Here is a 54,300-nt window from a genome sequence, read left to right as displayed (position 1 = left end):
ATGTGATCTTTGCCGGTGCCGCCACACGGCCCGCCCGCAATTTCGCCGAAGTTGTCTTGACCATGGACAATTCCGAACGTCTGGCGCCTGCGGGGTTCAACGACACCGACCAGCTTGAAATCGTGCGCCGGATCACCCGCGATGTCGGCAGCGCCTACAAGACCAACGGCAAGGATGTGCGCGCGCGCGATGTGCAGATGCTGTTCGCGGATGCCTCGACCGGTGCCCATTCCCCGGCGCTTGTAGGGCAGAACCGCATCGCCGAGCTGATCAGCGCCAAACCCCGCGCCCGCCGCCGCATTCTGGAAGAGGCCGCCGGGATTTCGGGGCTGTACCAACGCCGGCATGAGGCCGAGCTGAAGCTGAAAGCGACCGAGTCCAACCTGACCCGCGTCGATGACGTGCTCGAGCAGTTGGGCGGGCAGCTTGCGCAACTGGCCCGTCAGGCCCGTCAGGCCGCACGCTATCGCGAAATCGGCGAACAGCTGCGTCAGGCCGAGGGGATGCTGCTCTATCGCCGCTGGAAAGAGGCCGACATGGCCCGCCAGCAGGCCGAAGACAAGCTGAGGGACCGGATTTCCGAGGCCTCCCGCGCCGAGGCCGAAGCCCGCGCCGCCGCAGCAAAAAGGGCCGGGATCGAAGAAACCCTGCCCCCCCTGCGCGAGGAAGAGGCCATCGCCGCCGCTGTCCTGCAACGCCAGCAGGTGCAGCGCGATCAACTGACCGATCAGGAAACCCGCGCGCGCCAGACCATTGAGACGCTGACCAGCCGCATCCATCAGCTCGGCAAGGATATCGAACGGGAAACCGGCCTGAACCGCGATGCGGGCCAGATGATCGAACGGCTGGAATGGGAAGCCCGCGAACTGGCCAAGGCTGCAGAAGGGCATGACGCGAAGGTGGCGGAAGCCGCAGAAATTGCCCGCGAAGCGGCTTCGATCCTTCAGGACCGCGAAGACCACCTGTCGCAGCAGACCGAAGATATGGCGCGTCTTGTCGCCCGTCACCAGTCGGCGCAGCGTCTGGTCGAAGACAGCCGCAAGACACTGGCGCGCTCTGAGGGGGAAGAGGAAAAAGCCCGGCTGGCCGTGGATGAGGCCAAAACAGCCCTGACCCGCGCCAGCGAGGCGTTTGAAACCGCGCAGGAGGGTGAGGAAGAAGCCCGCGAAGCCGCCGAGGCCGCCGAAGAGGCGCTGGCCGCCGCAGATGAGCTGCGCAATGAAACGCAGGCCCGCGAAGCCGAGGCACGCGCGCAACGGTCCGAGGCCGAAGGTGAATTGGGTGCAATCCGCGCCGAAACCACCGCGCTTGCCAAGCTGGTGGAACGCGACACGGCCGAAGGCGGGCAGGTGATGGACCTGCTGCGCGTGGAACCGGGTTTTGAGAAGGCTCTGGGTGCTGCGCTTGCCGATGACCTCCGTGCACCGCTGGTCGAAGGTGACGGCCCGTCCGGCTGGGTTCATGTTGCAGGTTATGACAGCGATCAGCCCTTGCCCGATGGGGTCGACCCGCTGGCGCTGCACGTGTCGGGGCCGGACAGGCTCAGCCGTCGCATCGCGCAGATCGGGCTGGTCGATGCGGATCAGGGCGCGCGGCTGCAGGCGTCGTTGAAGCCGGGCCAGCGTCTTGTGTCCCGCTCGGGCGACCTGTGGCGCTGGGACGGGTTCCGCGCCTGGGCCGAGGATGCGCCAAGTGCGGCGGCGCTGCGGCTGGAGCAGCTCAATAAACTTGAGGCGCTGAAACAGGAACTGGCCCGCACCGAGGCGCAGGCCGATGGCGCCCGCGCCGCGCATGAAACCCTGTCGCAGCAACTGGCGGACGTGACCGAGGCCGACCGCCGCGCGCGCGAAGCCCGCCGCGCCGCTGATCAGCGCATGGCCGAAACCGCACGCCAGCTCAGCCGCGCCGAGGCGGATCGCAACCTCGCGCAGGGCAAGCTGGAAACCCTGACCCTTGCCGTGGACCGTCACAAGGAAGACGCCATGTCCGCCCGCGTGCAGCTGCGCGAGGCCGAGGCGGCGCTGAACGATCTGGGTGACCTCGACAGCGCCCGCGCTGAGGTTGAGGACATCAAACAGACAGTCGAGGCGGCGCGGATCACCATGCTGACCCACCGCTCGACCCATGATGAGCTGCGCCGTGAAGGCGACGCCCGCACCCGCCGCACGCAGGAGGTCACCAAGGACCTGAGTGGCTGGCGGCACCGTCTGGAAACGGCCGAGAAACGGATTTCGGAACTGGCCGAGCGCAAGGAAAGCTCGGAAGAGGAACTGACCGAGGCCATGGCCGTCCCCGGCGAAATCGCCGAGGCGCGGGAAGAGTTGAACGAGTTGATCGAAGCCGCCGAAGCCCGTCGGGCCGACGCCGCCGACAAGCTGGCCGAAGCAGAAACACAGTTGCGCGACGTGGTGATGGCCGAGCGTGAGGCGGAACGCCTGGCCTCGGAAGCCCGCGAAAACCGCGCCGCAGCCGAGGCGCGCTGTGACGCGGCAAAGGAAAGCGTGCTTGCGGCAGCAGAACGAATTGCCGAAGACCAGCAACTGACCCCGAACCAGTTGCTGAACCAGCTGGACGTAAACCCCGACCAGATGCCCGCTGCGGATGCGCTAGAGGCCGAAGTGAACCGTCACAAACGCCAGCGTGACGCCATGGGCGCGGTGAACCTGCGGGCCGAGGAAGACAGCAAGGACGTTCAGGAAGAATTCGACACGCTCAGCAGTGAAAAGGCCGATCTGGAAGAAGCGATCAAAGCCTTGCGCAGCGGCATCTCCAGCCTCAACCGCGAAGGGCGCGAGCGTCTGCTGACCGCGTTTGAACAGGTGAATTCAAACTTCGCGATGCTGTTCAAGCACCTCTTTGGCGGGGGTGAGGCCAATCTGGTCATGGTCGAAAGCGATGACCCGCTGGATGCGGGATTGGAAATCATGTGCCAGCCGCCGGGCAAGAAACTGTCGACCCTCAGCCTGCTGTCGGGCGGTGAACAGACGCTGACCGCGACCGCGCTGATCTTTGGCGTTTTCCTGGCCAACCCGGCCCCGATCTGTGTGCTGGACGAGGTTGACGCGCCGCTGGACGATGCAAACGTGACGCGTTTTTGTGACCTGCTGGACGAGATGTGCCGCCAGACCGACACCCGTTTCCTGATCATCACCCACCACGCGGTGACCATGGCGCGCATGGATCGTCTGTTCGGCGTCACCATGCAGGAACAGGGCGTCAGCCAGCTGGTTTCGGTCGACCTGAAGAAGGCCGAGCAGATGGTGGCCTGACCGCTCACTGCAACGTTATGAAGATTGCAGGCATAACGCGCTACCTTGGCCTCATGACGCGTTTCCTGATCCCCGCCCTCATCGCCGCCACTCCGGTTGTCGCCGCCGACTGGCCCGTCAAACCCGGCGATGTCCCGCTGACAGTGGCCGAGCTTGACGCCCTCGCGGGCCAGACGCTGACCTTCTACGATAATGGTCAGGCCAAGTTTTCGGCGGGGGGCGCCTATTCCTATACCTACGCGGGCGGAGATTCTGCATTCGGAACCTACGCCATCGCCGATGACGGTTCCGTCTGCATCGCGTACCGCAACGGGTTCAGCCGCTGCGACCTGTATGTCCACAGTGGCGAGCGGCTGATCCTGATCGATCAGAAAGGGGATCGGTACCCGGTGCGGCCCGAATAAGGGAGTCACAAGTTCAGGCCGGTCCCTTTGGCAATGGACCAACCCGCGCAGCAAACTGAACCTGCGGCAGACATCAAAGGCCATGCCGGGAACACCAGCCCAAATATACGCGCCCGGAGACGGGCCAGAACCAAACTGTGGGCACCCCGACACAACGCACTGGCGCAAAGCAGGGTAAGTCGCGCCAAAACCGCCGCTGCGGTTGACGAGCCACGCACCGCTTCGTTAGTGCAGCAGCGATCCCGTTTCGGCTTTGGGCAAGAGGTGCTGTTTTGGATTTTCAAGTTGCAAGTTTCTGGTTTGGCTCGCCGTTATCTTGCGTTGAAAGAGTATGCATTCAGTCCTTTCTGGATCATGGCTATGTTTTCCACCTGTACGTGCTGGATCTGAACATAGATGTTCCCGAAGGGGTCGTTGTTCATGATGCCCGCGAAATCTATACAGATGAAACCACCGAAAACCTGACCGGTGGCCGGAGACGGATGGCGGTCTATTCAGACATCTTCCGGATCCACATGCTGCAAAAAACCGACTATGTGTGGGTTGATCTGGATATCTACTGCATCCGGCCGCTGGATGTTCCACCGGACTATCTGTTTGGTGTCGTCTGGCGCAATAAGGCGATGAACAATTGCGTATTGCGTCTTCCCAAAAATTCTCTGGCACTGAAGCTGATCCTGAATTTCCTTGAATCAGAAGTCCCGATCCCGTTTTGGTTGGGCAGTGATCACATTGAAAAACTGGTCAAACGCTATGAGGCGGGCGAGACACTCACGCTTTACGACCTTCCGTGGACGACAACCGGCCCAAGCGTGACCCGCTGGGCGCTGGGGGTCACTGGTGAAATCGACCGAGGCCAGCATTGGCATTTATATTGGCCGCGTCGCGGGTTTCTGGACCCGGTCGAGAACATTGAAGACTACGAACCCGATTGGGCCCGGTTTCATCACTTCCAGGGCGAAACCCGCAGTGGTATTCGCAGTAAGTTCGGCGGTATTCCTCCAAAGGGAAGTTACATCGATATTGTCTGTCACAGACATGGAATTGACCCCGAAAAATATCCGGTCACATAATCAGCGGTGACGGCGCTGATATCGTCGAATAATCTTCGGGTTTTGCGTCATACCATAGAAGTGCGGGCCGCTGGATCAGAGTTTTCCCAGCAACTCCATCGTTGGCCATGCGTCCGCAGGCAGGCCCAGACGTTTCTGCTCCGCCTGCGTCGCAGCTCGCGTCCCTGACCCCAGGATCCCGTCGATCTTGCCCACATCATATCCTTTGGCCTGAAGCTTGGTCTGCAACTGTTTCATCTGTGCGCCATTCAGGCCCTGCGCGGGATTGCCCGCGTCATAGATCTGGCCGCCCTCAAGCCGCGTTCCGAAATAAGCGGCGGTCAGAACATAGACAAAGCTCTGGTTCCATTCGAAATAGACATCGAAATTCGGGTAGGCCAGAAAGGCAGGCCCGTTGCGCCCCTGTGGCAGGATCAGCGAGGCGGGCAGGTTGGCCAAGGACCCGCCGCGCGCCTCTACGCCCATCGCCTGCCATTCCGCCACCGAACGCGGTTTGCCGGGGCCGGACAGGGACCAGTCCATCTGCGCGGGCACGGTGACCTCCTGCAACCACGGCTCACCCGCGCGCCATCCCAGATGAGACAGCATTCTGGCCCCCGACATCAGCGCATCAGGGGCCGAGCTTTTCAGGCGGACATGCCCGTCACCGTCACCATCGACGCCGTTTTCCAGTATGTCACGCGGCAGCATCTGCACCATGCCGATCTCTCCGGCCCATGCGCCGGTGGTGCGGGCCGGGTCGAAATCACCGTTCTGATACAGCTCGATGGCGGCGAAGATCTGTGGCCGGAACAGTTCCGGGCGGCGGCAATCATGGGCCAGCGTCACCAAGGCGTTGCGGGTGTTGAAGTCGCCCTGAAACGATCCGTAATCGGTTTCAAATGCCCAGAAGGCCAGCAGCACCCCGCGGGAAATGCCATACTCGCGCTCAATCCGATCAAAGACCGCATCGTACTTACGCGACATCGCTTGCCCGCGCTCGATCCGGTTCTGCGAAATCAGACGACGGGAAAATTCAACAAAGGGCTTCTGAAAAACGCCCTGCGCCCGGTCGGCCTTCAGCACGGCGCTGTCTTGCTGCACCCCGTCAAAAAACCCGTTCACTGCTGATTTGTCCAAACCCTGCTGCACGGCTTCGGCCTTCAGCCCTTTGACAAAGGAATTAAAACCACCGCCACATTGCGCCAGCGCAGGTGAGGTGAACAGGGCAGCGGCGATCAGGCCAGAGAGTATACGCATGAAAAGGTCCGTCAGAATATCAGTTCGGCCCCAACCCACACTGACACGAGCCCAAGCGCAAGCCCCCAAACCCGCCAGAGCATGTCACATGCGCGAAAAACTTCTGATGCGCCGATCTCGCGCGGGGCGTCTCCATTGACCCAGGCCAGGTCGCGCACCTGCCCATCATAGCTGCGCGGCCCCGCCAGCGCGACATTCAGGGCGCGGGCCATGGCGGCCTCGGGCCAGCCGGCGTTGGGCGAGATATGCCGCCGGGCATCCCCCGCAATCTCGCGCCAGCGCAACCATTGGCCGGACAGCGCCACGATCATCACGCAGGTCAGGCGGGCGGGGATCAGGTTCAGCAGGTCGTCGAACCGGGCCGCAGCCCAGCCAAAATCGCGGTACGTTTCGGTGCGATAGCCGATCATGCTGTCGGCGGTGTTCACCGCCTTGTACACCAGCAACCCCGGAAGCCCCGCGACCAGAAACCAGAAGGCAGGGGCAATGACCCCGTCACTCAGGTTCTCTGCCGCGCTTTCGATGGCGGAACGTGCCACCTGTGCCCCGGTCATGTCCTGCGTGTCGCGCGAGACGATCATAGCCACCTGCGCCCGCCCGTCTTCCAGCGAGGTTTGCAGCCCGTCACCAACCGCGCGGACATGGGCAACCAGCGACTTCTGCGCCAGCAGGATCGCACAGCCGAGGATTTCAACCACCGGCCCCAGCTGGGACAGACCCCACCCAAGGCCCCATGCGCCGCAGATCAGAAGGGCAAGCACCGCCACCCCTTTCAGTCGCCGACCGCGCCCGTGGTTCAGGCGTTTGTCCAGCCAGCCGATCAGGTTGCCGATCACCACCGCCGGGTGTTTGACGCGGGACCAGAGCCAGTCGGGCTCTCCCAGTGCCGCGTCCAGACACAGGGCGCAGACCAGCATCAGGGCAGGGCTCACAGTGCGGCCTCCAGCCTGTCCCACCCCTTTTCTGGTGGCAGACCCAGACGCAGAAAACTTTCCGAATAGGGAAAGATCCGGCTCCAGATATTGGCGCGGGCCAGCCGGTCCTGCCACCCCGAGGCGTCATCGACCCGATAAAGACGAAACAGGCTGGTGCCACCGACAATATCCGCGCCCCTGGTCAGCATCAGCGCATCCAGCCGGGCCGCCTCATCCGCCAGTCGCGCGCGCGTGGCATCAGCCCAGTCATCGTCCGACAAGGCCTGTGTCCCAACCCGTAGGGCCGGGCCGGACACCGACCAGGGTCCGGTCAGGTCGTTCAGGCGGTTGATCAGTTCAGGCCGCCCGATGGCAAACCCAAGCCGCATCCCGGCCAGCCCCCAGAACTTGCCAAAGCTCTTCAGCACGATCACGCCGGGACGTTCCGCCAGATGGATCAACGATACCTCTGGCATGACATCGCAAAAGCTCTCGTCGATCACGGTCAGCGGGGCCGAGACGTCGCTTTCCTGCCAGATACGCCCGTCCGGGTTGTTGGGATGCACGATCACGCGGGCGTCAGCCGCGCCCTCAGGCTGAACACGCCACCCCTGCGCCGAAAAGGCGGCGGCGTGTTCGTTATAGGTGGGCGGCGTGACCTGGACACGCCCTGGCGCGGCCAGCGCCGGAATGCGAGAGATGACAGCCGATGCACCGGGTGCCGGCAGGATTGCAGCCCCCTGCGGCACGTTCCAGAACCTGCGGGCTGCATCACTCAGCCGTTCAAAGGCACCGTGATCCGGCAATTCGGCCCAATCCCCGGCGGTCAGGCCCGCAACGGCGTAAGGATGCGGATTGATTCCGGTCGACAGATCGATCCAATCTGCACGCGCTCCGCCATACCTGACAATCGCCCTGTCCAGCCCCCCGCCGTGGTCGCGAACTGCGCGGGGGTCCAAGCCGTGATCAAGTGTACTCATCTGCTCTCTCTGCGGGGATTGACCGGTTTCGGGGTGCTTCAAGCGGATTTTTGCCATTTACACAAGCAAATCCGCCCGAACACGCAAGCGTGCGGCTGCTGTTAACACTTTGTTAAGGAAATAACGAGATCACGGACCACGGGGGTCGGCACCACTCACCATACCAAGTGCCGAGGTTGTTGCAAATGAAAGTTCTGATTGTTGAGAGTAACCCCGACCTTGGTCGGGTCTGGAAAAGACATCTGGAGCGGCAAGACGCCGAAGTCACGCTGGTTGACGCTCAGGAGGCCGCCATTCTGGCGCTCTATGGCACGGATTTTGATATCATCGTGCTGGATCTGGTTCTGGAAACCGGAAGCGCATTGGCTGTGGCCGATTTTGCCAGCTATCGCCGCCCCGAGGCACGGGTGATTTTTGTCACCAACACCACCTTCTTTTCCGACGGGTCGATATTTGCGCACAGTCCCAATGCCTGTGCCTATGTCCAAAGCGAAACGCCGCCAGAGGATCTGGCGGCGATGGTCGAACATTACGCCGCCGGGCGCTGATCGCGCCCATGCGGCTCCATGTAATCCAGCACCGGGTTCACCGGAATGATGCGGTGCGGATTGATGCTGTCATGGCTGTAGTGGTAGTGGCGCACGATGTGATCCATGTTCACGGTCCCGGCGACACCGGGCCATTGATACAGCTCCCGCGTATAGGCCCATAGGTTTGGATAATCGATCAGGCGCTGCCTGTTGCACTTGAAATGCAGATGATAGACCGGGTCGAAGCGGATCAGGGTTGTGAACAACCGCCAATCGGCCTCGGTGATCCGGTCCCCCATCAGATACCGGTTCCGCGCCAAACGCTCCTCCAGCCAGTCTAGCGTGTCGAACAACGGGCCCACGGCAGCGTCGTAGGCCGCTTGGGAGGTGGCAAAGCCCGACTTGTAGACGCCGTTGTTGACATCTGAATAGATGCGCGCATTGACCTCCTCGATCTCGTCCCGCATCGCCTCGGGCCAGTAATCGTCCGTATTGCCAGTGATGTCGTTGAAGGCCGAATTGAACATGCGGATGATTTCCGAACTTTCGTTCGAAACGATGGTCTCTTGCGCCTTGTCCCACAGGATCGGAACCGTGACGCGGCCGGAATAGGACGGATCCGCCTTGGTATAGATCTGATGTGCATGGCTCAGCCCGTAAAGACCGTCACCCGTGGCACCGTGATCATCTGCCTCAAACGTCCAGCCCTGATCCAGCATGTCGGGATGCACGACCGACACCGAGATCAGATCGCTCAGCCCTTTCAACGCGCGAAAAATCAGCGTGCGATGGGCCCAGGGGCAGGCATAGCTGACATACAGGTGATACCGCCCGGCTTCAGCCCGGAACCCGCCTTTGCCCGACGGTCCCGCGCGGCCATCAGCGGTCAGCCAGTTGCGAAACTGCGCCGCGCTGCGTTTGAATGCGCCACCCGTGGATTTGGTGTCATACCAGGTGTCTTGCCATTTTCCATCGACCAGCAGGCCCATATCTCATCCTCCGCATAGGCGTTTGGCCAAAGATAGGTCCAAGCCCTGCCTGTTCCTATGCATTTGCCCGCGCACAAGACCTGCATGCGCGCACAGGCAATGATGGGATTTCTGTGCAACAAACCGCAGGCACAGCCCGTTGCGTGAACGCGTTCACTGGATTTTTACAACAGTTCCCGCACAATAGAGGTCATTAGCGGGGGAGTGATTTTATGAGTACTTATGTTTCAAAGGAAATACGCGCCGAGTTGGACGCGGCCCGAATCGCCACATTGAAAAAGGCCAGTCGCCTTCGTGTCCAGATGGGCGACAATACCTACAAAATTCTCAAATTGTGGAAAGATGGTTTCACGGTTGAGGCGGAAACAACACCGCGCCTGCGCGGGTTGGTCGATATTTATGACGGGGCCAATCTTCTGTATCAATGCCTGATCATTGCCGATCAGGATGAAGGCGGCGAGATGCGGTATGAATTCAAACGCAGCACCGCCGCCCATGACAAGGCACCGCTGGATTTCTACCGCGCCCCGGATGCGCCCATCGCGTTGCTGGGCTACGAAGACTAGGATCGGAGTTCTATCGTAGTACCGGGTTCGGTAAGGGTAACGCCCAACAGGCCGTTAGGCTGGCTATCGCTATGGATTTCGCCATTCAGGTCCGCGCCCGGCCAACAGGCGCGGTCCATTGTGAGGCCAGCCAACCCAGCCACCGCTTGGATTATTGCAGGTCACCAAAGGCCCGTTTCAGTCGCGCGCAGGCGTCCTCGACCCGCGCTCGTTGCGTCGCAAGGTTGAACCGTTCAAACGTTTCTCCTCCAGTGCCGAAACCCGGCCCGGACGAGGTTGCAATCCGCGCGTCCTCGCGCAATCGGCGGACAAGTTCAGCGTGATCCATGCCGGTGCCGGAAAAGTCGACCCAGGCCAGATAGGTTGCCTGCAAGGGCATCGACCATAGGCCCGGAATCTCGGCGATGGTCTGGTCGAACAGACGCCTGTTTTCCTCCAGATGCGCGATCTGGGCATCTGCCCATTCCGCGCCGGCCGGGCTGTAGGCGGCGGTGATCATCGCCACACCCAACGCGCTGGGGCCATAATCCAGCGTTGCCAGCCGATGCTTCATCGCCTCGCGCAGTTTGGGGTCGGGAATGATCATGTTGCCGGTGCGCTGCCCGGCGATGTTAAAGGTCTTCGATGCCGCAGTCAGCGTCACCGTCCATGGCCGCGCATCCGGGGCTGCCACATCCATCGGCACAAATTTGGCGCCGGGATAGACCAGATCGTGGTGAATCTCGTCTGACACAAGGATCAGCCCGTTGCGCTCGGCAAATGCGGCCACGGCGCGCAGTTCCTCCGGTGTCCAGACCCGGCCCGACGGGTTCTGCGGCGAACACCACAGCAACATCTTCTCGGACCCGTCCAGCCGCGACTGGGCGTCGTCCAGGTCAAGGCCATAACTTTCCCCGTCCCGCACCAAAGGGCATTCCACGACCCGGCGGCCCGATTTGTTCACCTTGTGGGCAAACTCATGGTAAACGGGGGTAAAGATCACGATGCCATCACCGTGATCGGTCCAGACATCCAGCGACAGGGCGATTGCATTGCCCAAGCCCTGAGTGGTCAGAACCCAGTCCGTGTCGATTTCCCAATCGTGGCGGGTTTTCATCCACCACTGGACCGAGGCCAGATACTCCGGGTGCGCCCAGGAATACCCGAACACGCCGTGATCCGCGGCCTTGCGCACCGCGTCGATCACGCAGGGGGCTGTCGGGTAATCGGAATCGGCCGTCCACATGGCCAGCCCATCCTCGGGCGAGACGCCAAACAGCATCTCCATCTTGTCCCATTTGGAACTGTTGGTGCCCCGGCGGTCGATCAGGTCGTTGAAAGTCATGTCTGCTCCATTTTCTCGACCGAAAGCTAACCGCAATTCAGGCAGGTGCAAGGGGGGCGTTGCGGCGCGGGGCGGGATGGCCTAAATCAGCCTCATGAAACGTAACATCCTGATCTATCCCGACCCCCGTCTCAAGAAGGTCTGCGCCCCCGTGGCCGACCTTACGGACGACCTGCGCGCGCTGGCCGATGACATGCTGGAAACGATGTATGACGCCCCCGGTGTTGGCCTTGCCGCGCCACAGATCGGCGTGCTGGATCGCTTGATCGTGCTGGATTGCGTCAAGGAAGAAGGCGAGGCGCCGCGCCCGCTGATCATGTTCAACCCGCAGGTCATCGCGGCCTCGGAAGAAACCAATGTCTACGAGGAAGGCTGCCTGTCGATCCCTGATCAATACGCCGAGGTGACGCGCCCCAAAGTGGTCGATGTGACTTGGATGGACCGCGACGGAAACCTGCAACAGGAAACCTTTGACGGGCTCTGGGCCACCTGCGTTCAGCACGAGATCGATCATTTGGACGGCAAGCTGTTCATCGACTATCTCAAGCCGCTGAAACGGCAGATGATCACCCGCAAGATGCAAAAGCTCAAACGCGAACGGGCCCGTGCATGACCGTTCGTACCTGCCTGCCATGGCCTGACAAACGCCTGCGCACCAAGGCGGATGATGTGCCCGAGATCACCGATGAGATCCGCGCCATCTGGGACGACATGATCGACACGATGGAGGCGATGCCCGGCGTCGGTCTTGCCGCGCCACAGATCGGGGTGATGCTGCGCCTGGCCGTTGTTGACGGCTCAGCCGAACGGGGCCGGGCCGTGCGTCTGGCAAACCCGGAAATCCTGCACAGTTCGATCGAGCTGCGCGAACATGAAGAGGCCAGCCCGAACCTGCCCGGCGTCTCGGCCACAATCAAACGCCCGCGCGCGGTGACCGTGAAGTTCCTGAACGAACATGGCATGCTGGACCGCCGCGATTTCGTCGGGATCGACGCGACAAGCGTGCAGCATCAGATCGACCACCTGAACGGGCGGATGTATTTCGACCGGCTCAGCAAGGTCAAACGTGACATGCTGCTGCGCAAGGCACGCAAACAAACCTGACGTCTGTAGGCCGGGCTTCAGCCCCGCACCCGTCCCAACTGCCGGAGCCAACGATGCGCATCATCTTCATGGGAACCCCCGATTTTTCGGTCCCGGTGCTGGACGCACTCGTCAAGGCCGGGCACGACATCGCCGCCGTCTACTGTCAGCCTCCGCGCCCCGCCGGACGCGGCAAGAAAGACCGCCCGACACCGGTTCATGCCCGGGCCGAGGCGCTGGGCCTGCCCGTTCGCCACCCAACCTCTCTGAAATCTGCTGACGAACAAACCGCATTTGCCGCGCTGAACGCCGATATCGCCGTCGTCGTCGCGTATGGCCTGATCCTGCCGCAACCCATTCTGGACGCGCCGCGACACGGCTGCCTGAACATCCACGCCAGCCTGCTGCCGCGCTGGCGCGGTGCCGCCCCGATCCACCGGGCGATCATGTCCGGCGATGCCGAAACCGGGATCTGCATCATGCAGATGGAGGCCGGTCTGGACACCGGCCCGGTCCTGCTGCGACAGGCAACCGCGATTGAGGCTGAAGAAACCACCGCCCACCTGCATGACCGGCTCTCGGCCATGGGGGCCGCGCTGATCGTCGAGGCTCTGGCCAAGCTGCCGGACCTGATACCGGAACCGCAGCCCGAGGATGGCGTGACCTATGCCGCCAAGATCGACAAGTCCGAGGCCCGCATCGACTGGACACGCCCGGCGGTTGAGGTCGACAGGCAAATCCGCGGGCTGTCACCCTTTCCCGGCGCATGGACCGAGATGAATGGCGAGCGCATCAAGCTGCTGGCATCGCGGCTGGCAGACGGGCAGGGCGCAGCGGGTGAGGTTCTGAACAACGACCTGCACGTGGCCTGCGGTCAGGGCGCGGTCGAACTGCTGCGCTTGCAACGGGCGGGCAAAGGCGCGCAGGATAGGGAAACCTTCCTGCGGGGCTGGCCCATTCCCACCGGCACCCGCCTGACCTAGGAGAAGCCCGATGTTCATGGTGATGATGGGGACCGTCGTGATTGCCGGGATCGTCGGATATCTGTCCGAACAGACCGGGTTCACTCATAACGGCTATCTTCAGTCGATCATCATCTGCGTGGGCGGGGCGTTCCTGTTCTACTTCATCCGCATCATGTTCGGGATCAGCTTTGGCCCTCCCGGTCTGGATGCGGTGATCTCGTCTATCGGCGCGCTGATCATCGTGCCGACCCATTGGCGAAAATGACATGCCCGTCGTCGCTCTGATCATCATCCAAGCTGCGCTTGAAGTTTTGCTCGCCAGGTTGCTCCCGGCGACGATGCTGATCGGCATTGTTGGGGCTATGATCGGTGGGCCCCTTCTGTGGTCTCTGATACCCGACGCTGGCTGGATGTCGGGCTTTGCGGGCGCGGTTCTGGGCGCATTGCTGGTGATCTGGATCTGGCAGACCTACCTGCGCCGTTAGCATATTCCTTGGCCGCGCATTCCGTCCCGCAAACCTTCACTCGACAGATAGTGCAGCAGATCAGCGCTCGTCGCACTCCAGCGCTGAACCAAGCGCCGGGGCGGTTTTTGTGGTCATGTCGAACCGGTTCGCCTCGGCGGCGGTCATCCAGTGGATGCTGTCGGCGGGGGCCGCATACAGCGTGTACCAGTAAAACGCCTCATCGACGCCAATGTCCCTGAAATAATCCAGATAGCGGTCATGTTCCGGGTCATCCTCGGGCAGCTCCGTGGCCACCAGCCCCGATCCGGCCCAGCTGTGCACGCCCACACAGGCCCCCGGCTGCAAAACGCGGCGGCGTCCGGCCAGGAACAGATCGGTGCCGCCGCTGGCAACCAGACCGTCCGACGGCACGACGGTATCGAACCCGGCCCTGCGCACCTCGCGGCTGAAGATGACATTGGCGTCGTCATCCACCGATCCCTCAATATATTGCAGCACCAGCGTGCGCGCTTCGGGATTTTCGGCGGTGACGTCTTCAAAAGCGGACAGCGTCGTTTCGTCAATCGTACCCGAGGCGATGATCCGGTCACCCTCGGCAACAAAGCGGACAGGCGCATAATATGTGCCGCATGAGGCCAGCAAAGCCAGTGAGACCGCGATCGATGTAAGTCTGAACGGCATTTGGCCTCCGGGCTGCGCGTTCCAAACAGCTATCAGCCCGCCCCGGTCGCGTCCACCGACAGGTTCAGTTGCGGGGCGGGCGGCTTTTGTAGACGGGCAATTGCCAGCCAAACACCAGCGACCCGGCCCGCAAGGCCCAGCACACAAGGGCGCACAGGCCCAGCACAAAGGCGGGCTCCAGCCCCAGCCTGACCGCAAGTACCGCCGTCAACGCCCCCAAAAACGCGCACGAGACGTAGAGCTCGCCCTGTTTCAGGACCAGCGGCACCTCGTTGCAGACCACGTCGCGCATCAGCCCGCCCAGACACCCGGTCGTCACACCCATCAGCACGACGATGATACCGGGCTGATCCAGTGACAGCGCGGCACCGGTTCCGGCAGCAACGGCGACCGACAGTGCGAAACTGTCCAGCCAGACCAGCCAGTTATAGCGACTTTCCACCAGATGCGCGGTAAAGAACACAAACACCGCCGCCGCGACGGCGATCAGGATGTAATCCGGCTGGCCGACCCAGAAGATCGGGTGACGGTCCAGCAGCAGGTCGCGTACCGTGCCGCCGCCAACTGCGGTCAGGCAGGCCATGAAGGCAAAGCCCACCAGATCCAGCTGCGCCCGGCTGGCCACCAGCGCCCCGGTCAGCGCAAAGATCAGAACCGAGGCATAATCCAGCAGCGTCAGCGCGCTCACGCCTGCGCCTTTTTCGGCTTGAAGGGCGCCATGCCTGCGCGGGCCAGTTCATCGGCCTTTTCGTTTTCGGGATGGCCCGCATGGCCCTTGACCCATTCCCATGTCACATCATGTCGTTCCTGCGCCTCGTCCAGTCGCTGCCACAGATCGACATTCTTGACCGGCTTCTTGTTCGAGGTTTTCCAGCCATTCCGCTTCCAGCCGAATATCCAGCCGGTGACGCCGTTCTTCACATAGGCGCTGTCGGTGACAATGGTGATCTTCGACGGGCGCTCCAGCGTCTCAAGCGCGCTGATGGCAGCCAGCAACTCCATTCGGTTGTTGGTCGTCTCGGCCTCGCCCCCGTTCAGTTTCCGCTCTTTCAGAACCCTGTCCCCGTTCATCGCGCGCAGCAGCACACCCCAGCCTCCGGGGCCGGGATTGCCGGAACAGGCGCCATCTGTATAGGCAAACAACTCAGGCATGGGCGAACACCAGAATAAACCCGTCGTACGACCCGGCCAGACCCTTGCCCACCCCTTCGACCGTGCGGTCAACCGTGAACCCGGCCTGGGTCAGCGCCTCTCGGATCTCGGCTTCCGAGTAATAGGTGTAATAGCGGTCCAGATCGTCACGATGCTCGCCCGTGCCCAGCTTCATGCCCAGAAACAGCTGGCCTCCGGGCTTCAGGGCCGTGTGGATCGCTTTCAGGTGACGCGTAAAATCCGCTCGCGGCGCGTGCAGCAGGGAAAAACTGGCGTAGACACCGTCATACTCGGCGGTTTCGGTAACATCGTCGAACGTGCCCAGATGCGCGTCCACCCCGTTCTGGCGGGCATGTTCGACAAAGGCGGGGGTGGCATCCAGCGCCCGCACCTTCAGCCCCTGACGCATCAGGAAACCGCTGTCCGATCCGGGGCCTGACCCCAGATCCAGCACATAGCCGCCCGCACCGACCGCATCGGCAAAATCCTGACGGGTCTTGAGCTGTTCGGCTGGCAGAGGAATGGCCAGATATTCGTTTACTCTGTTCGTATAGGCATCAATCGTGCGTTTGTCGCTCACAGGTACACTCCTACGGCTAGGCTGGCCAGAACGATTGCGGTCAGCAGGATACGCAGCTGCATCCACCAGACCGGCGTCAGCCGCCAGTATGAAAACAGGGCGTCCAGCAGCAGCAAGCCGGTGAACCCGTAGATCAGATTGGTGCCTGCAGTGACCGGCCCGCCGCCTGTCATGGCAAAGGCCCACAGCGCAGGCAGGACCGACAGCCCATAACACAGCGCCGCCTTGCTGCCCGAGGTCTTGGTGGCAAACCCCCACAGAACACCGGACATAAAGCTCAGGATGACCGAGCCATAGAACAGCTGCACATAAGGGCCAACAAAGCGTGGGCCAAAGCTGCGCGCGCCCCAGGCGTTCAGATCACCGTTCAGATAGGTCAGCGCGCCCCAGACAAACGGGACCAGTCCCGCCAGCCCCAGATAGAGCGGCGCCTTCGGCACGCCGGTCACGCCGGTTGCCTCAACACGCGCGGTACTTTGAACTCGACGTTTTCGGTTGCGGTCTCGACCGGCTCGACAGTGACATCATAGTGATCGCGGAAGGCGTCGATCACCTCGTTCACCAGCAATTCCGGGGCCGATGCGCCAGCGGTCACCGCAACGCTTTTGATGCCCTGCAAAGCGCGCCAGTCGATTTCGGTCGCGCGCTGGACCAGTTGCGCGTATTTGCACCCCTCGCGCGATGCAACCTCGACCAGACGGCGGGAATTGGACGAGTTCGGAGCCCCCACAACCAGCAGCGCATCGGCCTTGGGGGCCACGGCCTTCACGGCCTCCTGCCGGTTGGTCGTGGCATAGCAAATGTCTTCCTTATGCGGGCCGACAATGGCCGGGAACCGGGCCTGAAGGGCTGCGATGATGTCCTTGGTATCATCCACCGACAGGGTGGTCTGGGTGACAAAGGCCAGCGCGTCGGGGTCGCGCACCTGCACGGCGGCCACATCCTCGACCGTTTCGACCAGCAGCACATCACCCTCGGGCAGCTGTCCCATGGTGCCAACGGTTTCGGGATGGCCCTTGTGGCCGATCATGATCATCTGCAATCCCGCATCCGCATGGCGCTGCGCCTCGACATGAACCTTCGACACTAGCGGACAGGTGGCATCCACATAGATCATCTCACGCTGCGCGGCTTCGGCTGGTACCGATTTAGGAACACCATGGGCGGAAAAGATCACCGGGCGGTCATCGGGGCATTCATGCAGTTCTTCGACAAACACAGCACCTTGGGCCCGCAACCCGTCGACCACGAATTTGTTATGCACGATCTCGTGGCGCACATAGACCGGTGCCCCCCATTTCTGCAGGGCCATTTCAACGATCTTGATGGCGCGGTCCACACCGGCGCAGAACCCGCGGGGGGCGGCCAGATAAAGTGTCAGTGGCGGCTTGGTCATTCGGCTGTCTCCTTAGGGCACAGGTAAGTCTTTTCCCGGCCTTGGTCCAGACAGGACATTGTCATTCATCTGACACGAATCGTTGTTAGTCAGAGGATGTTTCAGCACCAATCCTTAGTTAAAGAAGCGCGGCCAGGACTCCGGTCCTGACCGCGCGAATTTTTCCCATCAACAGGCAGTGGTGCCGGATCAGCTGCCGCCTGCAACTGCGACGCTGCGATGCTCTGCCGGCATTTCACGCGGCGGGCGACCGATCACGTCACGCAGATCCTCCAACTCGATGAAGTTGTCGGCCTGACGGCGCAGCTCGTCCGAAATCATTGGCGGCTGGCTGCGGATCGTTGACACGACCGACACGCGAACGCCCTGACGTTGCAGGCTGGCGATCAGCGGGCGGAAATCCCCGTCACCCGAGAACAGCACGATATGATCCACACGCGGTGCCAGTTCCATGGCATCGACAGTCAGTTCGATATCCATGTTTCCTTTGACTTTCCGACGCCCCATGCTGTCGGTGTATTCCTTGGCCGGTTTTGTGACCATGGTGAAGCCGTTGTAATGAAGCCAGTCAACCAATGGGCGGATCGGTGAATACTCGTCGTTTTCAAGCAGCGCTGTATAGTAGAAAGCCCGAAGCAACTTGCCACGGCGCATGAATTCCTGCCGCAGAAGTTTGTAGTCTATGTCAAAACCGAGTGCTTTTGCAGCGGCATAAAGATTCGAGCCGTCGATGAACAGCGCTAGCCGTTCGTCCTTATAAAACATAAATAGGTCCTTCCGGTATAATCCAGACTGCGCCGCGTTACGTGAGTGAGTGGGTGTTTTACAAATTGACGCAATCTGGTGAGCTTATAATTAGAAGTTTTGTTGCTTATCGCAAGTATGCAATGTGTCGAATATAGGGTAGCATATGTACAATTCTTTGCCAAATGCGGTTGTGGCATTGGGCGCAAATCTCGATCTGAGAGGAAATGGGCCCGCTGTAACGCTACAGCGCGCAATTGACGCACTTTCGCAACTGGGCGTAGTGATTCGCTCTGTCAGCCGGTTTTTTGCGACACCCTGCTTCCCCGCTGGCGCTGGTCCGGACTACGTGAACGCGGCTGTGCTGATCGAAACCGACAAATCCCCGTCCGAGCTTTTGCGCGCGCTGCACGAGGTTGAACACCAGTTCGGTCGTGAACGGGTGCAGCGCTGGGGAATGCGGACGCTGGATCTGGATCTTGTTTGCTATGGCGATCAGGTTCTGCCCGACCGCACCCTGTTCGACCGCTGGCTGACCCTGCCGCCCGAGGCACAGCGGCAAGAGGCACCGGATCAGCTGATCCTGCCGCATCCGCGCCTTCAGGACCGCGCCTTTGTGCTTGTGCCGATGGCGGATATTGTGCCCGACTGGCGCCACCCCGTGCTTGATCGCACGGTTTCCCAGATGGTCAACGACCTGCCCCCGTCCGAGGTTGCGGCGGTTACGCCGCTGTGATCCCTGCAAATGCAGCATTTCCTGCTTGTCAAGGCGCGGAATCGCGCTTAGATAAACCCCTTCCTGACATGGACTCAGAAACGGAGAGCGCCCAATGGCCCGCGTGACGGTTGAAGATTGCGTAGACAAGGTTCCAAACCGGTTCGAACTGGTAATGCTGGCCGCCCATCGGGCGCGCGAGATTTCTGCCGGTGCCGCGATTACCGTTGACCGCGACAACGACAAGAACCCTGTCGTGTCCCTGCGCGAAATCGCCGACGAGACCCAAGGCGCAGACGCCCTGCGCGAACGCCTGATCGAGGCCAACCAGACCCAGATCGAGGTTGATGAGCCGGAAGAAGATCAGATGGCGCTGCTGATGGGTGCCGAGTCGGACAAGCCTGCGATGGACGACATGTCCGAAGAAAAACTCCTGCGCGCTCTGATGGAGGCTCAAGGGCAGGGGTAAGCTCCAAAGACGAAGGTGCGGACCGGATGATTTCTGCTGACGATCTGATTGCGCTGGTCCGCAACTACAATCCCAAGACGAATGCTGAACGTATCGCGCTGGCCTATGAGTTTGGCCAGCAGATGCACGAAGGGCAATTCCGCCACTCTGGCGAGCCCTACTTTACCCACCCTGTTGCCGTTGCCGCCATCCTGACCGAACAGCGTCTGGATGATGCGACGATCATCACCGCATTGCTGCATGACACGATCGAAGACACCAAGGCCAATTACGGCAAGGTGTCCGATCTGTTCGGGGATGAGGTCGCCAAGCTGGTCGACGGCGTCACCAAGCTGACCAACCTGCAACTGTCCAGCCGCGAAACCAAGCAGGCCGAGAATTTCCGCAAGCTGTTCATGGCCATGTCCAAGGACCTGCGGGTCATTCTGGTCAAGCTGGCCGACCGTCTGCACAACATGCGCACCATCAAGGCGATGCGGCCCGAAAAGCAGGTTCAGAAAGCGCGCGAGACGATGGATATCTACGCGCCGCTTGCGGGCCGCATGGGGATGCAATGGATGCGCGAGGAGCTCGAAGACCTCGCGTTCCGCGTCCTGAACCCCGAAGGCCGCCAGTCGATCATCCGTCGCTTTATCACGCTGCAACGTGAAACCGGCGATGTGATCCACCGCATCACCGGTGACATGCGTCACGAGCTGGAAAAGGCGGGCATCGAAGCCGAAGTCTTTGGCCGCGCCAAGAAACCCTATTCGATCTGGCGCAAGATGCAGGAAAAGGATCAGGGCTTCTCGCGCCTCTCGGATATCTACGGGTTCCGCATCATCACCCAGACGGAAGAAGACTGCTATCGCACGCTTGGGGCCATCCATCAGCGTTGGCGCGCGGTGCCGGGGCGGTTCAAGGACTATATCAGCCAGCCGAAATCGAATGGTTACCGCTCGATTCACACCACCGTTTCGGGCCGCGACGGCAAACGGGTCGAGGTTCAGATCCGCACGCGCCAGATGCACGATGTGGCAGAAACCGGCGTTGCGGCGCACTGGTCCTACCGGGACGGGGTGCGCACGGAAAACCCCTTTGCCGTCGACCCGGCGAAATGGATATCCAACCTGACCGAGCAATTCGACAACGAGGATGATCACGAAGATTTCCTCGAAGCCGTCAAGCTCGAGATGTATTCGGACCAGGTCTTCTGCTTCACCCCCAAGGGCGACGTGGTGAAACTGCCACGCGGTGCGACCCCGATCGATTTCGCCTATGCCATCCACACCCGGATCGGCCATGCCTGCGTGGGGGCCAAGGTCGATGGCATTCGCGTGCCGCTCTGGACGCGGATGAAGAACGGCCAGTCGGTCGATATCATCACCGCTGACGGGCAGACACCGCAGGTCACATGGCTTGAGATCGCTGTCACCGGCAAGGCCCGTACCGCCATCCGCCGCGCCCTGCGCGAGGTGGATCGCGAACGGTTCATCAAGCTGGGCAAGGAACTGGCGCGCTCGGGCTTTGACCATGTGGGGCGCAAGGCCACCGACAAGGCGCTTGATACTGCCGCCAAGCACCTGCGCCTGAAAGACCGGCATGAATTGCTGGCCCGTCTGGGCAGTGCCGAACTGACCGCTCATGAGGTGGTTCAGGCCGTCTATCCCGAACTGGCTCAGGATGACGGCGACGCCATCCCGCTGCGGCGCGCCGTGATCGGTCTTGAACCCGGCCAGAAATTCGACCGCGCGCCCTGCTGTCAGCCGCTGCCGGGCGAACGGATCGTCGGCATCACCTACCGGGGCAAGGGTGTTGTGGTGCACGCGATCGACTGCGACAAGCTCAGCCAATATGAAAGCGAACCGGAGCGCTGGGTCGATCTGCACTGGCATTCGGGTACGCACCCGGCCGTCTATGGGGCGACACTGGATCTGACCATCGGCAATGATGCCGGGGTTCTGGGGCGCATTTGCACATTGATCGGCGAGAAAAAGGCCAATATCTCGAACCTGGAATTTGTGGACCGCAAACCGGATTTTTACCGCCTGCTGATCAATGTCGAACTGCGCGACCTTGAACAGTTGCATTCGCTGATGCTGATGCTTGAGGCTGAAAGCGACGTTGCAGCGGTCGAGCGTTATCGGGACCGGACCAAAACCGCGACCGCGGCTGGCTGAGAAGGGGTGATCACGGGTGGTATTCAAGCGCCGAGACCGACGCTCTCCTGTTCAGGTCGCTTCGGAACTCGTCTATCCGCGTGGCGGATGGACCCGCGCCTTCCACTATGTCAAACACCGTGTCCGCCGCCTGCCGGATTCCCCTGACCGGATTGCTCGCGGCATCGGGGCGGGCGTTTTCGCATCCTTCACGCCGTTTTATGGGCTGCACTTTCTGGTCGCTGCAATTGGTGCGCGGCTGATCAAGGGAAATATTCTGGCCGCGCTCAGCGGTACGTTCTTCGGCAACCCCCTGACCTATGTCCCGATTGGGGTGATCTGCCTGCAAACCGGGCATTTCCTGCTGGGCACCGAATATGAAGAAGGCGACACGCAGGGGCTGATGGGCAAATTTGCCGACGCAATCGGTGACCTCAAGGACAACCTTCTTGCGCTCTTCACCGATCGCGTGGCCGACTGGCACGGGCTGGGGCAGTTCTATCACGACGTTTTCTATCCCTACATGATCGGCGGCATCATTCCCGGTATCGTGGCGGGCATCATCTGCTACTACCTCAGCCTGCCGCTGATCCTGACCTACCAGCAGCGCCGCCGCGCGAAGATCAAGGCAAAGTTTGAAGAAATCAAACGTCTGGCCGGAGAAACATCTGCCAGTCCCGCGCCAAGATCGCTAAGGTCGGGGCGAAAATCTGCAAAAGGAACCAAATGATGTCCGAAAGCCGTCTGCGTCTGGGTGTGAATATCGATCATGTCGCCACCGTGCGCAACGCGCGCGGCGGGGCCTATCCTGACCCGCTGCGCGCCGCCAAGCTGGCAGAGGAGGCCGGCGCCGACGGCATCACCGCGCATCTGCGCGAAGACCGCCGCCACATCTCGGACGCCGATATTGACGGCCTGATGGAGGTTCTGTCGGTGCCTCTGAACTTTGAGATGGCCGCCACCGAAGAAATGCAGAAAATCGCCCTGCGCCACAAACCGCACGCCGTCTGTATCGTTCCCGAAAAGCGCGAGGAACGCACAACCGAAGGCGGGCTCGAAGTCGCGCGCGAGGAAAACAAGCTGGCCCATTTCATCGCCCCCCTGCGCGAGGCCGGGTGCCGCGTGTCGATCTTCATCGCCGCGGATCAGCGCCAGATCGAGGCCGCGCACCGCATCGGTGCCGAGGTGATCGAACTGCACACCGGCGCCTATTGCGATGCCCATGCCGAAGGCCGCATGGACGCCGCCGCGCGCGAGCTTGAATCGCTGCGCCAGATGTCCACCTTTGCCCATTCGCTGGGGCTCGAGGTCCATGCAGGCCATGGCCTGACATACGACTCCGTAAAGCCGGTTGCCGCCTTCCCCGAGGTCATGGAACTGAACATCGGGCATTTCCTGATTGGCGAGGCGATCTTTCTGGGTCTCACCCCCGCCATTCGGGAAATGCGCCGCCTGATGGACGAGGCGCGCGCGTGATCACGCCCGGCTTTATCGCCATCTGGTTCGCCTGGCTGATGGCGGGGGGCTCGCCGGGCCCGGCCACCATGGGCATTGCAGGAACCGCCATGAACGAAGGCCGCACCGCGGGGCTGGCCTTTGCCCTTGGCATCTGCGCCGGATCGGCCGCCTGGGGCATTGCCGCAGCGCTGGGCCTGTCGGCGGTCATGCTGGCCAATGTCTGGCTGTTCGAAGTGATCCGCTATGTCGGCGTGGCCTATCTGGGCTGGCTGGCGCTGAAGGCCCTGAAACGCGCGATGACCTCGGATGATGAGGTCGCCCTGGGCAAACCGGTCACCGGCACGCTGCCCACGATCTTTGCCAAAGGTGCCGCCATCCACCTGACCAACCCTAAAGCAATCCTCAGCTGGGGGTCGATCTATGCCATCGTCGCGCCAAGCGATGCCAGCCTGCCGATGCTGCTGGGCTATTTCGCCATGCTGTACGCGGGATCACTGATGATCTTCATCGGCTATGCGTTTTTGTTCTCATCCGCCCGCATGGTCCGCACCTACCGCCGTGCCCGCCGCTGGTTCGATTTCGCCTTCGCCGGGTTCTTTGGCGTGGCGAGTTACAAGATCCTGACGGTGCGGTTGTCGTGATCAACCTTTGGACATCCGAGCAAAAAACCTTGTTGTTTAACCGGGTTTGGTACGTGGTTTGTTTCGTTGTTAGTATGATGCTGTCGGTTTCGTCGGGCTTTGCCCGGGAAAAACTGGGCCTCGAAGGTGTGTTTTTCTTTCCGGTCGATTTCTTTGTGACCCCCAGCATTATGGCAGCAGTGGTTCTCACACATCCATGGTCAAAGAGGTTTTCTGAAACAACCGCAAACGCCACATTGTGGTACAACGCAGCCTACATGGTTGGTCTTTCAGTGGCGGTGTTGTGGGCTATGCAACTCGCAGCATTGTTTTACCACTTCAGGTATTGGCACCAATTTGATTTTTCGGCTTTCGCTTTTAGAAACAGTGCTCTGCTGTTTTGGGCAGCGGTTTCTATAGGCATATGCCGAGCCGTGCTATCGCAATCGATACAGGCAAAACGAACGCTTTTTGGCGGTGAAAGAAGCTGACACAACTGATCCTCGGTATCGGTACAGACCAGGCAAACGCACGCAAATAGATCCCGGCAAATGCCGGTGGAGGCGCTAGGGCGCGTTCGAGATTTCCAGAAACCATTCCGCCACGGCATCACCCCAACCGGGCTGCCTGCCGTGGCCATGTGGCCCAAGCGCCAGGGTGACAGAGCCGTCCTGACACTTGCTCCACTTCTTTCGCCAGGATGCGCCCTCTGTTGCAACGCTGTTTGCCATCTGCCCGCATCCATTGGTTCTGGTCAGAATTTCAATGGATTTCAAAACGCTGCCCTGTTCGAAATCATAGTCCCCAAAGGTCACAAAACGCCCCTCCAGCGGGACGGTCCGGTCTGCAAATCCGTGGGAATGATGCATGTGAACCGGGCCGCTGCACCGCCGCCACATTGGCTCCCAAAAAGCCCCTGATGCCGAGGCATAGGCAAAGGCAAAGGAATGATCCGTGCAGGCCTTGTCCCAAACCAGTGATCCGCCGCGTGAATACCCCGCCAGCAAAATGCGATCTGCGTTCAGGTCGAAACGGGCAATGGCGTCTTCCTTGATCTGCTCCAGCGCGGCCAGATCATCCCGCGGCCAGCGATAGCCATCATGCACCCCCCAGTCCAACACCTTGGGGTTGCCAATGTCGACCTGACCATTCGGCGCGATAAAGGCGATGCCGCGGTCGGTAAAGGCCGCCGCGAGGCCGGAAAGATTCACGGCTGAATTCGCCGTTGCCCCATAGCCATGCAGATAGATAACAGCTGGCGGCTCGGGCGCGGCCTCGGGCAGAACCACCCGATAGGACAACTCTCCTACCTGACAGGGGGTATCCTCGGTTCCGCAATCCTGTGCAAAAGCGGGGAAAACGGTGCTTGCGACAATGCCAGCCACCGCGATTGCCATGAACGGAATTTTCGACATTGCGCCCCCCGTACCAACGTAAAAATTGAACATTCCGGTAAAGTATATCACGGAATGCGGCAACCAACCGCTTGCGTGTGGTCATCAATTGCCGTTGATTGGCCCGACCAGAGAAATGAGAGCCACATGATCCTCGGCATCGGCACAGACCTTGCAAATATCGACCGCATTCAGGGCACGCTCGACCGGTTCGGCGACCGGTTCCGCAACCGTGTCTTTACTGACACCGAACAGCGCAAGGCCGAACGCCGCGCCGATACCGCAGGCACTTATGCAAAACGCTGGGCCGCGAAAGAGGCATGTTCCAAGGCGCTCGGCACCGGCCTGCGCATGGGCATTTCTTGGAAGGACATGGCCGTCACTAACCTGCGCACCGGTCAGCCGGTGATGCATGTCACAGGCTGGGCCGCCGAACGCCTGAACGAACTGACCCCCGCAGGGCACGAGGCGATCATCCACGTCACGCTGACCGATGACCACCCCTGGGCACAGGCCTTTGTCGTGATCGAGGCGCGTCCTCTGCAAGATCACGTCACACAGCCTTGACTTGACCCCATCCCCCCCGCATGTAGCAGCGAAGCCAAGCACAGAGAACTGGAGAGAGCAGTATGGCCGACGAAGCCAAAACCGGAAGCGGCGTCTGGGAAACGATCAAGACCATCGTCTATGCCCTGCTGATCGCGGGCGTGTTCCGGACACTCTTCTTTCAACCGTTCTGGATTCCCTCCGGTTCGATGAAACAGACGCTGCTGATCGGCGATTTCCTCTTCGTCAACAAGATGGCCTACGGCTATTCCTACGCCTCATGCCCCAGCCTGATCATCCCCAGTGTCGGTCTGAATATCGACGCCGAAGATCTCTGCGGCTGGATGCAGGGCGACGACGGCGGCCGCATCTGGGGCGGCGATCCCGTGCGCGGCGATGTCATCGTCTTCCGCCACCCGGTCAGCGGGCGCGATTATATCAAGCGCCTGATCGGCCTGCCGGGCGACCGCATTCAGGTCCGCGAGGGGCAGATCATCCTCAACGGCACACCGGTTCCGCAACAGCCTGACGGCATATTCACCGAAATCGCCGAACCGCAGGGCCCGCAACGCCTGCGCCCGCGCTGCGAAAACGGCCCCGTTGGCGTTGGCGGCGCCTGTGAAAAGTCGCGCCTGATTGAAACCCTGCCCAACGGCGTCACCTATGACGTGCTGAATATCGGCAATCAGGGCTCGGACAATACCGGCATCTATACCGTGCCCGAAGGCCATTATTTCTTCATGGGCGACAACCGCGACAACTCGGCTGACAGCCGCCTGCCGCAATCCGCTGGCGGGGTTGGCTATGTACCCTACGAAAACCTGATCGGTCGCGCCGACCGGATCATGTTCTCGTCCGCCGGGCGGTCCATGCTGTTCTTCTGGACCTGGCGCGGGGATCGGTTCTTCAAGGCTGTGAATTGAAGCTCTCTGCCGAAATAAAGGCGTTCCAGCAGCGTTTGGGGTATGAATTTGCCGACCCCGAGCTGCTGGTGCGTGCGCTGACCCACGGCTCGGTCTCATCGTCGACCCGGCCCGACAATCAGCGGTTGGAGTTTCTGGGCGACCGGGTGCTGGGCCTTGTCATGGCCACCGCGCTGCTTGAGGCCGACAAGAAAGCCTCCGAAGGCCAGCTTGCGCCCCGGTTCAACGCGCTGGTCCGGAAAGAGGCCTGCGCAGATGTCGCCCGCCAGATCGATCTGGGCGCGGTGCTGAAACTGGGCCGGTCCGAGATGCTCTCGGGTGGGCGCCGCAAACAGGCGCTGCTGGGCGACGCGATGGAGGCGGTGATTGCCGCCATCTACCGCGACGCCGGGTTCGAAGCCGCCCGCGATGTCATCCTCGCCCTCTGGGGCGACCGCATCCACAAGGTCGAGGCCGACGCCCGCGACGCCAAAACCGCGCTTCAGGAATGGGCACAGGCGCGCGGCCAGAAACCACCCAGCTATGTCGAGGTCAAACGCAGCGGCCCCGACCACGCCCCCGTCTTCACCATCGCCGCCCGCCTTCAGGACGGAACCGAGGCGCAAGCCACCGCAGGCTCCAAGCGCCAGGCCGAACAGGCGGCGGCCAAGGCGTTGCTGGGGCAATTGGTTTGATCTGTAGCGCGGATCCCGGCACATGAAGATCAGACCGGCACAAAAGTCGGACGCCGCTAGCCTTGCGGCACTCTCGATCGAAGTCTGGGTCGGCACCTATTTGCGGCGTGGCGTGAACTCCTTCTTTGCCGAGTTCGCTCTGTCCGAGTTCACAGCGGCCCGGTTCGAATCCCTTCTGGAAGATGGGGAAGACCTTTTGATGGTCTCTGAAAACGAAGATGGGATCGACGGTTACATTCGGCTGGCTGAAGAACGCGTTGCACCTCTTGATGGGCTGTCTGATCTAGAGATTGTGACGTTTTACGTTCAGCCTCGCCATCACGGAAAAGGCATCGGTTCAGCACTATTGGACGTTGCGGTCGACTATACGCGGGACAAAGGCCGGAATGCGATTTGGCTGACGACCAATTCCGAGAACAAGCCCGCAATCGATTTCTATCTGGCCAAGGGGTTCCGACAAGTCGGTGTCACAGATTTTCGCATCGGGGACCAAGCCTATCCCAACCATGTTTTGGCGCTGAACATGCCAGAGCGTCGCTAAGATCACTCCACCCGGATGAACCCGGTCAGCCCGGTTTTCTGATGTTCGATCACATGGCAATGAAACGCCCAGTCGCCAGGGTTGTCCGCCACCAGTGCGATATCCGCCACCTCATCCTTCAACAGCAGCATCGTGTCGGTCATCAGCGGTGGCAGGGTGCGCAGATTGGATCGCAGCGGCACGAAGGCCAGCCCGTGCAGGTGGATCGGATGCAGGTTGGGCGACTCGTTGCGCAGCCGCAGGACATAACTTTTGCCCTGTTCCAGAACCGCCAGCGGCCCGGTGCCCTGCGCCGCATCACCCGGCCATGGTTTGCGGTTGATCGACCAGAAACTATACCCCAGCGTGCCGCAGAACCCGTCATTTGGGGCACCGCCTTCGGGGGTCCAGCCAAAGACGAACTCATGCAATTCCGCCCGGTTCGGATCCGGGCGCGCAACGGGATTTGCACGCAGCGGGCGCAGCTCTCTCAGATCACGCGCCGCTGATGTGCCAGTCGCCCGCAAACGCGCCATGGCGCGGTGCGGCTGGCCGGGAAACTTGGCCATCAGCTCCGCTGACTGCCCTTCGCCCTCGGGTATCCGGACGGCAATATCCACCCGTTGACCGGGGCCCAGCAACAGCGGTTCATCCGCCGTTGGCACCGGCAGGTCGATCTCGACCGGATGCCCGTCCCAGGCGATGATCCGGGTCTCGGCCCCCTCGGGATGCAGCTTGTAGATGCGGGTCGTGTCCGTGTTGACCACCCGCAGCCGCACCAGACTGCCCGCCGCGTGCTCATAGACCGCCGCGCCCTGCCAGTTGGCGGTCTGCACCGTGCCAAACGTGCCCGCTCGCGCCGCACCCCGAGCCGTATAGGTAGGCAAGAACGCGTCACCCTCGTCCAGACGGAAATCCCGCAGATTGATCACCTGTTCGCTGTCGAACCCCGGCTCTTCCGGCTCGGCAATCACCATCACGCCGGTCAGCCCGCGCGCCATCTGCTCCATCGTCATGCAATGGGGGTGATACCAGTAGGTCCCCGCATCCGGTGGCGTGAATTCATAGGTAAAACTTTCGCCCTCGCCGATGGGCATCTGGGTCAGGTAGGGCACCCCGTCCATCTCGTTTCGGATGCGCAACCCGTGCCAGTGCATCGAGGTATAGTCCGGCAAGGTGTTGCGCACGCTCAGCCGCATAGGCTCGCCCTGCCGCCCATGCAGAACCGGCGGCGGCGCATCGGGCGACAGGCTGACCATCCCTGTGGTCAGCCCTTCGCGCAGCCGGTAACTGGCGGGTTGCAGCACCAGTTCCTGTGCTGCATCACCTGCTGCCAGCGACCATCCGCCCAACCCAAACGCGCCAGCGGCGGCACCGCTTCCAAGAAGAAACTCGCGACGTTTCATGACAACCTCACTGAAAGGATTTGCTGCCGGGCTGGAACTGGCTGGGCATCTGAGCCTGTCCTGCCACCGCAGACGCAGGGCCGCAATGCGACAAATCCCTCTGGCCCGCCGCCCCTTTCTGCTATAGGGGGGCGCAGTTGCAGACAGGATTGCCAGACACATGACCACACGCGCCGGATTTATCGCCCTGATCGGAGAGCCCAACGCAGGCAAATCCACCCTCCTGAACCGCATGGTCGGGGCAAAGGTCTCGATCGTGACCCATAAGGTGCAGACCACCCGCGCCCGTATCCGCGGCGTTGCGATGGAAGGCGATGCGCAACTGGTCTTTGTGGACACGCCAGGTCTGTTCAAACCGCGCCGCCGTCTGGACCGTGCCATGGTCGCCGCCGCCTGGGGCGGGGCCGCCGATGCCGATATCGTCGTGCTGATGGTCGAGGCGCATCGCGGCATCACCGAAGGGGTCGAACGCATCCTCGAAGGGCTGGCCGAGATCGGGCAGGGCCGCACCATCGCGCTGGCCATCAACAAGATCGACAAGGTGCCGTCCGAGAAACTGCTGGCCCTGACCAGCGACCTGAACGCGCGCTACCCCTTCGCCGAAACCTTCATGATCTCGGCCGAAAAAGGCCACGGCGTCGACGACCTGCGCAAATGGCTGGCGGGCGAATTGCCCGAGGGGCCGTGGCTTTACCCCGAAGACCAGATCGCCGATCTGCCCCTGCGCATGATCGCGGCTGAAATGACGCGCGAGAAGCTGACCCTGCGCCTGCATCAGGAACTGCCCTACCAACTGACGGTCGAGACCGAAAACTGGGAAGAACGCAAGGACGGCTCGGCCAGAATCGATCAGGTCATCTATGTCATGCGCGACGGCCACAAGGGCATCGTTCTGGGCAAGAAGGGCGAGACGATCAAGGCCGTCAGTCAGGCCGCGCGGGCGGAACTGGAAGAGTTCCTCGACCGCAAGATCCACCTGTTCCTGCAAGTGAAAGTCCGGCCCAACTGGCTTGAGGAATCCGAGCGCTATTCGGAAATGGGTCTGGATTTCAAAGACGGCAACGCATGACCCGCCTGACCGCCGATTTCTGGGTTCACGCCTATCTGGCGCGGCTCCGGTTTCAGGAAATCCCCGCCTTTGTCGTGGCCCATGGCGATGACACCGCGGGCGCGGTTCTGGTCAAGCTCAACACGCTCGACGGGCAGGCCACCGCCTTTCAACGCAGCTTTGATCTGATGAGCGGCGAACGCACATGGGTCGAACTTTCCTCTGGCCCCGAGAGCGACGTGGATCACGCCATCCAGCGCCAGCACAGCTTTGACCCCGACCTCTGGGTGATCGAGGTCGAAGACCGTCAAGGCCGGCACCTGCTGGGCGAAGAGGGGCTGGAGTAGCGGGCCGGGTGAATGTCGGCTTTTGAGGCCAACCAGCTCATTCGGTGGGGTGCGGTTAACGTCTTGCTTAGCCTGCATCATCGGACCTATATCTCTTTGTAGATATCCAGCGAAAATACAGTCATACGACACTGCAAACATTGTATGCGCCAATTCATCATGAGTTCATAAATGACTGATCCTTGGAAAGACCTTCTTGCGCCAAACGAAAAAATTCTCTGGCAAGGAGCGCCAAAAAGCCGCGTCCGGCTTGAGTGGGAAAGCCCGTTCATTCCTTTCTTTTATATGTTTTTTACTGGGTTTTCCGTTTTCTGGATGGTAATGGCAAGCAAAGCGGGAGGTCTTTTTTGGACTTTTGGTCTCTTGTTTTTTTTCGTGGGTTCATATGGCCTTGTTGGCGTTCACTTCTGGAAGGCCTTCATTCGCAAGCAACAACATTATACGCTGACAAATCAACGTGCTATGATTGGCACGAAGATGTTTGGACGCAAAAAACTGCAAACATATTCCATCACCGAGACTACAGAGATCGAGTTTGAGGAATCCGGGGCAACCGGCAATATCTATTTTGCCAAACACGAAAGCCGGGGAGAAAATGGGACGAAGGTAACGAAGATTGGATTCGAACAAATCGAAAGTCCACGGCAGGTGTTATCACAAATACGTAAAGTTCAAGAAGAGCGTTAATGGAAAATCAGACTTTGTGGCAATGTCCGCTTTGTCCCACTTAGATCACTAGCCCCCTCCCGTCGGACCAAGCGATTCACGTATCTTTCCGCGTTTGATGTGTAAAACCATTGCAGAACGGACCCCTTCACGATCTTCTGGGAACACCACAACTTATTCACCGACAGGACCCCGAATTGGACTGGCGCGATCACGGCATCCTACTGACCTCTCGACGCCACGGCGAAACCTCGGCGATTATCGAGGTCTTTACCGAATCCCACGGGCGTCATGCCGGTGTGGTGCGGGGCGGGACCAGCCGCAAGATCGCACCGATCCTGCAACCCGGCGCACAGCTGGATGTGCTGTGGCGTGCGCGGCTGGAGGAACATATCGGCACCTTTCAGGTCGAACCCCTGCGCTCGCGCGCGGCGGCGGCGTTTTCCGGGCGGCTGGCCCTGTCCGGGCTGAACGCCGTCGTGTCGCTTTTGTCCTTCTGCCTGCCCGAACGAGAGGCGCACCCGGCGCTCTATACCCGGACCGAGCGGTTGATGGACCTGTTGGGACAGGATGAGATCTGGCCGCTGGCCTACCTGCGATGGGAACTGGCGCTGCTGGACGAGCTTGGCTTTGGCCTTGATCTGACCGCCTGCGCCGCGACCGGCACGACCGAGGGGCTGATCTATGTGTCGCCCAAGACCGGGCGCGCCGTCAGTGCCAAAGGGGCGGGGGAATGGGTAGACAAGATGTTGCCGCTGCCGCCCTGTCTGCGGGGTGAAGGCACCGCGCCGGATGCCGAGATTGCCGAAGCTTTGCGCACAACCGGATATTTCCTGAACCACCGCGTCGCCCCTGCGCTGGGGCATAACCCTTTGCCCGAGGCGCGTGCGCGGTTTGTGGATCAGGTCACTCGGCGGCTGTAAACACCATTTCGTGCCCGTCCTCATTGCGCAGGATCAGCACATCGCCCGACACTTCGGATTGGGTCATGGCCAAAAGGGCGGCGAAATAGACCCCTTCGGCCTCAAGCCCGGCGCAGGCGGCCCGCGTTGCTCTCAGGTCCTGAATTTCGAACCACGGGTAGGGCGCGTTCAGCGTGCCGTCATAACTGTTGCAGGGGGCATTTCCGGTGATCCTGCCCTCTTCTGGGAACCGCAGCAAGGCGCTTGCGGCAAAGGGCTGTCCGTCGATCTCCTGCAACGCCCATGTCCGGTCTGCCGCGCCATAGGCGGCAACGGATTCATCCCTGTCGCATTGAAACAGGGCCATCAAAGGCAGGGTCAGGATCAGGCGTGTCATGGCAGGGTTCTAGCGTATCAGCCGTATCTGCGGAACCGGGTCAGTAGGGCAAAGACCCGTTCAGAAGCCGCTCGCGCACTTCCAGCCGGGGTGCCCAGTTGTATCGTGTATCCTCGCGCACCGGCGCCCAGAACAAGACACCACTGTTGCGCCAGGGGTCGAGGATGATACCGTCATACATCGTGTCCCCCTTGGCGCTGATCGATGCCGAATGGTGGATGATGCGAAACGGGGTTGGAGGCGACGTGGCCCAGTTCAGGTCCAGCGTCCGGAAATTTTCCTGCCGCAAGCGTTTGGTCATCGCTTCGGCCCAGTCATTGCACAGACCCTTTTCGCGGAACCCGTTGATGACCTTGGCATTGTGGATGATCGCCGGGTCGGTGACGTTCCAGTCCTGCTTCAGCTGCTGCGAATAGGCATAGGCAATCGTGGCCGCTTGCTGTGCCTCGGTCGGATCGACATTGGGCCCAAGCGCCTGGATCGACTGCGCCAGCGCGTCCACATCACTCCGGCTCACCGTCGGCTGAGACGTGGTGCAAGCCGCCAGAGCAAGAGCCGCAAGAACGGCCCAAATGGCAAGGAAAGGTCGGGTCATGCGGTATTCCAAAAGTTAATTTCGACGCCTCGTGTCCGGTTGATGCTGTACCGGTGAAAAGGGCGGGATCAAAGGGGGAAGTTTTGAAACACGCAGGTCAGATATGACCGTTACGCGGGCCGCGAGGGGCGATGGTATGTTTTGTACAAAACGTACTCTGCACGGTTCGGACCGCGTACAGATTGTACAAAACAGGAAAAAGACCCGGCGCAAGCGCCGGGCCAGTCGGGGAAACAGGACTGCCGGAATGGGTCACCCGAGCAGACGTCGTGCGATGACCTGTGCCTGAATTTCGGCAGCCCCTTCGAAAATGTTAAGAATACGCGCGTCACACAGAACGCGGCTGATCTTGTATTCCAGCGCGAAGCCGTTACCGCCATGAATCTGCAACCCGTTATCCGCCGCAGCCCAGGCCACACGCGCACCAAGCAGCTTGGCCATACCGGCCTCAAGGTCACAGCGCTGGCCGTGATCTTTTTCCCATGCGCTGAAATAGGTCAGCTGACGCGCGATCATGATTTCGACCGCCATCATCGCCAGTTTGCCAGACACGCGCGGGAAGTTGACCAGGGATTTTCCGAACTGCTTGCGGTCGATCGCATATTGCATGGCGATGTCCAGCGCACACTGTGCCACGCCGATGGCGCGGGCGGCGGTCTGGATGCGCGCACTTTCGAAGGTTTCCATCAACTGTTTGAAACCTTTGCCTTCTTCTCCGCCCAGCAGGTTCTCACCCTTGACGTGGAAGCCGTCAAAACCCAGCTCGTATTCCTTCATGCCGCGATAGCCCAGAACCTCGATCTCGCCACCGGTCATGCCGGGGGTCGGGAAGGGGTTCTCGTCAGTGCCCGGTGTCTTTTCCGCCAGGAACATGGACAGGCCGCGGTGGTCGGTGCTGTCGGGGTTGGTCCGCGCCAGCAGGGTCATCACATGGGTTCGCGCGGCGTGGGTGATCCAGGTCTTGTTGCCGGTGATCTTGTAATCGCCATTCTCATCCTTGACCGCGCGCGTGCGCAGGCTGCCAAGGTCTGAACCGGTGTTAGGTTCCGTGAAAACGGCGGTCGGCAGGATCTCGGCACTGGCGATCTTTGGCAACCACTGTGCCTTTTGCGCGTCGGTGCCGCCCGCGATGATCAACTCGGCCGCAATCTCGGATCGGGTACCCAGCGAACCCACGCCGATATAGCCACGCGACAGTTCCTCGGACACCACGCACATCGACGCTTTGGACAGGCCAAACCCACCGAACTCCTCGGGGATGGTCAGACCAAAAACGCCCATTTCCGCCAGTTCTTCAATGATTTCCAGCGGAATCAGTTCATCCTTCAGGTGCCAGTCATGCGCGTTTGGTTCGACCTTTTCCTGCGCGTAGCGGCGGAACTGGTCCCGGATCATCTCAAGCTCTTCATCCAGACCGGACGCGCCGAACATCGTAGCTCCGGCCTGATCCTGCATCAGCGCAACCAGACGGCTACGTGCGGCCTGAGAATTGGCCCGTGCCATCAGGGTCTGTACTTCGGTCGATTGAAAGCCCGACAGCGCGTCCCAGCCAAGACCCATATCCTGAAGACGCACCACCTCGCCCTGGTTCATCGGAATACCGCCCGCGACCTGATGCAGATATTCGCCAAAGGCTATCTGGTGCAGCAACTGCTCGATCTCGCCAAATTTACCATCGGCTTGCAGCGCTTCTGCCCAGCGCTGCATCTGTTGCAGCGACTGCGAATATGTCGCCAGCCAGGCCAGACCATGCGCGGCGGTCTGATTTGCTTCGATCAAAACGCCAGAAACCCGGCCCTCAGCAGTCACCATGCCACGCACGGATGCGCGGGCTTTTTCAAAAACGGCGTCCACAGCAGGCACGGCGGCCCGCGTTAAATCCAGAAGATCGGGCAAAACTGCATCAGTTGTCATTTGGGTCATATCCTGTCCGTCATGGGCCATGAATCGCGTCCTTTCCTCGGTCGTCTGGTCATATCATGCTGCACGTGCAGCGCAACAAAAATACTCAATTTGCTGCTAGAAAGTTCAAAAATTACCTTATCATTTTTGCAATGCAGAAGAAAATCCAGATGATATCTAGAAGGCATGGACCTGTTTTCCCTTCTGTCGCCGCAAGAGCTGTTACTTGCCATCGCCGTCGCCTTTGCCGCCGGATGGGTCAAGGGCATGGTTGGATTTGCCATGCCCATGGTGTTTGTATCTGGCCTGAATTCGTTTCTGCCACCGGATCTGACCCTGGCAGGGCTTATTCTGCCGACCCTTGTCACCAACGGCGTTCAGGCTTTTCGCGGGGGCGCCAGCGCCGCACTCAGCTCTATTCGACGATTTCGGGTGTTCCTGGTCGTTGGCGGTATTTTTCTGGTGCTGAGCGCACAGCTGGTTACGCTGGTGCCCGGCTCGGTCTTCCTGCTGCTGATCGGCGCATTCGTGTCCTTCTTCGCCCTTGTGCAGGTTCTGGGCGTCAGGCTGGTGCTACATCATCCATCAACCGGTGTTGAGGCTATTGTTGGCGGCGTCGCCGGGTTCGTGGGTGGCATGTCGGGCATCTGGGGTCCTCCCACAGTTGCTTATCTGACGGCTTTGAATACCCCGAAGGCCGAGCAGATCCGAATTCAGGGCGTCATCTATGGATTGGGGGCGGTCATGTTACTGGCCGCGCATGTCTGGTCCGGTTTTCTGCGGGTGCAAACGGTTCCGTTTTCAGTAATACTGATCTTTCCCGCCATGCTTGGCATGTGGGTTGGTTTGAAAATGCAGGATCGCATCGATCAGGCCAGCTTTCGCAAGGCCACGCTGTTCGTTTTACTGGTGGCGGGATTGAACCTGCTGCGGCGTGGCCTGATGGGCTAAGGCGCTAGCCCGGTCGCCTGTCTGCAAATCGGAACGCGAAATACAGACCCAGCATCAGAAAGAACAGGCCCGAGATGTCGCCGATCAGGAACGCGATGTATTCAACCGTTGCACTGCCAAAGACCAGATTGGTCAGGCCAGAGACCAGAATGGATGTGGCTATGCCCACGCCCATAACGCAAATCCAGCAGGGTTTGCGGTTCGGGTTGGGGAACAGGTCCCATCCGACAGCCTTGAGCAGATAGAAAACCGCAGGAACTGTCAGAACCGCGACAGCAATTGCCAGCAGGCGGGTGGGCAGGAAAACATCCGTTCCCGCCAGATAAGCAAAGACGATGAACACACCCGGCAGCAACGCAAATACCGCACGCCACCCCAGCAGCCAGGCCGACAGGACCCGCACGCCATGCGGCAAAAACAGCAGGCTCGCCCGGCTTGGGTATTCCGGAAAAAACACGTTCTGCATTGGCATCAGCACGGCGAAGGTCAGTATCGACGCCAGCACATAAGCCAGTGAAGCCGCAAGGGTGTCAGTCGCCCAGCCGCGCATTGCGATCACATCACCGTGCGCGCACGGGGCGCGTCATCTGGGGGCATGAACGATGTACCGCCCGCGATTGGCGCTGCCGCTTTGCGAAAGATAGCCTTTTTCGACCAGCGATTTCAGCGCGCGGAAAAAAGTTGGGCGTGAAATGCTTTGGACCAAAGTATGCTCGATCAAACCGAACGTACGCACTTCCTGAGTGGATTTTGAAAGCTCTTCCGCGGCGTAATAGATGTCGCGCTCAACCGGAGATAGCTTTTCCAGCCCAAGCGTCCGCTCCATGCTTTGCATCAATTTGCGTAGTTCGGTGAGTTTCGAGATTTCCGTCATGGTGTTACCTGTAGTTTTCTGTGCCAACCGCCGCCTGTCCGCGACCATTTGAACCACGCTGATCGCAATACTAACCAACCAGTCCCATGTTGACACTCATCCCCGTTTACTTAGACTAGAAGCCTGATTAGGTTGCTCAATCCAGCGTTGTGAGTGTGCGCATATGAGCTTCCATAAAGTCCTTTCAGTCAGTGCCCGGCGCGAATGTGCCGGGCTTTTTCGTCTCAACAGTAAATATGCCTAGCGCAGATCGCACTTTGAAACAACGCACTTGTATGTGCTTTTAACGACATACAACTATAAGATGAGTATTCGGCGGACAGCAAAAAAGCTACGGATCGGCAAAAAGAAAGGGGCCTGACGGCCCCTTTTTCGTTCATCCGATTGCGACGGCTTTGATGTCGTCGTCAATGAACGGCAGATACTGCTCAAAGTTCTCGGCAAACATCTGCACCAGTTTCTCGGCCTGCTTGTCGAATGCGGCCTGATCATCCCAGGTCCGACGCGGGTCAAGCAGAACTTCGGGGACGCCCGGGACAGAGACGGGAACGTCAAAGCCGAAATTGGCGTCCTTGCGGAACTCGGCGTCGCGCAGTGAACCATCCAGCGCTGCGGTCAGCAGGGCGCGGGTGGCCTTGATCGGCATCCGGCTGCCGACACCATAGGCGCCACCGGTCCAGCCTGTATTGACCAGCCAGCAGGTCGCGCCGTGCTGGGCGATCTTGTCGCGCAGCAGGTTTCCGTAGACTTCCGGGCGACGCGGCATGAACGGCGCACCAAAGCAGGTCGAGAAGGTGGGTTGCGGTTCTGTAACGCCACGCTCGGTCCCCGCCACCTTTGACGTGAAGCCCGACAGGAAGTGATACATTGCCTGTGCAGGCGTCAGCCGCGCGATCGGAGGCAGTACACCAAAGGCATCGCAGGTCAGCATGATGATGTTCTTCGGATGACCACCCAGCGCGCTTTTGGAGGCGTTCGAGATATACTCAAGCGGATAGGCGCAACGCATGTTCGCTGTCAGCGAGTCGTCGTCGAAATCCAGTTTCTTGGTCTCGGGGTCAAAGACCATGTTTTCGATCACTGTGCCGAATTTCGAGGTGGTCGCATAAATTTCCGGCTCGGCTTCGGCGTTCAGGTTGATGGTCTTGGCATAGCAGCCGCCTTCGAAGTTGAAGGTGCCCCGATCTGACCAGCCGTGCTCGTCATCTCCGATCAGCGTGCGCGAAGGATCAGCGGACAGGGTTGTTTTTCCGGTGCCGGACAGACCAAAGAACACGGCGGTATCGACCGCGTTTCCGACAGCATGGTTGGCCGAGCAGTGCATCGGCATCACGCCTTTTTCCGGCAGCATGTAGTTCAGCAGGGTAAAGACGGATTTCTTGTTCTCACCCGCATATTCGGTGCCGCCGATCAGAATCAGCTTGCGGTCGAAGTTCAGCGCAATAACCGTCTCGCTGCGGCAGTTATGTTTGGCCGGGTCAGCCTGAAAGCTGGGGCAGTTGATGATGGTGAAGTCCGCGGTGAACTCATCCAGATCCTCGCGATCCGGGCGGCGTAGCAGGTGACGGATGAACAGGTTGTGCCAGGCAAGCTCGGTCACCATGCGCACGTTGATCGCGTAGGTCGGATCGGCACCACCGACGAGATCCTGCACGAAATAGTCGCGGCCTTTCATATGGGCCAGCATGTCTTGGTAGAGGGCGTCAAATCCCTCTGGGGTCATCTCGGCATTGTTTTCCCACCAGATAGTGTCAGCCACGCTGCTGGTTTTGACGACGTGCTTGTCCTTGGGCGAGCGACCGGTGAACTTGCCAGTGGTGACCAGAAAGGCACCGCCATTCCCAAGTGTACCTTCGCCGCGCTTCAGCGCTTCTTCGATCAGCGCCGGTTCCATGAAGTTATAATAGACATTGCCCAGACCCTCGATGCCCTGATCCTCGAGGCGGAATTGCGGGTTAACCCGTCCAGATGTCATGTGTATCTTCTCCTGTGGCGGCGCGGGGGCTTTGGGCCCTGAGGCGCCTTTGGGGCAGTGTACCGGGAAAACCGGCGGTTGGGCGGGTCTTACCACGGTCGTTCAGGACATGAACAGGCGGGTTTGACGCAGTTAGCGCAACCAAGTTCGGGTTTAGCGCCATCACAAATTCAATGACCGAGAACCGGGCATATTTTTGCGGGCATAAAGGCAAATTTGCCGCAGACCTGCCGCAACAAAGGCACGATTCGCAGTTACGGATTGATTCGGCGTCTTAAAACCGCCAACAATGCCTTACAAATAAGCGAATTATTGCGCGAGTGAGCAGGAATAGGGGTGAGCCCGATGTCAAAGATTGCACTTGTGGATGACGATAGAAACATTCTGACGTCTGTATCCATGACACTCGAAGCCGAAGGTTTCGAGGTTGAAACTTATAATGATGGCCAGGCCGCGTTGGATGCGTTCAACAAAAAGCTGCCTGATATGGCCGTACTCGATATAAAGATGCCGCGAATGGATGGCATGGATCTGCTGCAGCGGCTGCGTCAGAAAACGCAGATGCCGGTGATCTTTCTGACCTCGAAAGATGATGAAATCGACGAGGTTCTGGGTCTGCGCATGGGCGCGGATGACTATGTGAAAAAGCCCTTCTCGCAACGGTTGCTGGTTGAGCGCATCCGCGCCCTGCTGCGCCGGCAAGAGGCAACAAGCGGCGACGCAATTGCGGCCAATAGCAACGACACAAAGGTTATGGAACGCGGCGACTTGCGGATGGACCCGCTGCGCCATGCGGTCAGCTGGAAAGGGAATGATGTATCCCTGACCGTGACCGAATTCCTGCTTCTTCAGGCACTTGCCCAGCGTCCGGGTTTCGTCAAAAGCCGCGACCAGCTGATGGATGTGGCCTATGATGATCAGGTTTATGTGGATGACCGGACGATCGACAGCCACATCAAGCGTCTGCGCAAGAAGATGCGCGCGGCTGATCCCGAGTTTTCGGCGATCGAAACCCTTTATGGTATCGGTTATCGGTACAACGAAGAATAGGCGCCACGCCAGCAAGGGGTAATGGGCTCTCGTGCGCGACACCGAAGCAGCCAGCGAACTACGTGACGGTGACGTCGTACTCGGGGATGACTGGGTCATTCCCGACGATACCGAGTCAGCGGAACTGAGGGAAAAGCGGTCCCAGAGAAACCTGTTTTCTCTGCGAGGCTCGCCTTTGGCGCGCAAGATCATCACCTTCAACCTGATCGCGCTGGTGATCCTGGTTACAGGATTGCTGTATCTGGACGATTCGCGGAAAGAGACGGTTCAGCAGACGGCGCGCAACCTGCTTGGCGATGCGCAGCTGGTCAGCAACGTCTTTGAAACCCAGCTGCGCCAGGGTGCGCAGCACACCGCGCAGGATGCTGGCAACCTCGACGTCAGAGATACGCTGTCAGGTTTGACACTTCCCGAAGGCGGCGAAGTCTTTGTCTATGACGCCAGTGGCACCCTGATTGGCTGGACACGCGGTGCCCCGCAAGTGTCGGCCATGCCGGTTCTTCTGCAAACCAATTCCGAGGTGCAAACCGGCAGCACGGTGATCAGCGACACGTTGAACGCGGTCTGGATCGGTGTGTCGAACCTTCTCAACTGGTCGACCGAGGTCGAGGCACCGACTCTGGCACAGCGGGTGCAGGGAATTATCCCACAGGCGCTGGCAGGTCAAAGGCAGGTTCAGGCAGTTCAGGACGCCGCAGGTGAGACCGTGATCGTAGCCGCTGCTCCGATTCTTTACGAGGATACCCCTGCCGGAGCAGTTGCCATCACAGGCCCCGCCGGTGAGATCGACGCACTGGCCCGCCGTGAGCAGGAGCGCATTCTGCAAATGTTCGTGGTGGCTTTGCTGGTTTCGGTGGGCCTGAGCCTTGTGCTGGCTTCGACCATCGCCAACCCATTGGCGGACCTGGCCGCAGCGGCCGAAATGGGTAAGGATCGGGGCACAGGGGTCAATCCGGGGCGCATTCGCATCCCTGATCTAAGCGCCCGTCCGGATGAAATCGGTCGCCTCAGCCGCGCTTTACGGGGCATGGTGACTGCTCTGTATAATCGGATCGACGCAAACGAACAGTTCGCCGCTGATGTCGCCCATGAAATCAAGAACCCCTTGGCCAGCCTGCAATCCGCTGTTGGCACGCTTCGCATGGTCAAGCGCGAAGATCAGCGCGACAAGCTGCTGGGTGTAATCGAACATGACGTTCGGCGCCTGGACCGGCTGGTCAGCGACATCTCGAACGCGTCACGTCTTGATGCGGAACTGGTTAAGGAAGAAGAGCAGCCCTTTGATCTGCTCAAGCTGATTGGCAATATCGGTCAATATCTGGGTGAGGACGCGCGGTCCAAGGGGATTGACTATATCACCGATCTGCCATCCGAACCGATTGTCATTAACGGGCTTGAGGCACGGCTGGCGCAGGTATTCGTCAATCTGATCACCAATGCCATTTCCTTCTGTGAAGAAAGTGATGCCATCCGCGTCTGGGTCCGTCAGCGAGACAACCGTGTTCTAGTCGTGGTCGAAGACACCGGGCCGGGTATTCCGGAACAGGCCTTGACCAAAGTGTTCAAGCGTTTCTATTCGCAACGCCCGGCAGAGCATTTCGGCAACAATTCGGGGCTTGGTCTGGCCATCTCGAAACAGATTGTCGAAGCTCATGGCGGCGTAATCTGGGCTGAGAATATCCGCCCGACCGAAGCGGATATTACGTCAGACCCGCTAGGGGCACGCTTTGTGGTGGGGTTACCTGTATAACTCATGCAAGCAGGTTCTCTGTCAGACGCCAAAGACCGGGACAGCGCTTGTGTTCATGCCTCATGCGTAACAGTTGCCGGGCGCGGGCTGTTGATCGTCGGTGCCTCGGGCGCGGGAAAATCGGCATTGGCATTGCAGATGATGGCCTATGGGGCGGGTCTGGTCGCGGATGATCGGGTCGACCTGTCAAGGCGGGACCATCAGGTCATTGCCGCCGCCGTGCCGCAGATACAGGGTTTGATCGAGGCCCGTCACATTGGTTTGATCAAAGCGGATGTATTCGGACCGGTCCCCTTGGACTATGTTGTGGATCTGGATCAAAACGAGCCACAAAGGTTACCTGCCGAGGCGACAATCGTGCTGCTGGGGCAAACTGTTCCCTTGCTTCGCGGGGCGGGCGTGCCCAACTTGGCCGCAGCGTTGATGCAGCTTCTGAAGAATGGGCGTGTACACCCGGAATGGCCGAACAAATGACAGAGCAACGGCGGATCGTGCTGGTAACAGGCCCATCAGGGGCCGGAAGATCCACAGCCATTCATGTACTGGAAGACCTGGGTTTTGAGGCCATCGACAATCTGCCGATGGGCCTGCTGCGGCGCCTGCTGGACAGCGCGGACAGCGACCGCCCAATGGCGCTTGGCATTGACGCCCGAAATCGCGATTTCTCGACAATCGGGTTTATCGAACTGGCCGAAAGCCTGGGCCGCATGGCGCGGGTGGATTTGACCGTTCTGTATCTGGATTGCAGTGATGACGTATTGGTGCGCCGGTTTTCGGAAACCCGCAGGCGGCATCCCGTCGCCAAAGATGCCAGCCCTGAGACCGGTGTTCAGCGCGAAAAAGAGCTGCTGGCCCCCATACGCGAGATTGCAGATACCCTGATCGATACAAGCCAACTGAACGTGCACCAGTTACGGGAAGAAGTTGAAAACTGGTTTGCGCCCCAGGGGGGGCGACATCTGGCAGTTTCAATCGAGTCGTTTTCGTACAAGCGGGGCCTTCCGCGTGGGCTGGACATGGTCTTTGATTGCCGGTTTCTGGCGAACCCCTATTGGCGCCCCGAGTTGCGGGCGGCGGATGGGCGACACTCGGACGTTGCGCGCTATGTCCAATCGGATAAGAATTACGAACCCTTTCTTGGACGGGTGATGGATTTGCTAACCTTGTTGCTGCCGGCCTTTCGGGCCGAAGGAAAAGCACATCTGTCGGTGGCTTTCGGATGCACGGGTGGGCAACACAGATCCGTCGCAATGGCAGAAGCCGTTGCAAAGGCCCTTGCAGAGGATGGGCAGCAGGTGGCAATTAGGCATCGCGAGATGGAACGTCGGTCGTTGAATGTGAGGTCGGATTGATCGGAATTGTGATCGTTGCGCATGGCGGTTTGGCCCAGGAATACCTGGCCGCCACACAGCATGTGGTCGGGCCGCAGCCCGGCCTTGTGGCCATTGCGATCGAACCTGACCACGACAGGGATGAAAAACAGGCGGAAATCTGTCGTGCGGCTGACGCAGTGGATATGGGCGACGGTGTTGTCGTTGTAACCGACCTGTTCGGCGGCAGCCCTTCAAATCTCAGCCTGCGGGCCTGCGCCCCTCAGGATCGGCGGATATTGTATGGGGCAAACCTGCCAATGCTCATTAAATTGGCCAAAAGCCGCCACTTACCCGTTGGTGATGCTGTCCGTCAGGCAATGGAAGCTGGACGCAAATACATCAATGCGCAAAATGTGACATTGGACTAAAATCGGATTGATGAATATGACCACCCGAAGCCTGAAAATTATCAATGAAAAAGGTCTGCATGCCCGCGCATCTGCGAAGCTGGTCGAGGTTGTGGAAGGTTTCGACGCGCATGCCGAGGTGTCGAAGGACGGAATTTCTGCGTCAGGCGACAGTATTATGGGCCTTTTGATGTTGGCAGCATCACGTGGAACAACTATTGACGTCGAGACCTCCGGACCGGATGCTGAAGCATTGGCAGAAGCTCTGGAAGCGCTTGTGAACGACAAGTTCGGAGAGGGGTTCTAAGCTGCCCTTACCGGGACAGGAAGAACGGGAAGACCAGGAATTGGCGGAAACGACGCACGAGACCAAGACACGCCCGGTGGTGGATGGGACCGCAGATCAGGGCGAGATCTACGACCGTAGAACTCTGACCTATGCGAACTCGTTCGACGATGCCTGGACTTCGACGGCCATTCGCGCCATCGAATGGTGCACGGGCAAGCTGACCATTCTGCGGATGGTCAACAAATTCGAGAAAAAGAACGAATTTTACCGGGGCCAGCGGTTCTGGGGCGGCGCGCTTGAGGTGATGGGGATTGACCTGACCACACCGCAAGAACAGATTGCCCGTATTCCAAAATCCGGCCCCGTCGTTGTCGTTGCCAACCACCCTCACGGAATGGTGGACGGTATGATTCTGGCCGAGTTGATAGGGCGGATCCGCAGTGATTATCGCATTCTGACCCGCTCGGTCCTGACGGGTCTTGATGAGGCCGCGACGTCTTTCATGATCCCGGTTCCGTTTCCGCATGACCCCGAAGCGCAGGCCAAGATGCTGGAAATGCGTGGCAAGGCGATGGACCATCTGAAAGACGGCGGCGTCGTGGCGCTGTTCCCGTCCGGCGTCGTCATGTCCTCGGATGACTGGTTCGGCCCCGCAGTCGAGCGCGAGTGGAATGTGTTCACTGCAAAGATGATCCGCCGTTCGGGTGCGCGCGTGCTGCCTATTTTCTTTCCCGGCAGCAACTCGCGCTGGTACCAGATAGCCAACAAGCTGTCGCCGATCCTCCGGCAAGGGTTGTTGCTGCACGAAATCGTCCGCTCGTGCAAAAAACCGCAATCGCCGGTCATCGGCAATCCGATCTCGGATCAGGACATGGAACAGCTGGAACGTGACCCGCGTGGTTTCATGACGTGGCTCAGAAACCATACAATGTCGCTGGGCAAGTCAGGCCAATCCTGACCCGTGTCTTCATCTGACCGACACCGTGCTTGGCAAGGTCGGTTTTGTTAGCGGGTCGGAACCGGCACCTCGCCGCGATAGTCATAGAAACCGCGTTGCGTCTTGCGCCCCAGCCATCCTGCCTCGACGTATTTGGTCAAAAGCGGGCAGGGGCGATACTTGGTATCAGCCAGACCATCATGCAAGACGTTCATGATGGCAAGACATGTGTCCAGCCCGATGAAATCCGCCAATTCCAGCGGCCCCATTGGATGATTCGCGCCCAGCTTCATCGATTGATCAATGGATTGGACGCTTCCGACACCTTCATAAAGCGTATAAACGGCTTCGTTGATCATCGGCATCAGGATGCGGTTAACGATGAAAGCCGGGAAATCTTCGGCGCTGGCGGCCGTTTTGCCCAGCCGGTCCACGACCGCCTTGCAGGCTTTGAAGGTTTCCTCATCCGTTGCGATGCCGCGGATCAGTTCCACCAATTGCATGATTGGAACCGGGTTCATGAAGTGGAAACCCATAAAACGTTCGGGCCGGTCCGTGCGGCTGGCCAGACGCGTGATGGAAATGGACGACGTATTCGACGTCAGGATCGTATGCGGCAGAAGGTGAGGTTGCAGATCTTCGAAAATGGCCTGTTTGACCGTTTCCCGCTCGGTCGCGGCCTCGATCACCAGATCTGTCTGCCCCAGCTGCGGCAATTCAAGGGTGGTTGTAATACGCTTCAGGGCTGCCTGCATCGCATCGTCAGTGATCTTGCCGCGTGACGCCTGACGCGCCATGTTGCCTTCGATCGTGGCCATTGCGCTGCTCAACGCATCCTGACTGACATCATTCAGCAAGACATCGTATTCCGCCAAAGCCAGAACATGAGCAATGCCGTTGCCCATCTGACCCGCACCAATCACCCCGACCGATTTAACTTCCATGTTCAGCTGCCTTTGCCCTGGAGGATACCGGGACAGTATCGGCAGACCGGGGCGGGCGGCAAGGGGATCGAACCGGTCAATTTTGCTTCAAATGCGCGCATTAGGAGATTCTCAATACCTAAGGCCGCAAATTGGCAATTGGGTGAAAAATTTGGGGGGCTTGGTATGAGCTTTCATCGGGTAAACGTCGGCACAGAGGCCGCGTGCCAATATGCAGGATCAAACCTTTGGTTTCGGGCGCCGCACGGAAATCTTGAGACGCCTTATGTGGCCTGCCTGGGTGGAGAAGAGACGTTTGGCCGATTCGTGGATTATCCGTACCCGGCATTGCTTGCCAAAAGATTGCCGCAACCTTGTATCAATTTTGGCAGTCTTTTTTGTGGGGCTGATGCGTTGCTTGCTGATCCGGGGGTCTTAAATCATGTCAATGGATCAGACCTTTGTGTGCTGCAAGTGCTGGACGTGCCGTACCAGTCGAACAGGTTTTATCGCGTGCATTCGCGTCGGAATGATCGGTTTCTTGAACCCTCGTGCGACTTGCAGGACCTTTATCCTGAGGTCGATTTCACGGAAATCCACTTTGTCAGGCATTTACTGGAGAGGTTGCGGGCCATAAAGGACGCGCGTTTTGAGGTTGTGGCGCAGGAGTTGCGAGTGACTTGGTTGCGCAACACATCCGAGCTGGTGCGACGGATCAAGCCACGGGTTGTTCTTCTCTGGCTGCACATACAGCGACAGGAGGATCGGCATCGCGACCTTGTCTTGCCCGATGCTGACATGATCGAACAGGTTCGACCGTTGTGTGCCGATGTCGTGGAATGCACGGTCAGTGTGTCCTCCTTGTCAGACGAGATCGAGGACGTGTTGTTCGGGACGCTGCAACAGCCTGTGGCCGAGCATATGCTCGGCCCCTCCGCGCACAGGGAGATTGCTTTGAAGCTTGAGGCGGCTTTGAGAGAATTGAATTAAAAAAGGCCCGCCGGTTGGCGAGCCTTTGGTGATTGTGGGGCTAAGGCCCCGGGCTGCGTTCAGCCGAGCTTTTCGGTCAGTTCCGGGACCGCCTGGAACAGGTCGGCGACCAGTCCGAAGTCGGCGACCTGGAAGATCGGTGCTTCTTCGTCCTTGTTGATCGCAACGATGACCTTTGAGTCCTTCATGCCCGCAAGGTGCTGGATCGCGCCCGAGATGCCGACGGCGACATAAAGATCGGGGGCAACAACCTTGCCGGTCTGACCCACTTGCCAGTCGTTCGGGGCATAGCCCGAGTCCACAGCGGCGCGCGACGCGCCAACCGCAGCACCCAGCTTGTCAGCCAGAGCTTCAATCAGCTTGAAGTCTTCTTCCGAGCCGACACCACGGCCGCCCGAGACAACAACGCCAGCCGAGGTCAGTTCCGGACGGTCACTTGCGGCCACCTTGTCTTCGACCCACGACGAAAGGCCGGGATTGTCGCCGACCGAGATGGTCTCGACCGCAGCCGAGCCGCCGGTCCCCGCCGCGTCGAAGGACGCTGTGCGGATGGTGACGACCTTCTTGGCGTCGTTCGACTTCACGGTCTGGATCGCGTTGCCCGCATAGATCGGGCGCTCAAACGTCGAGCCATCGACCACGCCCGAGGCATCCGAGATCACCATCACGTCCAGCAGGGCTGCGACGCGCGGCATCACGTTCTTGGCGTCGGTGGTCGCGGGGGCCACGATATGCTCGTACCCATCGGCCAGACCCACGATCAGCGCGGCGGTCGCTTCCGCCAGGCGATGACCCAGCGATGCGTCTTCGGCAACCAGCACCTTGGACACGCCGTCGATCTTGGCGGCAGCCTCGCCGGCAGCGGCGGCCGAGCCACCTGCGGCCAGAACGGTCACGTCACCCAGCACCTTGGCAGCGTTTACTGCCTTGGCAGTGGCGTCCAGCGCCAGTTCGCCATTGTTGACTTCGGCAAGCAGAAGTACAGCCATTACACAGCCCCCACTTCTTTGAGTTTCGAAACCAGCTCATCCACCGAGCCAACGATGATACCTGCGGCACGTGCCGGCGGTTCTTCGGTCTTGACGATTTCCAGGCGCGGCGTGACGTCGACGCCGTAATCGGCGGCGGTTTTCTCATCCAGCGGCTTTTTCTTCGCCTTCATGATGTTGGGCAGCGACGCATAGCGCGGCTCGTTCAGGCGCAGGTCAACGGTCACGATGGTCGGCATCTTGACGCTGATAGTCTGCAACCCGCCATCCACCTCGCGGGTGATCTTGGCACTGTCGCCTTCAATATCCAGTTCCGAGGCAAAGGTGCCCTGCGACCAGCCCAACAGGGCCGACAGCATCTGACCGGTGGCGTTCATGTCGTTGTCGATCGCCTGCTTGCCCGCCAGAACGATGCCGGGCTGCTCTTCCTCGACCACTTTGGCCAGGATCTTGGCAACTGCCAGCGGCTCGATATCGGTGTGCACATCATCCGTCGCAACAACAAGGATCGCGCGGTCGGCACCCATGGCCAGAGCGGTCCGCAGCGTCTCTTGCGCCTGCTTCACACCAATTGAAACGGCAACAACTTCGTCTGCCTTGCCAGCCTCTTTCAGGCGAATGGCCTCTTCAACCGCAATCTCGTCGAACGGGTTCATCGACATTTTGACATTGGCGAGATCAACACCGCTACCGTCCGCTTTCACGCGGACCTTCACATTGTAGTCAATCACGCGTTTGACAGGTACCAGTACCTTCATTGTAGCGCTTTCTCCTCAAAAAACGGCAAGCCGCGAAGGCGACTCCACCAATGCTCTCGTCGGACTTGATAACGTCTGCTGCACCCGCAAAACAGAGCAAAATCGTCACGTCGTCGCGTCGGGACGTCGCGTTTTGCAGTTTTTTACCTTGAGGCACGCAAGATTGTTGCCCGCATTGCACTTATTTTCAGGGAAATATTCAGCGGTTTGCGCCGGGAACCCACAGCACGTCGTCCTTGCCATCGTTATTTGCGCATCGGGCCGCGACGAAAAACCAGTCACTTAGCCGGTTGAGGTATTTGACGGCCACATCGTTAACCGGTTCCATATTCGTCAACTCAACCGCCAACCGCTCGGCGCGACGCGATACGGTGCGGCACACGTGCAAATGCGCGGCCAGCCGCGAACCGCCCGGCAGGATGAAGCTGCGCAGCGGTTCCAGTGTTTCGTTCATGATGTCAATTTCGGCTTCCAGCCGGTCGATCTGAGCGGATACGATTCGCAGCGGTGGATAGTCCGCTTCGGCATCCTTCTCCATTTCAGGGCGGCAGAAATCCGCGCCAAGATCAAACAGGTCGTTCTGAATCCGCGACAAGGCGGCATCCACTTCGCCTTCGGCCTCGGTGCGGGCCACGCCAACAAAAGAGTTCAGCTCGTCCACTGTTCCGTAGGCGGCAACGCGGCCCGAATACTTTGCCACACGCTCGCCATTGCCCAGAGCGGTTTTGCCATCGTCGCCGGTGCGCGTGTAGATTTTGTTGAGCACAACCATTACTGCACCCCTTGCCCGCGTAGATAGACGTATAGCACGATCAAAATAACGGCGATGAACTGAAAGAGGATACGCAGGCGCATCATCTTGTTGCTTTTCTTAGCTGCTTCCATGCCGCTTTTGCCGAAATTCGCGATGCCCAGGGCTAACACAACGACAACCGCCGCCATGGCCAGAAGCAGAATGACCATTAAAGGGTCCATTTAAAGTCACCGTCCGGTTTTTTCAATTATCACCCATCTAGCGTCAAGGTGACGAAAAGCGAACGGGAAATAACGTCTCAGATATCCGAAAGGATGCGATCCGTGGCTTTTGTGGGCAGAAACCGGCGCAGAACCCCTGCGACATATGTCGGGGTGGTCACATAGTAGCGTGGTTTGGGGCGGCGCGCCTCGACCGCATGGGCCAGCTTGTCGGTGACAGCAGAGGCGGGCAGTTCGAACCGGTCGGGCGCGCTGTTTTCGTATAGTCGCTTCAGCAGTGAACCTTCGTATTTTTCCCGAAGGGCCGAGTTCTCCCAGTCGATGTATTTTTCGAACACCGGGATTGCCTTTTCCCTGAGCTTTGAGGTGATCGGGCCGGGCTCGATCAAAACGACCTGAATGTTTGCATCCCGGAGCTCCAGCCGCAAGGTGTCGGTCAGTCCTTCGATGGCGTATTTGGTGGCCACATATGCGCCGCGCCAGGGGAAGGCAACAAGACCAAGTACCGAGGAACATTGCACGATCCGGCCGTGACCCTGTTCCCGCATGACGGGAATAACCTGTCGGGTCAGTTCGTGCCATCCAAAGACATTGGTTTCAAAGATATGACGCAGAGCGTCTGTCGGGACGTCTTCAACCGCACCGGGCAGCCCGTGCGCGCCGTTGTTGAACAGCGCGTCCAGTGTTCCGCCCGTTGCCTCAAGTACATATGACAATCCCGAGGAAATGCTGTCGCGATCGGTATAGTCGATTCTTGGGCTTTCAAACCCTTGCGCGCGCAGGCGGTCACAGTCGCGCTGCTGTCGGCAGGATGCAAACACACGCCAGCCTCGCGCACGCATTCCGTGTGCTGCGTCCAGCCCAATGCCCGACGAGCATCCCGTAATAAGAATCGATTTCTGCATGTGCCTTCCGAAGCTGAACTCCGCCAAAAGCTAGGGCGGGGTTTGCAGCAGGGCAATGACGTCCGGGCGTCAGTTTGATGTTTTCCGGACAAGTGATGCTGAAATCCACCCAACCTGTTGCGCGGGCAACACGCGCAGGCGCAGCCAGCCGGTGCCGGAATCGCTCAGGACCTCGACCCTTTGGCCAAGCGCGGCCTTGCCGATGATGGGATAGATCGTGCCGGGGCCATCGCGCAGATTGACCCGGGTGCCCGAAATCTCGCGGATGTCGGTCTGGGCCTCGGCAGGCGTGGGCAGTTCGACTGTGGGCAACTCGGCGTCGGTGACCACCTGCTCCAGTGCGGTCACACCCTGTTCCAGTGATGCCAGGGTCAGGGTCACGCTTTCGTCTTGAAACAGCGAGGGATTGGCTTTCAGGCCAGCCGCGACCTGCGAGAGGAGGGCCTTTGTTTCGGTCTCACCCAACTGGGTTACCGCCTCGGCAACAGGTGGAACCACCAGTGCGGGTTTGACGGCGGCACGGGTGACCAAATCTTCGACAGGTGCCGGTTCAATGACCGGGGCAACCGGTTCTGCCACGACAGCCACGCGTTCCGGTTTGGCAGGGCGCACGCCGCGCGGTTCAAAATCAGGGCCACCGCTCATCACGTAAAAGGTCCAGCCGAGCGCGGCAAAGGTAACAAGTATCAGGCGCGTCATGGCGCATCCCCCAAAGCAATCGTAACATCAACAAATGGCAGCAAATCAATTGATGAGATCTTAGCATATTTCGGGGGACGAGTCGAAAAATGGGGGAAAACAACACGGTGTCTCCCCCTGTTGCAAAAAGCACGACTTTTCCCCAGCAATTTATGTGCTGCTCGCTTTACCAAGGCGCACTTGCGGCGTATCACATCATATATGAACGATACGATCGATGACCCCAACATGCAGGCCCCCACAGGTGGGGGCGAGGTGGCGGAACCGCTGCGCCGCGCGATTGGTGAGCGGTATCTGACCTATGCGCTGTCCACCATCATGCACCGGGCGCTGCCCGATGCGCGGGACGGGTTGAAGCCGGTTCACCGCCGAATCCTCTATGCGATGAGAGAGTTGCGACTCAGTGCAACCGGAGGTTTCCGGAAGTCTGCCAAGATTTCCGGCGACGTGATGGGCAACTATCACCCGCATGGCGACGCCGCGATTTACGACGCGATGGCGCGTCTGGCACAGGATTTCAACGTCCGCTATCCGCTGGTCGACGGGCAGGGCAATTTCGGCAATATCGACGGCGATAACCCGGCGGCCTCGCGCTATACCGAAGCGCGGATGACCATCGTGGCCGAGGCGCTGCTGGAAGGGTTGAACGAAGACGCCGTTGATTTCCGCGACAATTACGACGGCACCCTGACCGAACCGGTCGTGCTGCCCGCACAGTTCCCGAACCTGCTGGCCAATGGCGCAAGTGGTATCGCGGTGGGGATGGCGACGAATATCCCGCCGCACAACATCTCGGAACTCTGCGACGCTTGTCTGCATCTGATCAAGACGCCGGACGCGCGCGACGACACCCTGTTGAACTACGTGCCCGGCCCTGACTTCCCAACCGGTGGCGTGATTGTCGAGCCGCCCGAGAACATCGCGCAAGCCTATCGAACTGGCCGAGGCTCGTTCCGGCTGCGCTGCAAGTACGAGGTTGAGGATCTGGGGCGCGGCCAATGGCAGATCATCGTCACCGAGATTCCCTATCAGGTTCAGAAGTCCAAGCTGATCGAGAAGATCGCCGAACTGATCCAGACCAAGAAAATCCCGATCCTTGCCGATGTGCGCGACGAATCCGCCGATGACATCCGCCTGATCCTCGAGCCGCGCTCCAAGAATGTGGACCCTGAGGTGCTGATGGGCATGCTTTATCGCAACTCGGACCTCGAGGTGCGGTTCAGCCTGAACATGAACGTGCTGATTGACGGGGTGACGCCCAAAGTCTGCTCGATGAAGGAAGTGCTGCGCGCTTTCCTTGATCACCGGCAAGAGGTGCTGATCCGCCGCTCGCGCCACCGCATGGCCAAGATCGACCACCGGCTGGAAGTGTTGGAGGGCTTTATCGTTGCCTTCCTGAACCTCGACCGTGTGATCGACATCATCCGCTATGACGACGACCCCAAAACCGCGCTGATGCGCGAGGATTGGGGGATCGACCATGTCCGCGCCACCAGCGAGGCCGACTATGTCTCACCCAAACCGGGCGAGGGCGAGTTGTCCGAGGTTCAGGTTGACGCGATCCTCAACATGCGCCTGCGCAGCTTGCGTCGTCTGGAAGAGATGGAGCTGGTTCGCGAACGTGATGAGTTGATGCTGGAACGTGCCAACCTCGAAGACCTGCTGGCCGACGAAGGCCTGCAATGGGCCAGGATTGCCGAGCAGTTGAAAGAGACGAAAAAGACCTTCGGCAAAGATTACGAAGGCGGCGCGCGCCGCACGCGGTTCGCCGAAGCGGGCGAGGTCGACGAAGTGCCGCTTGAGGCGATGATCGACCGCGAACCGATCACGGTCGTTTGCTCTCAGATGGGTTGGATTCGCGCCATGACCGGTCATATCGACCTGACCCGTGAATTGAAGTTCAAGGATGGCGACGGGCCGCGCTTTATTTTCCATGCGGAAACGACCGACCGGTTGCTGGTCTTCGCTTCGAACGGGCGGTTCTATACTGTCAGCGCGGCCAACCTGCCCGGCGGGCGGGGTATGGGCGAGCCCCTGCGCCTGATGGTCGACTTGCCGAACGAGGCACGGATCATCGATATCCTGATTCACAAACCGGGGCGCAAGCTGCTGGTGGCCTCGGATGCGGGCAACGGGTTCATGGTGCCCGAAGATGACGTGCTGGCGCAGACGCGAAACGGCAAGCAGGTGCTGAACGTCAAGGACAACGAAACAGCAGTGATCTGTATACCGGTCGAGGGCGACCACGTTGCAATCGTGTCCCAGAACGGCAAGTTCCTTGTCTTCCCGATCGAGGAATTGCCCGAAATGACCCGCGGCAAGGGCGTGCGCCTGCAAAAATACAATATGGCACGCGGGCGACAGGGAACGCTGGAGCTGGATGGCGGTCTGTCTGACATCACAACCTTCAACTGGGAGGAAGGCCTGAAATGGTCCATGGGGGGCGACAAGACCCGGCATGAGGCAGATATGTCCCAATGGCTGTCCAAGCGCGCCAGCGTAGGGAAAAAAGCGCCCTATGGTTTCCCGCGGGACTATAAGTTTTCGTGATCCGGCCCCGGTTGCGGTAGAAATCCACCGATACGGCTTGGCACAACCCGTATCGGTGCGCTAGACCAAAGAAAAACAGGCCTATCGAGACGAGATATGTTGCGCATTCTGACCCTGATCACCGGATTGGCCCTGATGGGCGCTTGCACCCAGACACAGGTTTATGAACCGCCCGAGTCACTGGGGGAATTTCGCCTCGTGAAGATAGTTTCGTTTGCAGACAACGCTAAACAGGGGCCGATTTCCAGGGATGCTACTCCGCAAGAATGGACAGACGCTTTGGAGCAAGCCATCGACATTCGATTAGGGCGGTATGAGGGCTCACAGCGTTACATTATTGGTATAAGCCTTGAAGGCTATATGTTGGGGCCGCCGGGTATCGTTGTTTACAATCCAAGAAGTGCAGCGATCGTACTCGTTAATGTTTATGACTACGACACGAAGAAATTCTTGGCTAAGCAAAAACAGTTCACTGTTCTTGAAGATACTACGAAAGAAACAGCCCTTATTGGTTCAGGGCGGGTCAGAACCAAGGAAGAGCAGTTGAGCGGACTATCGTTGAAAGTCGCTGACGAAATCGAAGAATGGCTGGCTGAGGAACACAAAGAGAATGGCTGGTTCGACAAGCGGCCTGACCTGATCGAACTGCCGGATTCCGATAGCTGACGCAAAATCCGGCGGGATAAGCGCATTTCCCTCAGGATGTGCTTGATTTTCCCCTTTGAACCAAATATCTCGCGCGCGCAGATAGTAACCTGGGACCAAGGGTCCCCCAAATCGCAAAAGGGCGCCTGAGGAATGGCAAAGGAAAAGTTTGAGCGTAATAAGCCGCACGTCAACATCGGCACGATTGGGCATGTTGACCACGGCAAGACGACGCTGACCGCAG

Annotated in this window: 65 protein-coding genes (1 of these 65 only partly in view); 38 read left to right on the top strand and 27 right to left on the bottom strand. The window is 59.8% G+C overall.

The genetic code is table 11. The features are described 5' to 3' along the window. The 3 genes from ACR0J7_RS13300 to ACR0J7_RS13290 all read left to right on the top strand — a co-directional run. Window positions 1-3,269: the 3' portion of a chromosome segregation SMC family protein gene (locus ACR0J7_RS13300; protein WP_480914560.1), read on the top strand. Its footprint begins 187 nt before the window's first position; the window shows 3,269 of its 3,456 coding nt (coding positions 188-3,456); its start codon lies beyond the left edge, outside the window; it ends in the stop codon at window positions 3,267-3,269. Window positions 3,270-3,322: 53 nt separating this feature from the next. Beyond that, window positions 3,323-3,673 carry a hypothetical protein gene (locus ACR0J7_RS13295; protein ID WP_480914558.1) on the top strand — a complete coding sequence of 117 codons (351 nt, stop codon included), beginning with the start codon at window positions 3,323-3,325 and terminating at the stop codon, window positions 3,671-3,673. 377 nt (window positions 3,674-4,050) lie between these two features. Beyond that, a complete protein-coding gene (locus ACR0J7_RS13290; RefSeq protein ID WP_480914556.1) occupies window positions 4,051-4,746 on the top strand; it encodes a hypothetical protein in 696 nt (231 codons plus the stop codon). Between the two features lie 75 nt (window positions 4,747-4,821). Here ACR0J7_RS13290 and ACR0J7_RS13285 read toward each other — a convergent pair whose 3' ends face one another. The 3 genes from ACR0J7_RS13285 to cobD are packed head-to-tail and all read right to left on the bottom strand — an operon-like array spanning window position 4,822 to window position 7,879. Next, complete coding sequence (locus tag ACR0J7_RS13285; protein WP_480900370.1) at window positions 4,822-5,985, bottom strand: lytic murein transglycosylase; 1,164 nt, start codon at window positions 5,983-5,985, stop codon at window positions 4,822-4,824. Between the two features lie 11 nt (window positions 5,986-5,996). Continuing rightward, on the bottom strand, window positions 5,997-6,917 hold the full coding sequence (gene cbiB, locus ACR0J7_RS13280; RefSeq protein ID WP_480900371.1) for an adenosylcobinamide-phosphate synthase CbiB: 921 nt from the start codon (window positions 6,915-6,917) through the stop codon (window positions 5,997-5,999). Next, on the bottom strand, window positions 6,914-7,879 hold the full coding sequence (gene cobD, locus ACR0J7_RS13275; RefSeq protein WP_480914554.1) for a threonine-phosphate decarboxylase CobD: 966 nt from the start codon (window positions 7,877-7,879) through the stop codon (window positions 6,914-6,916). Before cobD ends, cbiB begins: the two co-directional genes overlap by 4 nt. Window positions 7,880-8,064: 185 nt before the next feature. On the opposite strand from cobD, the gene ACR0J7_RS13270 reads away from it, so the two are divergent. Beyond that, entirely contained in the window at window positions 8,065-8,427 is a 363-nt protein-coding gene (locus ACR0J7_RS13270; RefSeq protein ID WP_209506176.1) for a response regulator transcription factor, read from the top strand. Here the strand turns inward: ACR0J7_RS13270 and ACR0J7_RS13265 are convergent. Further along, on the bottom strand, window positions 8,409-9,398 hold the full coding sequence (locus ACR0J7_RS13265; RefSeq protein ID WP_480914552.1) for a glutathione S-transferase family protein: 990 nt from the start codon (window positions 9,396-9,398) through the stop codon (window positions 8,409-8,411). The genes ACR0J7_RS13270 and ACR0J7_RS13265 overlap by 19 nt on opposite strands. A 212-nt stretch (window positions 9,399-9,610) precedes the next feature. Between ACR0J7_RS13265 and ACR0J7_RS13260 the strand changes: the two genes are divergently transcribed. Next, a complete protein-coding gene (locus ACR0J7_RS13260; RefSeq protein ID WP_209506181.1) occupies window positions 9,611-9,964 on the top strand; it encodes a hypothetical protein in 354 nt (117 codons plus the stop codon). A 151-nt stretch (window positions 9,965-10,115) separates the two neighbouring features. On the opposite strand, the gene ACR0J7_RS13255 is transcribed toward ACR0J7_RS13260, so the two are convergent. After that, complete coding sequence (locus tag ACR0J7_RS13255) at window positions 10,116-11,288, bottom strand: MalY/PatB family protein (RefSeq protein WP_480914551.1); 1,173 nt, start codon at window positions 11,286-11,288, stop codon at window positions 10,116-10,118. 94 nt (window positions 11,289-11,382) lie between these two features. On the opposite strand from ACR0J7_RS13255, the gene def (ACR0J7_RS13250) reads away from it, so the two are divergent. The 5 genes from def (ACR0J7_RS13250) to ACR0J7_RS13230 are packed head-to-tail and all read left to right on the top strand — an operon-like array spanning window position 11,383 to window position 13,821. Continuing rightward, a complete protein-coding gene (def, locus tag ACR0J7_RS13250) occupies window positions 11,383-11,901 on the top strand; it encodes a peptide deformylase (RefSeq protein WP_209506185.1) in 519 nt (172 codons plus the stop codon). Then, the gene (gene def / locus ACR0J7_RS13245; protein ID WP_480507379.1) at window positions 11,898-12,392 is read left to right on the top strand and encodes a peptide deformylase; all 495 of its coding nucleotides are present in this window, start codon (window positions 11,898-11,900) and stop codon (window positions 12,390-12,392) included. Before def (ACR0J7_RS13250) ends, def (ACR0J7_RS13245) begins: the two co-directional genes overlap by 4 nt. Window positions 12,393-12,445: 53 nt before the next feature. Beyond that, on the top strand, window positions 12,446-13,354 hold the full coding sequence (fmt, locus tag ACR0J7_RS13240) for a methionyl-tRNA formyltransferase (RefSeq protein ID WP_480914549.1): 909 nt from the start codon (window positions 12,446-12,448) through the stop codon (window positions 13,352-13,354). Window positions 13,355-13,364: 10 nt separating this feature from the next. Continuing rightward, a complete protein-coding gene (locus ACR0J7_RS13235; RefSeq protein ID WP_267364066.1) occupies window positions 13,365-13,601 on the top strand; it encodes a hypothetical protein in 237 nt (78 codons plus the stop codon). Window position 13,602: 1 nt separating this feature from the next. Continuing rightward, window positions 13,603-13,821 (top strand): GlsB/YeaQ/YmgE family stress response membrane protein, encoded by a 219-nt coding sequence (locus tag ACR0J7_RS13230; protein WP_480900379.1) that lies wholly within the window; start codon window positions 13,603-13,605, stop codon window positions 13,819-13,821. A gap of 60 nt (window positions 13,822-13,881) precedes the next feature. Here ACR0J7_RS13230 and ACR0J7_RS13225 read toward each other — a convergent pair whose 3' ends face one another. From ACR0J7_RS13225 to ACR0J7_RS13195, 7 genes are all read right to left on the bottom strand, one after another. After that, entirely contained in the window at window positions 13,882-14,484 is a 603-nt protein-coding gene (locus ACR0J7_RS13225) for a COG3904 family protein (protein WP_480900381.1), read from the bottom strand. A 64-nt stretch (window positions 14,485-14,548) separates the two neighbouring features. Continuing rightward, window positions 14,549-15,172, bottom strand: coding sequence for a trimeric intracellular cation channel family protein (locus tag ACR0J7_RS13220; protein ID WP_209506199.1), 624 nt, complete (start codon window positions 15,170-15,172; stop codon window positions 14,549-14,551). Then, window positions 15,169-15,636, bottom strand: coding sequence for a ribonuclease HI (rnhA, locus tag ACR0J7_RS13215; protein WP_480832614.1), 468 nt, complete (start codon window positions 15,634-15,636; stop codon window positions 15,169-15,171). The genes ACR0J7_RS13220 and rnhA overlap by 4 nt, the downstream gene beginning before the upstream one ends. Beyond that, complete coding sequence (locus tag ACR0J7_RS13210) at window positions 15,629-16,216, bottom strand: class I SAM-dependent methyltransferase (protein ID WP_209506203.1); 588 nt, start codon at window positions 16,214-16,216, stop codon at window positions 15,629-15,631. Before ACR0J7_RS13210 ends, rnhA begins: the two co-directional genes overlap by 8 nt. After that, window positions 16,213-16,665, bottom strand: a complete 453-nt coding sequence (locus tag ACR0J7_RS13205) for a DUF3429 domain-containing protein (RefSeq protein WP_480483765.1) — start codon at window positions 16,663-16,665, stop codon at window positions 16,213-16,215. The genes ACR0J7_RS13210 and ACR0J7_RS13205 overlap by 4 nt, the downstream gene beginning before the upstream one ends. After that, entirely contained in the window at window positions 16,662-17,612 is a 951-nt protein-coding gene (ispH, locus tag ACR0J7_RS13200) for a 4-hydroxy-3-methylbut-2-enyl diphosphate reductase (RefSeq protein ID WP_480483764.1), read from the bottom strand. Before ispH ends, ACR0J7_RS13205 begins: the two co-directional genes overlap by 4 nt. Before the next feature lie 189 nt (window positions 17,613-17,801). Continuing rightward, the gene (locus ACR0J7_RS13195; RefSeq protein WP_209506211.1) at window positions 17,802-18,377 is read right to left on the bottom strand and encodes a LabA-like NYN domain-containing protein; all 576 of its coding nucleotides are present in this window, start codon (window positions 18,375-18,377) and stop codon (window positions 17,802-17,804) included. 145 nt (window positions 18,378-18,522) lie between these two features. Between ACR0J7_RS13195 and folK the strand changes: the two genes are divergently transcribed. The 7 genes from folK (at window position 18,523) to ACR0J7_RS13160 (ending at window position 24,247) form a co-directional block, all read left to right on the top strand. Then, a complete protein-coding gene (gene folK / locus ACR0J7_RS13190) occupies window positions 18,523-19,092 on the top strand; it encodes a 2-amino-4-hydroxy-6-hydroxymethyldihydropteridine diphosphokinase (protein ID WP_480914546.1) in 570 nt (189 codons plus the stop codon). Window positions 19,093-19,186: 94 nt separating this feature from the next. Continuing rightward, window positions 19,187-19,540, top strand: a complete 354-nt coding sequence (gene rpoZ, locus ACR0J7_RS13185; RefSeq protein ID WP_209506215.1) for a DNA-directed RNA polymerase subunit omega — start codon at window positions 19,187-19,189, stop codon at window positions 19,538-19,540. Between the two features lie 26 nt (window positions 19,541-19,566). Then, complete coding sequence (locus ACR0J7_RS13180; RefSeq protein WP_267364077.1) at window positions 19,567-21,699, top strand: RelA/SpoT family protein; 2,133 nt, start codon at window positions 19,567-19,569, stop codon at window positions 21,697-21,699. 16 nt (window positions 21,700-21,715) lie between these two features. Continuing rightward, a complete protein-coding gene (locus ACR0J7_RS13175) occupies window positions 21,716-22,408 on the top strand; it encodes a DUF2062 domain-containing protein (protein ID WP_267364078.1) in 693 nt (230 codons plus the stop codon). Further along, window positions 22,408-23,154 carry a pyridoxine 5'-phosphate synthase gene (locus ACR0J7_RS13170; RefSeq protein ID WP_480483761.1) on the top strand — a complete coding sequence of 249 codons (747 nt, stop codon included), beginning with the start codon at window positions 22,408-22,410 and terminating at the stop codon, window positions 23,152-23,154. Before ACR0J7_RS13175 ends, ACR0J7_RS13170 begins: the two co-directional genes overlap by 1 nt. Next, complete coding sequence (locus ACR0J7_RS13165) at window positions 23,151-23,777, top strand: LysE family translocator (protein ID WP_209598778.1); 627 nt, start codon at window positions 23,151-23,153, stop codon at window positions 23,775-23,777. The genes ACR0J7_RS13170 and ACR0J7_RS13165 overlap by 4 nt, the downstream gene beginning before the upstream one ends. Then, a complete protein-coding gene (locus ACR0J7_RS13160) occupies window positions 23,774-24,247 on the top strand; it encodes a hypothetical protein (protein WP_480538690.1) in 474 nt (157 codons plus the stop codon). The genes ACR0J7_RS13165 and ACR0J7_RS13160 overlap by 4 nt, the downstream gene beginning before the upstream one ends. 75 nt (window positions 24,248-24,322) lie before the next feature. On the opposite strand, the gene ACR0J7_RS13155 is transcribed toward ACR0J7_RS13160, so the two are convergent. Further along, entirely contained in the window at window positions 24,323-25,171 is an 849-nt protein-coding gene (locus tag ACR0J7_RS13155; protein ID WP_480914543.1) for a CE1 family esterase, read from the bottom strand. Window positions 25,172-25,297: 126 nt separating this feature from the next. On the opposite strand from ACR0J7_RS13155, the gene acpS reads away from it, so the two are divergent. From acpS to ACR0J7_RS13135, 4 genes are all read left to right on the top strand, one after another. Then, window positions 25,298-25,717: a holo-ACP synthase gene (gene acpS, locus ACR0J7_RS13150; protein ID WP_209506227.1), complete on the top strand. Its 420-nt coding sequence runs from the start codon at window positions 25,298-25,300 to the stop codon at window positions 25,715-25,717. A 62-nt stretch (window positions 25,718-25,779) separates the two neighbouring features. After that, the gene (gene lepB / locus ACR0J7_RS13145) at window positions 25,780-26,619 is read left to right on the top strand and encodes a signal peptidase I (RefSeq protein ID WP_480487137.1); all 840 of its coding nucleotides are present in this window, start codon (window positions 25,780-25,782) and stop codon (window positions 26,617-26,619) included. Continuing rightward, window positions 26,616-27,293: a ribonuclease III gene (rnc, locus tag ACR0J7_RS13140; RefSeq protein WP_480914541.1), complete on the top strand. Its 678-nt coding sequence runs from the start codon at window positions 26,616-26,618 to the stop codon at window positions 27,291-27,293. Before lepB ends, rnc begins: the two co-directional genes overlap by 4 nt. Window positions 27,294-27,315: 22 nt before the next feature. Beyond that, on the top strand, window positions 27,316-27,834 hold the full coding sequence (locus ACR0J7_RS13135; protein WP_480914539.1) for an N-acetyltransferase family protein: 519 nt from the start codon (window positions 27,316-27,318) through the stop codon (window positions 27,832-27,834). A gap of 2 nt (window positions 27,835-27,836) precedes the next feature. On the opposite strand, the gene ACR0J7_RS13130 is transcribed toward ACR0J7_RS13135, so the two are convergent. Beyond that, on the bottom strand, window positions 27,837-29,219 hold the full coding sequence (locus tag ACR0J7_RS13130; protein ID WP_480914537.1) for a multicopper oxidase family protein: 1,383 nt from the start codon (window positions 29,217-29,219) through the stop codon (window positions 27,837-27,839). Here ACR0J7_RS13130 and ACR0J7_RS13125 point away from each other — a divergent pair. The 5 genes from ACR0J7_RS13125 to recO all read left to right on the top strand — a co-directional run bounded on the left by ACR0J7_RS13125 (window position 29,218) and on the right by recO (window position 32,203). After that, the gene (locus ACR0J7_RS13125; RefSeq protein WP_480546204.1) at window positions 29,218-29,346 is read left to right on the top strand and encodes a hypothetical protein; all 129 of its coding nucleotides are present in this window, start codon (window positions 29,218-29,220) and stop codon (window positions 29,344-29,346) included. The genes ACR0J7_RS13130 and ACR0J7_RS13125 overlap by 2 nt on opposite strands. 33 nt (window positions 29,347-29,379) lie before the next feature. Continuing rightward, the gene (gene era, locus ACR0J7_RS13120; protein WP_480473866.1) at window positions 29,380-30,288 is read left to right on the top strand and encodes a GTPase Era; all 909 of its coding nucleotides are present in this window, start codon (window positions 29,380-29,382) and stop codon (window positions 30,286-30,288) included. Beyond that, window positions 30,285-30,614: a DUF1491 family protein gene (locus tag ACR0J7_RS13115; RefSeq protein ID WP_480900397.1), complete on the top strand. Its 330-nt coding sequence runs from the start codon at window positions 30,285-30,287 to the stop codon at window positions 30,612-30,614. Before era ends, ACR0J7_RS13115 begins: the two co-directional genes overlap by 4 nt. Window positions 30,615-30,785: 171 nt before the next feature. Then, on the top strand, window positions 30,786-31,301 hold the full coding sequence (locus ACR0J7_RS13110; protein WP_480900399.1) for an aspartate carbamoyltransferase catalytic subunit: 516 nt from the start codon (window positions 30,786-30,788) through the stop codon (window positions 31,299-31,301). Between the two features lie 176 nt (window positions 31,302-31,477). Then, complete coding sequence (gene recO, locus ACR0J7_RS13105) at window positions 31,478-32,203, top strand: DNA repair protein RecO (RefSeq protein ID WP_480900401.1); 726 nt, start codon at window positions 31,478-31,480, stop codon at window positions 32,201-32,203. Here the strand turns inward: recO and ACR0J7_RS13100 are convergent. The 3 genes from ACR0J7_RS13100 to ACR0J7_RS13090 form a co-directional block, all read right to left on the bottom strand. Beyond that, complete coding sequence (locus tag ACR0J7_RS13100; protein WP_480507408.1) at window positions 32,187-32,579, bottom strand: META domain-containing protein; 393 nt, start codon at window positions 32,577-32,579, stop codon at window positions 32,187-32,189. The two genes, recO and ACR0J7_RS13100, sit on opposite strands and share 17 nt — an antisense overlap. A gap of 40 nt (window positions 32,580-32,619) precedes the next feature. Beyond that, window positions 32,620-33,174: a hypothetical protein gene (locus tag ACR0J7_RS13095; RefSeq protein ID WP_480546207.1), complete on the bottom strand. Its 555-nt coding sequence runs from the start codon at window positions 33,172-33,174 to the stop codon at window positions 32,620-32,622. 252 nt (window positions 33,175-33,426) lie between these two features. Continuing rightward, complete coding sequence (locus tag ACR0J7_RS13090) at window positions 33,427-35,118, bottom strand: acyl-CoA dehydrogenase family protein (protein ID WP_480900403.1); 1,692 nt, start codon at window positions 35,116-35,118, stop codon at window positions 33,427-33,429. A gap of 144 nt (window positions 35,119-35,262) precedes the next feature. Here ACR0J7_RS13090 and ACR0J7_RS13085 point away from each other — a divergent pair, with 144 nt between their 5' ends. Continuing rightward, on the top strand, window positions 35,263-36,027 hold the full coding sequence (locus ACR0J7_RS13085) for a sulfite exporter TauE/SafE family protein (protein ID WP_480914534.1): 765 nt from the start codon (window positions 35,263-35,265) through the stop codon (window positions 36,025-36,027). A 4-nt stretch (window positions 36,028-36,031) separates the two neighbouring features. On the opposite strand, the gene ACR0J7_RS13080 is transcribed toward ACR0J7_RS13085, so the two are convergent. From ACR0J7_RS13080 to ACR0J7_RS13070, 3 genes are all read right to left on the bottom strand, one after another. Further along, window positions 36,032-36,577, bottom strand: coding sequence for a hypothetical protein (locus ACR0J7_RS13080; RefSeq protein WP_267364195.1), 546 nt, complete (start codon window positions 36,575-36,577; stop codon window positions 36,032-36,034). Between the two features lie 33 nt (window positions 36,578-36,610). Next, the gene (locus ACR0J7_RS13075) at window positions 36,611-36,901 is read right to left on the bottom strand and encodes a hypothetical protein (protein ID WP_209506363.1); all 291 of its coding nucleotides are present in this window, start codon (window positions 36,899-36,901) and stop codon (window positions 36,611-36,613) included. 376 nt (window positions 36,902-37,277) lie between these two features. Next, window positions 37,278-38,876 carry a phosphoenolpyruvate carboxykinase gene (locus tag ACR0J7_RS13070; protein WP_480483749.1) on the bottom strand — a complete coding sequence of 533 codons (1,599 nt, stop codon included), beginning with the start codon at window positions 38,874-38,876 and terminating at the stop codon, window positions 37,278-37,280. Between the two features lie 345 nt (window positions 38,877-39,221). Between ACR0J7_RS13070 and ACR0J7_RS13065 the strand changes: the two genes are divergently transcribed. Genes ACR0J7_RS13065 through ACR0J7_RS13035 form a run of 7 tightly spaced genes read left to right on the top strand, consistent with a single transcriptional unit; the run spans window position 39,222 to window position 44,643 of the window. Beyond that, window positions 39,222-39,926, top strand: a complete 705-nt coding sequence (locus tag ACR0J7_RS13065) for a response regulator transcription factor (protein WP_267364197.1) — start codon at window positions 39,222-39,224, stop codon at window positions 39,924-39,926. A 31-nt stretch (window positions 39,927-39,957) separates the two neighbouring features. Then, window positions 39,958-41,676, top strand: a complete 1,719-nt coding sequence (locus ACR0J7_RS13060) for an ATP-binding protein (protein WP_480914532.1) — start codon at window positions 39,958-39,960, stop codon at window positions 41,674-41,676. Between the two features lie 3 nt (window positions 41,677-41,679). Next, window positions 41,680-42,150 (top strand): HPr kinase/phosphorylase, encoded by a 471-nt coding sequence (locus ACR0J7_RS13055; RefSeq protein ID WP_480832640.1) that lies wholly within the window; start codon window positions 41,680-41,682, stop codon window positions 42,148-42,150. Continuing rightward, window positions 42,147-43,028, top strand: coding sequence for an RNase adapter RapZ (gene rapZ / locus ACR0J7_RS13050; protein WP_480900405.1), 882 nt, complete (start codon window positions 42,147-42,149; stop codon window positions 43,026-43,028). Before ACR0J7_RS13055 ends, rapZ begins: the two co-directional genes overlap by 4 nt. After that, a complete protein-coding gene (locus tag ACR0J7_RS13045; protein WP_267364203.1) occupies window positions 43,025-43,417 on the top strand; it encodes a PTS sugar transporter subunit IIA in 393 nt (130 codons plus the stop codon). The genes rapZ and ACR0J7_RS13045 overlap by 4 nt, the downstream gene beginning before the upstream one ends. A 16-nt stretch (window positions 43,418-43,433) precedes the next feature. Beyond that, complete coding sequence (locus ACR0J7_RS13040) at window positions 43,434-43,703, top strand: HPr family phosphocarrier protein (protein ID WP_209506323.1); 270 nt, start codon at window positions 43,434-43,436, stop codon at window positions 43,701-43,703. 40 nt (window positions 43,704-43,743) lie between these two features. After that, complete coding sequence (locus ACR0J7_RS13035; protein ID WP_480914530.1) at window positions 43,744-44,643, top strand: lysophospholipid acyltransferase family protein; 900 nt, start codon at window positions 43,744-43,746, stop codon at window positions 44,641-44,643. A gap of 47 nt (window positions 44,644-44,690) precedes the next feature. Here ACR0J7_RS13035 and ACR0J7_RS13030 read toward each other — a convergent pair whose 3' ends face one another. Next, the gene (locus tag ACR0J7_RS13030; protein WP_480914528.1) at window positions 44,691-45,566 is read right to left on the bottom strand and encodes a 3-hydroxybutyryl-CoA dehydrogenase; all 876 of its coding nucleotides are present in this window, start codon (window positions 45,564-45,566) and stop codon (window positions 44,691-44,693) included. Between the two features lie 165 nt (window positions 45,567-45,731). On the opposite strand from ACR0J7_RS13030, the gene ACR0J7_RS13025 reads away from it, so the two are divergent. After that, entirely contained in the window at window positions 45,732-46,535 is an 804-nt protein-coding gene (locus ACR0J7_RS13025) for a DUF6473 family protein (RefSeq protein ID WP_480914526.1), read from the top strand. 59 nt (window positions 46,536-46,594) lie between these two features. On the opposite strand, the gene ACR0J7_RS13020 is transcribed toward ACR0J7_RS13025, so the two are convergent. The 6 genes from ACR0J7_RS13020 to ACR0J7_RS12995 form a co-directional block, all read right to left on the bottom strand. Then, window positions 46,595-47,524, bottom strand: a complete 930-nt coding sequence (locus tag ACR0J7_RS13020; protein ID WP_480914524.1) for an electron transfer flavoprotein subunit alpha/FixB family protein — start codon at window positions 47,522-47,524, stop codon at window positions 46,595-46,597. After that, the gene (locus ACR0J7_RS13015) at window positions 47,524-48,282 is read right to left on the bottom strand and encodes an electron transfer flavoprotein subunit beta/FixA family protein (protein ID WP_209506332.1); all 759 of its coding nucleotides are present in this window, start codon (window positions 48,280-48,282) and stop codon (window positions 47,524-47,526) included. The genes ACR0J7_RS13020 and ACR0J7_RS13015 overlap by 1 nt, the downstream gene beginning before the upstream one ends. Before the next feature lie 199 nt (window positions 48,283-48,481). Further along, window positions 48,482-49,054 (bottom strand): cob(I)yrinic acid a,c-diamide adenosyltransferase, encoded by a 573-nt coding sequence (locus ACR0J7_RS13010; RefSeq protein WP_267364209.1) that lies wholly within the window; start codon window positions 49,052-49,054, stop codon window positions 48,482-48,484. Next, entirely contained in the window at window positions 49,054-49,257 is a 204-nt protein-coding gene (locus ACR0J7_RS13005) for a twin transmembrane helix small protein (protein ID WP_209506337.1), read from the bottom strand. The genes ACR0J7_RS13010 and ACR0J7_RS13005 overlap by 1 nt, the downstream gene beginning before the upstream one ends. Window positions 49,258-49,334: 77 nt before the next feature. Next, window positions 49,335-50,162, bottom strand: coding sequence for an SDR family NAD(P)-dependent oxidoreductase (locus ACR0J7_RS13000; RefSeq protein WP_480538668.1), 828 nt, complete (start codon window positions 50,160-50,162; stop codon window positions 49,335-49,337). 69 nt (window positions 50,163-50,231) lie between these two features. Then, complete coding sequence (locus tag ACR0J7_RS12995; protein WP_480870909.1) at window positions 50,232-50,861, bottom strand: SH3 domain-containing protein; 630 nt, start codon at window positions 50,859-50,861, stop codon at window positions 50,232-50,234. Between the two features lie 201 nt (window positions 50,862-51,062). Here ACR0J7_RS12995 and ACR0J7_RS12990 point away from each other — a divergent pair, with 201 nt between their 5' ends. The 3 genes from ACR0J7_RS12990 to ACR0J7_RS12980 all read left to right on the top strand — a co-directional run. After that, the gene (locus ACR0J7_RS12990; RefSeq protein ID WP_480914522.1) at window positions 51,063-53,411 is read left to right on the top strand and encodes a DNA topoisomerase IV subunit A; all 2,349 of its coding nucleotides are present in this window, start codon (window positions 51,063-51,065) and stop codon (window positions 53,409-53,411) included. 96 nt (window positions 53,412-53,507) lie between these two features. After that, window positions 53,508-54,077 carry a hypothetical protein gene (locus tag ACR0J7_RS12985; RefSeq protein ID WP_480483738.1) on the top strand — a complete coding sequence of 190 codons (570 nt, stop codon included), beginning with the start codon at window positions 53,508-53,510 and terminating at the stop codon, window positions 54,075-54,077. Window positions 54,078-54,209: 132 nt separating this feature from the next. Further along, a partial coding sequence (locus tag ACR0J7_RS12980) for a GTP-binding protein (RefSeq protein WP_036223564.1) occupies window positions 54,210-54,300 on the top strand: 91 nt, incomplete at its 3' end.

The sequence above is a fragment of the Ruegeria sp. O4 genome, assembly GCF_056535125.1.
Note: the sequence above shows the minus strand (reverse complement) of the source record. Positions and strands in the feature narration are given on the sequence as shown.

Bases quoted from the DNA above. Each gene is read 5' to 3' on its own strand.
- ACR0J7_RS13295 (WP_480914558.1), top strand. From the start codon at position 3,323: ATGACGCGTTTCCTGATCCCCGCCCTCATCGCCGCCACTCCGGTTGTC.
- ACR0J7_RS13285 (WP_480900370.1), bottom strand. From the start codon at position 5,985: ATGCGTATACTCTCTGGCCTGATCGCCGCTGCCCTGTTCACCTCACCT.
- cobD (WP_480914554.1), bottom strand. From the start codon at position 7,879: ATGAGTACACTTGATCACGGCTTGGACCCCCGCGCAGTTCGCGACCAC.
- ACR0J7_RS13270 (WP_209506176.1), top strand. From the start codon at position 8,065: ATGAAAGTTCTGATTGTTGAGAGTAACCCCGACCTTGGTCGGGTCTGG.
- ACR0J7_RS13265 (WP_480914552.1), bottom strand. From the start codon at position 9,398: ATGGGCCTGCTGGTCGATGGAAAATGGCAAGACACCTGGTATGACACC.
- ACR0J7_RS13260 (WP_209506181.1), top strand. From the start codon at position 9,611: ATGAGTACTTATGTTTCAAAGGAAATACGCGCCGAGTTGGACGCGGCC.
- ACR0J7_RS13255 (WP_480914551.1), bottom strand. From the start codon at position 11,288: ATGACTTTCAACGACCTGATCGACCGCCGGGGCACCAACAGTTCCAAA.
- def (WP_209506185.1), top strand. From the start codon at position 11,383: ATGAAACGTAACATCCTGATCTATCCCGACCCCCGTCTCAAGAAGGTC.
- def (WP_480507379.1), top strand. From the start codon at position 11,898: ATGACCGTTCGTACCTGCCTGCCATGGCCTGACAAACGCCTGCGCACC.
- fmt (WP_480914549.1), top strand. From the start codon at position 12,446: ATGCGCATCATCTTCATGGGAACCCCCGATTTTTCGGTCCCGGTGCTG.
- ACR0J7_RS13235 (WP_267364066.1), top strand. From the start codon at position 13,365: ATGTTCATGGTGATGATGGGGACCGTCGTGATTGCCGGGATCGTCGGA.
- ACR0J7_RS13230 (WP_480900379.1), top strand. From the start codon at position 13,603: ATGCCCGTCGTCGCTCTGATCATCATCCAAGCTGCGCTTGAAGTTTTG.
- ACR0J7_RS13225 (WP_480900381.1), bottom strand. From the start codon at position 14,484: ATGCCGTTCAGACTTACATCGATCGCGGTCTCACTGGCTTTGCTGGCC.
- rnhA (WP_480832614.1), bottom strand. From the start codon at position 15,636: ATGCCTGAGTTGTTTGCCTATACAGATGGCGCCTGTTCCGGCAATCCC.
- ispH (WP_480483764.1), bottom strand. From the start codon at position 17,612: ATGACCAAGCCGCCACTGACACTTTATCTGGCCGCCCCCCGCGGGTTC.
- ACR0J7_RS13195 (WP_209506211.1), bottom strand. From the start codon at position 18,377: ATGTTTTATAAGGACGAACGGCTAGCGCTGTTCATCGACGGCTCGAAT.
- folK (WP_480914546.1), top strand. From the start codon at position 18,523: ATGTACAATTCTTTGCCAAATGCGGTTGTGGCATTGGGCGCAAATCTC.
- rpoZ (WP_209506215.1), top strand. From the start codon at position 19,187: ATGGCCCGCGTGACGGTTGAAGATTGCGTAGACAAGGTTCCAAACCGG.
- ACR0J7_RS13180 (WP_267364077.1), top strand. From the start codon at position 19,567: ATGATTTCTGCTGACGATCTGATTGCGCTGGTCCGCAACTACAATCCC.
- ACR0J7_RS13170 (WP_480483761.1), top strand. From the start codon at position 22,408: ATGTCCGAAAGCCGTCTGCGTCTGGGTGTGAATATCGATCATGTCGCC.
- ACR0J7_RS13155 (WP_480914543.1), bottom strand. From the start codon at position 25,171: ATGTCGAAAATTCCGTTCATGGCAATCGCGGTGGCTGGCATTGTCGCA.
- acpS (WP_209506227.1), top strand. From the start codon at position 25,298: ATGATCCTCGGCATCGGCACAGACCTTGCAAATATCGACCGCATTCAG.
- lepB (WP_480487137.1), top strand. From the start codon at position 25,780: ATGGCCGACGAAGCCAAAACCGGAAGCGGCGTCTGGGAAACGATCAAG.
- ACR0J7_RS13135 (WP_480914539.1), top strand. From the start codon at position 27,316: ATGAAGATCAGACCGGCACAAAAGTCGGACGCCGCTAGCCTTGCGGCA.
- ACR0J7_RS13125 (WP_480546204.1), top strand. From the start codon at position 29,218: ATGACAACCTCACTGAAAGGATTTGCTGCCGGGCTGGAACTGGCTGGG.
- ACR0J7_RS13130 (WP_480914537.1), bottom strand. From the start codon at position 29,219: ATGAAACGTCGCGAGTTTCTTCTTGGAAGCGGTGCCGCCGCTGGCGCG.
- era (WP_480473866.1), top strand. From the start codon at position 29,380: ATGACCACACGCGCCGGATTTATCGCCCTGATCGGAGAGCCCAACGCA.
- ACR0J7_RS13115 (WP_480900397.1), top strand. From the start codon at position 30,285: ATGACCCGCCTGACCGCCGATTTCTGGGTTCACGCCTATCTGGCGCGG.
- ACR0J7_RS13110 (WP_480900399.1), top strand. From the start codon at position 30,786: ATGACTGATCCTTGGAAAGACCTTCTTGCGCCAAACGAAAAAATTCTC.
- ACR0J7_RS13100 (WP_480507408.1), bottom strand. From the start codon at position 32,579: ATGACACGCCTGATCCTGACCCTGCCTTTGATGGCCCTGTTTCAATGC.
- ACR0J7_RS13095 (WP_480546207.1), bottom strand. From the start codon at position 33,174: ATGACCCGACCTTTCCTTGCCATTTGGGCCGTTCTTGCGGCTCTTGCT.
- ACR0J7_RS13090 (WP_480900403.1), bottom strand. From the start codon at position 35,118: ATGGCCCATGACGGACAGGATATGACCCAAATGACAACTGATGCAGTT.
- ACR0J7_RS13085 (WP_480914534.1), top strand. From the start codon at position 35,263: ATGGACCTGTTTTCCCTTCTGTCGCCGCAAGAGCTGTTACTTGCCATC.
- ACR0J7_RS13080 (WP_267364195.1), bottom strand. From the start codon at position 36,577: ATGCGCGGCTGGGCGACTGACACCCTTGCGGCTTCACTGGCTTATGTG.
- ACR0J7_RS13075 (WP_209506363.1), bottom strand. From the start codon at position 36,901: ATGACGGAAATCTCGAAACTCACCGAACTACGCAAATTGATGCAAAGC.
- ACR0J7_RS13070 (WP_480483749.1), bottom strand. From the start codon at position 38,876: ATGACATCTGGACGGGTTAACCCGCAATTCCGCCTCGAGGATCAGGGC.
- ACR0J7_RS13065 (WP_267364197.1), top strand. From the start codon at position 39,222: ATGTCAAAGATTGCACTTGTGGATGACGATAGAAACATTCTGACGTCT.
- ACR0J7_RS13055 (WP_480832640.1), top strand. From the start codon at position 41,680: ATGCAAGCAGGTTCTCTGTCAGACGCCAAAGACCGGGACAGCGCTTGT.
- rapZ (WP_480900405.1), top strand. From the start codon at position 42,147: ATGACAGAGCAACGGCGGATCGTGCTGGTAACAGGCCCATCAGGGGCC.
- ACR0J7_RS13040 (WP_209506323.1), top strand. From the start codon at position 43,434: ATGACCACCCGAAGCCTGAAAATTATCAATGAAAAAGGTCTGCATGCC.
- ACR0J7_RS13030 (WP_480914528.1), bottom strand. From the start codon at position 45,566: ATGGAAGTTAAATCGGTCGGGGTGATTGGTGCGGGTCAGATGGGCAAC.
- ACR0J7_RS13025 (WP_480914526.1), top strand. From the start codon at position 45,732: ATGAGCTTTCATCGGGTAAACGTCGGCACAGAGGCCGCGTGCCAATAT.
- ACR0J7_RS13020 (WP_480914524.1), bottom strand. From the start codon at position 47,524: ATGGCTGTACTTCTGCTTGCCGAAGTCAACAATGGCGAACTGGCGCTG.
- ACR0J7_RS13015 (WP_209506332.1), bottom strand. From the start codon at position 48,282: ATGAAGGTACTGGTACCTGTCAAACGCGTGATTGACTACAATGTGAAG.
- ACR0J7_RS13010 (WP_267364209.1), bottom strand. From the start codon at position 49,054: ATGGTTGTGCTCAACAAAATCTACACGCGCACCGGCGACGATGGCAAA.
- ACR0J7_RS13005 (WP_209506337.1), bottom strand. From the start codon at position 49,257: ATGGACCCTTTAATGGTCATTCTGCTTCTGGCCATGGCGGCGGTTGTC.
- ACR0J7_RS13000 (WP_480538668.1), bottom strand. From the start codon at position 50,162: ATGCAGAAATCGATTCTTATTACGGGATGCTCGTCGGGCATTGGGCTG.
- ACR0J7_RS12995 (WP_480870909.1), bottom strand. From the start codon at position 50,861: ATGACGCGCCTGATACTTGTTACCTTTGCCGCGCTCGGCTGGACCTTT.
- ACR0J7_RS12990 (WP_480914522.1), top strand. From the start codon at position 51,063: ATGAACGATACGATCGATGACCCCAACATGCAGGCCCCCACAGGTGGG.
- ACR0J7_RS12985 (WP_480483738.1), top strand. From the start codon at position 53,508: ATGTTGCGCATTCTGACCCTGATCACCGGATTGGCCCTGATGGGCGCT.